This window comes from Saccharopolyspora elongata, from assembly GCF_004348985.1.
Lineage (GTDB): Bacteria > Actinomycetota > Actinomycetes > Mycobacteriales > Pseudonocardiaceae > Saccharopolyspora > Saccharopolyspora elongata.
In genome coordinates this window covers 54,863-112,136 of sequence record NZ_SMKW01000021.1, presented here as the reverse complement: position 1 = coordinate 112,136, position 57,274 = coordinate 54,863, and the positions used below count along the sequence as shown (strand labels likewise).

50 protein-coding genes (2 of these 50 cut by a window edge) are annotated in these 57,274 nt (G+C 71.1%); 28 read left to right on the top strand and 22 right to left on the bottom strand.

Annotation, left to right across the window (positions count from 1 at the left end):
• From E1288_RS46995 to guaA, 5 genes are all read left to right on the top strand, one after another.
• Nucleotides 1–449: the 3' end of a helix-turn-helix transcriptional regulator gene (locus tag E1288_RS46995; RefSeq protein WP_165968159.1), read on the top strand. It extends 499 nt beyond the left edge of the window; the window shows 449 of its 948 coding nt (coding positions 500–948); the start codon falls outside the window, past its left edge; it ends in the stop codon at nt 447–449.
• Nucleotides 450–717: 268 nt separating this feature from the next.
• A complete protein-coding gene (locus tag E1288_RS17775; RefSeq protein ID WP_132486439.1) occupies nt 718–2,418 on the top strand; it encodes a GMC family oxidoreductase N-terminal domain-containing protein in 1,701 nt (566 codons plus the stop codon).
• Nucleotides 2,419–2,586: 168 nt separating this feature from the next.
• Nucleotides 2,587–2,823 (top strand): helix-turn-helix domain-containing protein, encoded by a 237-nt coding sequence (locus E1288_RS17770; protein ID WP_132486437.1) that lies wholly within the window; start codon nt 2,587–2,589, stop codon nt 2,821–2,823.
• Nucleotides 2,824–2,913: 90 nt separating this feature from the next.
• The gene (locus E1288_RS17765; RefSeq protein WP_132486435.1) at nt 2,914–3,384 is read left to right on the top strand and encodes a carboxymuconolactone decarboxylase family protein; all 471 of its coding nucleotides are present in this window, start codon (nt 2,914–2,916) and stop codon (nt 3,382–3,384) included.
• Between the two features lie 150 nt (nt 3,385–3,534).
• The gene (gene guaA / locus E1288_RS17760; RefSeq protein WP_132486433.1) at nt 3,535–5,136 is read left to right on the top strand and encodes a glutamine-hydrolyzing GMP synthase; all 1,602 of its coding nucleotides are present in this window, start codon (nt 3,535–3,537) and stop codon (nt 5,134–5,136) included.
• Nucleotides 5,137–5,235: 99 nt separating this feature from the next.
• Here the strand turns inward: guaA and E1288_RS17755 are convergent, their stop codons facing one another.
• Nucleotides 5,236–6,126, bottom strand: a complete 891-nt coding sequence (locus E1288_RS17755) for a glycoside hydrolase family 16 protein (RefSeq protein ID WP_132486431.1) — start codon at nt 6,124–6,126, stop codon at nt 5,236–5,238.
• Nucleotides 6,127–6,352: 226 nt separating this feature from the next.
• Between E1288_RS17755 and E1288_RS17750 the strand changes: the two genes are divergently transcribed.
• Both E1288_RS17750 and E1288_RS17745 read left to right on the top strand, forming a co-directional pair.
• Nucleotides 6,353–6,715, top strand: a complete 363-nt coding sequence (locus E1288_RS17750; protein WP_132486429.1) for a winged helix-turn-helix transcriptional regulator — start codon at nt 6,353–6,355, stop codon at nt 6,713–6,715.
• Between the two features lie 99 nt (nt 6,716–6,814).
• Nucleotides 6,815–7,588, top strand: coding sequence for an E3 ubiquitin ligase family protein (locus tag E1288_RS17745; RefSeq protein ID WP_132486428.1), 774 nt, complete (start codon nt 6,815–6,817; stop codon nt 7,586–7,588).
• Between the two features lie 170 nt (nt 7,589–7,758).
• Here E1288_RS17745 and E1288_RS17740 read toward each other — a convergent pair whose 3' ends face one another.
• Both E1288_RS17740 and E1288_RS17735 read right to left on the bottom strand, forming a co-directional pair.
• Nucleotides 7,759–7,962 carry a hypothetical protein gene (locus E1288_RS17740; protein WP_132486427.1) on the bottom strand — a complete coding sequence of 68 codons (204 nt, stop codon included), beginning with the start codon at nt 7,960–7,962 and terminating at the stop codon, nt 7,759–7,761.
• On the bottom strand, nt 7,955–9,187 hold the full coding sequence (locus tag E1288_RS17735) for a PspC domain-containing protein (protein ID WP_132486426.1): 1,233 nt from the start codon (nt 9,185–9,187) through the stop codon (nt 7,955–7,957). The genes E1288_RS17740 and E1288_RS17735 overlap by 8 nt, the downstream gene beginning before the upstream one ends.
• A gap of 119 nt (nt 9,188–9,306) precedes the next feature.
• Here E1288_RS17735 and E1288_RS17730 point away from each other — a divergent pair, with 119 nt between their 5' ends.
• Together E1288_RS17730 and E1288_RS17725 are read left to right on the top strand one after the other, a co-directional pair.
• Nucleotides 9,307–10,620, top strand: a complete 1,314-nt coding sequence (locus E1288_RS17730; RefSeq protein WP_132486425.1) for an ATP-binding protein — start codon at nt 9,307–9,309, stop codon at nt 10,618–10,620.
• Between the two features lie 37 nt (nt 10,621–10,657).
• On the top strand, nt 10,658–11,353 hold the full coding sequence (locus E1288_RS17725; protein ID WP_132486424.1) for a response regulator: 696 nt from the start codon (nt 10,658–10,660) through the stop codon (nt 11,351–11,353).
• Here E1288_RS17725 and E1288_RS17720 read toward each other — a convergent pair.
• Nucleotides 11,333–12,361 (bottom strand): Lrp/AsnC family transcriptional regulator, encoded by a 1,029-nt coding sequence (locus tag E1288_RS17720; RefSeq protein ID WP_132486423.1) that lies wholly within the window; start codon nt 12,359–12,361, stop codon nt 11,333–11,335. The genes E1288_RS17725 and E1288_RS17720 overlap by 21 nt on opposite strands.
• A gap of 283 nt (nt 12,362–12,644) precedes the next feature.
• Between E1288_RS17720 and E1288_RS17715 the strand changes: the two genes are divergently transcribed.
• Nucleotides 12,645–14,063, top strand: a complete 1,419-nt coding sequence (locus E1288_RS17715) for an MFS transporter (RefSeq protein WP_165968158.1) — start codon at nt 12,645–12,647, stop codon at nt 14,061–14,063.
• A gap of 43 nt (nt 14,064–14,106) precedes the next feature.
• Here the strand turns inward: E1288_RS17715 and E1288_RS17710 are convergent, their stop codons facing one another.
• Nucleotides 14,107–15,165, bottom strand: coding sequence for a DMT family transporter (locus E1288_RS17710; protein ID WP_132486421.1), 1,059 nt, complete (start codon nt 15,163–15,165; stop codon nt 14,107–14,109).
• A 173-nt stretch (nt 15,166–15,338) separates the two neighbouring features.
• On the opposite strand from E1288_RS17710, the gene E1288_RS17705 reads away from it, so the two are divergent.
• Nucleotides 15,339–16,232 (top strand): LysR family transcriptional regulator, encoded by an 894-nt coding sequence (locus E1288_RS17705; protein WP_132486419.1) that lies wholly within the window; start codon nt 15,339–15,341, stop codon nt 16,230–16,232.
• Nucleotides 16,233–16,273: 41 nt separating this feature from the next.
• Here E1288_RS17705 and E1288_RS17700 read toward each other — a convergent pair whose 3' ends face one another.
• From E1288_RS17700 to E1288_RS17675, 6 genes are all read right to left on the bottom strand, one after another.
• Nucleotides 16,274–17,791 carry a serine/threonine-protein kinase gene (locus E1288_RS17700; protein ID WP_132486417.1) on the bottom strand — a complete coding sequence of 506 codons (1,518 nt, stop codon included), beginning with the start codon at nt 17,789–17,791 and terminating at the stop codon, nt 16,274–16,276.
• 204 nt (nt 17,792–17,995) lie between these two features.
• Nucleotides 17,996–19,405 carry a serine/threonine-protein kinase gene (locus tag E1288_RS17695; RefSeq protein ID WP_132486415.1) on the bottom strand — a complete coding sequence of 470 codons (1,410 nt, stop codon included), beginning with the start codon at nt 19,403–19,405 and terminating at the stop codon, nt 17,996–17,998.
• Nucleotides 19,406–19,872: 467 nt separating this feature from the next.
• Entirely contained in the window at nt 19,873–20,565 is a 693-nt protein-coding gene (locus tag E1288_RS17690) for a hypothetical protein (protein WP_132486413.1), read from the bottom strand.
• A gap of 189 nt (nt 20,566–20,754) precedes the next feature.
• Nucleotides 20,755–21,699 carry a hypothetical protein gene (locus E1288_RS17685; protein WP_132486411.1) on the bottom strand — a complete coding sequence of 315 codons (945 nt, stop codon included), beginning with the start codon at nt 21,697–21,699 and terminating at the stop codon, nt 20,755–20,757.
• Nucleotides 21,700–21,733: 34 nt separating this feature from the next.
• The gene (locus E1288_RS17680) at nt 21,734–22,459 is read right to left on the bottom strand and encodes a PIG-L deacetylase family protein (RefSeq protein WP_132486409.1); all 726 of its coding nucleotides are present in this window, start codon (nt 22,457–22,459) and stop codon (nt 21,734–21,736) included.
• 149 nt (nt 22,460–22,608) lie between these two features.
• On the bottom strand, nt 22,609–22,926 hold the full coding sequence (locus tag E1288_RS17675) for a hypothetical protein (protein WP_132486407.1): 318 nt from the start codon (nt 22,924–22,926) through the stop codon (nt 22,609–22,611).
• 231 nt (nt 22,927–23,157) lie between these two features.
• Here E1288_RS17675 and E1288_RS17670 point away from each other — a divergent pair, with 231 nt between their 5' ends.
• Entirely contained in the window at nt 23,158–23,958 is an 801-nt protein-coding gene (locus tag E1288_RS17670; protein WP_132486405.1) for a 3-hydroxybutyrate dehydrogenase, read from the top strand.
• Between the two features lie 82 nt (nt 23,959–24,040).
• Here E1288_RS17670 and E1288_RS17665 read toward each other — a convergent pair whose 3' ends face one another.
• Together E1288_RS17665 and E1288_RS17660 are read right to left on the bottom strand one after the other, a co-directional pair.
• A complete protein-coding gene (locus E1288_RS17665) occupies nt 24,041–24,346 on the bottom strand; it encodes a chorismate mutase (RefSeq protein ID WP_132486403.1) in 306 nt (101 codons plus the stop codon).
• A 297-nt stretch (nt 24,347–24,643) separates the two neighbouring features.
• On the bottom strand, nt 24,644–25,363 hold the full coding sequence (locus tag E1288_RS17660) for a DedA family protein (protein ID WP_132486401.1): 720 nt from the start codon (nt 25,361–25,363) through the stop codon (nt 24,644–24,646).
• A gap of 267 nt (nt 25,364–25,630) precedes the next feature.
• Between E1288_RS17660 and E1288_RS17650 the strand changes: the two genes are divergently transcribed.
• A complete protein-coding gene (locus E1288_RS17650; RefSeq protein WP_132486397.1) occupies nt 25,631–28,114 on the top strand; it encodes a UvrD-helicase domain-containing protein in 2,484 nt (827 codons plus the stop codon).
• 173 nt (nt 28,115–28,287) lie between these two features.
• Here the strand turns inward: E1288_RS17650 and E1288_RS17645 are convergent, their stop codons facing one another.
• Nucleotides 28,288–29,187 carry a LysR substrate-binding domain-containing protein gene (locus E1288_RS17645; protein ID WP_132486467.1) on the bottom strand — a complete coding sequence of 300 codons (900 nt, stop codon included), beginning with the start codon at nt 29,185–29,187 and terminating at the stop codon, nt 28,288–28,290.
• 185 nt (nt 29,188–29,372) lie between these two features.
• On the opposite strand from E1288_RS17645, the gene E1288_RS17640 reads away from it, so the two are divergent.
• Complete coding sequence (locus E1288_RS17640) at nt 29,373–30,398, top strand: YncE family protein (RefSeq protein ID WP_132486395.1); 1,026 nt, start codon at nt 29,373–29,375, stop codon at nt 30,396–30,398.
• Here the strand turns inward: E1288_RS17640 and E1288_RS17635 are convergent.
• Together E1288_RS17635 and E1288_RS48810 are read right to left on the bottom strand one after the other, a co-directional pair.
• Nucleotides 30,362–30,712, bottom strand: coding sequence for a VOC family protein (locus E1288_RS17635; protein ID WP_132486393.1), 351 nt, complete (start codon nt 30,710–30,712; stop codon nt 30,362–30,364). The two genes, E1288_RS17640 and E1288_RS17635, sit on opposite strands and share 37 nt — an antisense overlap.
• A gap of 243 nt (nt 30,713–30,955) precedes the next feature.
• On the bottom strand, nt 30,956–32,584 hold the full coding sequence (locus E1288_RS48810; protein WP_235883625.1) for a class I SAM-dependent methyltransferase: 1,629 nt from the start codon (nt 32,582–32,584) through the stop codon (nt 30,956–30,958).
• 93 nt (nt 32,585–32,677) lie between these two features.
• Between E1288_RS48810 and E1288_RS17625 the strand changes: the two genes are divergently transcribed.
• Nucleotides 32,678–33,145 (top strand): GbsR/MarR family transcriptional regulator, encoded by a 468-nt coding sequence (locus E1288_RS17625; RefSeq protein WP_165968157.1) that lies wholly within the window; start codon nt 32,678–32,680, stop codon nt 33,143–33,145.
• Between the two features lie 730 nt (nt 33,146–33,875).
• Here the strand turns inward: E1288_RS17625 and E1288_RS17620 are convergent.
• Entirely contained in the window at nt 33,876–34,697 is an 822-nt protein-coding gene (locus tag E1288_RS17620) for a M23 family metallopeptidase (protein WP_397529596.1), read from the bottom strand.
• Between the two features lie 477 nt (nt 34,698–35,174).
• On the opposite strand from E1288_RS17620, the gene E1288_RS17615 reads away from it, so the two are divergent.
• The 10 genes from E1288_RS17615 (at nt 35,175) to E1288_RS17570 (ending at nt 51,013) form a co-directional block, all read left to right on the top strand.
• On the top strand, nt 35,175–36,890 hold the full coding sequence (locus E1288_RS17615) for a hypothetical protein (protein WP_132486390.1): 1,716 nt from the start codon (nt 35,175–35,177) through the stop codon (nt 36,888–36,890).
• 576 nt (nt 36,891–37,466) lie between these two features.
• Complete coding sequence (gene sucC / locus E1288_RS17610) at nt 37,467–38,633, top strand: ADP-forming succinate--CoA ligase subunit beta (protein ID WP_132486388.1); 1,167 nt, start codon at nt 37,467–37,469, stop codon at nt 38,631–38,633.
• Between the two features lie 4 nt (nt 38,634–38,637).
• Nucleotides 38,638–39,522, top strand: a complete 885-nt coding sequence (gene sucD, locus E1288_RS17605) for a succinate--CoA ligase subunit alpha (protein WP_132486386.1) — start codon at nt 38,638–38,640, stop codon at nt 39,520–39,522.
• Between the two features lie 220 nt (nt 39,523–39,742).
• Complete coding sequence (locus E1288_RS17600; protein WP_132486384.1) at nt 39,743–40,624, top strand: DUF5336 domain-containing protein; 882 nt, start codon at nt 39,743–39,745, stop codon at nt 40,622–40,624.
• A 233-nt stretch (nt 40,625–40,857) separates the two neighbouring features.
• Entirely contained in the window at nt 40,858–42,351 is a 1,494-nt protein-coding gene (locus tag E1288_RS17595) for a cell division protein PerM (RefSeq protein ID WP_132486382.1), read from the top strand.
• Nucleotides 42,352–42,541: 190 nt separating this feature from the next.
• Nucleotides 42,542–43,123 (top strand): phosphoribosylglycinamide formyltransferase, encoded by a 582-nt coding sequence (gene purN / locus E1288_RS17590; protein WP_328592464.1) that lies wholly within the window; start codon nt 42,542–42,544, stop codon nt 43,121–43,123.
• Nucleotides 43,120–44,685 carry a bifunctional phosphoribosylaminoimidazolecarboxamide formyltransferase/IMP cyclohydrolase gene (purH, locus tag E1288_RS17585; RefSeq protein WP_132486380.1) on the top strand — a complete coding sequence of 522 codons (1,566 nt, stop codon included), beginning with the start codon at nt 43,120–43,122 and terminating at the stop codon, nt 44,683–44,685. The genes purN and purH overlap by 4 nt, the downstream gene beginning before the upstream one ends.
• A gap of 566 nt (nt 44,686–45,251) precedes the next feature.
• Nucleotides 45,252–45,965 (top strand): hypothetical protein, encoded by a 714-nt coding sequence (locus E1288_RS17580; RefSeq protein ID WP_132486378.1) that lies wholly within the window; start codon nt 45,252–45,254, stop codon nt 45,963–45,965.
• On the top strand, nt 45,962–47,632 hold the full coding sequence (locus tag E1288_RS17575) for a DNA polymerase Y family protein (protein ID WP_132486376.1): 1,671 nt from the start codon (nt 45,962–45,964) through the stop codon (nt 47,630–47,632). Before E1288_RS17580 ends, E1288_RS17575 begins: the two co-directional genes overlap by 4 nt.
• A 75-nt stretch (nt 47,633–47,707) precedes the next feature.
• A complete protein-coding gene (locus E1288_RS17570) occupies nt 47,708–51,013 on the top strand; it encodes an error-prone DNA polymerase (protein WP_132486374.1) in 3,306 nt (1,101 codons plus the stop codon).
• 224 nt (nt 51,014–51,237) lie between these two features.
• On the opposite strand, the gene E1288_RS17565 is transcribed toward E1288_RS17570, so the two are convergent.
• The gene (locus E1288_RS17565; protein ID WP_207954405.1) at nt 51,238–51,501 is read right to left on the bottom strand and encodes a MerR family transcriptional regulator; all 264 of its coding nucleotides are present in this window, start codon (nt 51,499–51,501) and stop codon (nt 51,238–51,240) included.
• 68 nt (nt 51,502–51,569) lie between these two features.
• Here E1288_RS17565 and E1288_RS17560 point away from each other — a divergent pair, with 68 nt between their 5' ends.
• Nucleotides 51,570–51,935, top strand: a complete 366-nt coding sequence (locus tag E1288_RS17560) for an imine reductase family protein (RefSeq protein WP_207954404.1) — start codon at nt 51,570–51,572, stop codon at nt 51,933–51,935.
• 31 nt (nt 51,936–51,966) lie between these two features.
• Here E1288_RS17560 and E1288_RS17555 read toward each other — a convergent pair whose 3' ends face one another.
• Nucleotides 51,967–53,244 carry an ArgE/DapE family deacylase gene (locus E1288_RS17555; RefSeq protein ID WP_235883623.1) on the bottom strand — a complete coding sequence of 426 codons (1,278 nt, stop codon included), beginning with the start codon at nt 53,242–53,244 and terminating at the stop codon, nt 51,967–51,969.
• A gap of 57 nt (nt 53,245–53,301) precedes the next feature.
• Here E1288_RS17555 and E1288_RS17550 point away from each other — a divergent pair, with 57 nt between their 5' ends.
• Nucleotides 53,302–53,763, top strand: a complete 462-nt coding sequence (locus E1288_RS17550) for a universal stress protein (RefSeq protein WP_029536194.1) — start codon at nt 53,302–53,304, stop codon at nt 53,761–53,763.
• A 64-nt stretch (nt 53,764–53,827) separates the two neighbouring features.
• Here E1288_RS17550 and E1288_RS17545 read toward each other — a convergent pair whose 3' ends face one another.
• Complete coding sequence (locus tag E1288_RS17545) at nt 53,828–54,460, bottom strand: class I SAM-dependent methyltransferase (protein WP_207954403.1); 633 nt, start codon at nt 54,458–54,460, stop codon at nt 53,828–53,830.
• Between the two features lie 81 nt (nt 54,461–54,541).
• Nucleotides 54,542–54,892 (bottom strand): VOC family protein, encoded by a 351-nt coding sequence (locus E1288_RS17540; RefSeq protein ID WP_132486370.1) that lies wholly within the window; start codon nt 54,890–54,892, stop codon nt 54,542–54,544.
• A 43-nt stretch (nt 54,893–54,935) separates the two neighbouring features.
• Here E1288_RS17540 and E1288_RS17535 point away from each other — a divergent pair, with 43 nt between their 5' ends.
• On the top strand, nt 54,936–55,526 hold the full coding sequence (locus E1288_RS17535) for a pentapeptide repeat-containing protein (protein ID WP_132486368.1): 591 nt from the start codon (nt 54,936–54,938) through the stop codon (nt 55,524–55,526).
• 244 nt (nt 55,527–55,770) lie between these two features.
• Here E1288_RS17535 and E1288_RS17530 read toward each other — a convergent pair whose 3' ends face one another.
• Nucleotides 55,771–57,274 carry the 3' portion of a TNT domain-containing protein gene (locus tag E1288_RS17530; protein WP_132486366.1) on the bottom strand. Its footprint extends 941 nt past the window's final position, so only the last 1,504 of its 2,445 coding nucleotides appear in the window; its start codon lies beyond the right edge, outside the window; its stop codon occupies nt 55,771–55,773.

Below are 57,274 nucleotides of genomic sequence, written 5' to 3'. Positions count from 1 at the left end.
TCACCGAGCCGCACCGGCTGGTCGGCTGGGGTCGCCGCTGGTACCTCGTGGCGTGGGACGTGGAGCGCGACGACTGGCGGACGTTCCGGGCCGACCGGATCGATCCCAGGACGCCGACCGGGCCGCGCTTCGCCCCGCGCGAGCTGCCAGGCGGCGATGTCGTCGCCTACCTCGGCGAACGGCTGAACGTCGCGCTGTGGCACTTCCAGGCGACGCTGCGGTTCCGGTTGTCCGCGGCCCGCGTCGCGGAGCTGATCACGCCGACCGGCGCGCTGATCGAGCCGGTGGACGACAACGCCTGCGACGTGACCATGGGCGCCGATTCGATGCACCTCCTGGCGGTCTTCGCGGGGCTGATCGAGGCGGACTTCGAGGTCGTCGATCCGCCGGAGCTCCGCGATCGCTTGGCCAGGCTCGGCACCCGGTACCTCCGCGCCGCCGAGCACTGACGGCCGAGTCCGCAGGGGCCCAATTTTGCCTAAAATTGGGGTCCCACACGCCCGGGCGGGATTCCGATTTTGCCTAAAATTGGAGACTTCCGAACCGGGCGAATCGGGCTTCGGGGTATGGGGATGGACGCCCCGGCCGACCCGGTCGCGGCATCTCCGATCCCGCCCGCGGCTCCGCCGGACGGCTGGTCTTTGCTTCGCGAAAAGCGGGTGCAGAACCTGTTCCGCCTCTAGCTACTGGCGAGTAATTACGTCTAGTCTGTCGCGCATGGCTGGACGTGACGAGAGCGAAACCGATTTCGACGTGGTCGTCATCGGTTCCGGGTTCGGCGGCAGCGTGGCCGCGCTGCGCCTGACGGAGAAGGGCTACCGCGTCGCGGTGCTCGAAGCCGGTCGCCGGTTCGCCGACGACGAACTGCCCAAGACGTCCTGGGACCTGCGGAAGTTCCTGTGGGCACCGCAGCTCGGGTGCTACGGCATCCAGCGCATCCACCTGCTGCGCAACGTGCTGATCCTCGCGGGCGCGGGCGTCGGCGGCGGCTCGCTGAACTACGCCAACACGCTCTACCGGCCGCTCGCGCCGTTCTACAACGACCCGCAGTGGGCGCACATCACCGACTGGGAAGCCGAACTCGCCCCGCACTACGACCAGGCCACCCGGATGCTCGGCGTCGTCCAGAACCCGACCGAAACCCCCTCCGACGTGGTGATCAAGCAGGTCGCCGGGGAGATGGGCGTCGGCGACACCTACCACCACACGCCGGTCGGCGTGTACTTCCGCAAGCCCGGGCAGACCGACTCCGACCCGTTCTTCGGCGGCGCCGGGCCCGCGCGCACCGGCTGCACCGAATGCGGCGCCTGCATGACCGGCTGCCGCGTCGGCGCGAAGAACACGCTGGTCAAGAACTACCTTTACCTGGCGGAAGCGGGCGGCGCCAAGGTCTTCCCGCTGACCACCGTGACCCGCCTCGGGCAGGGCGCCGACGGCCGGTGGCGCATCGCGACCGCGCGCACCGGGGCGAAGGTGTCCCGGCGGCCCCGGATCTTCCGCGCCGACCAGGTCGTGGTCGCGGCGGGCACCTGGGGCACCCAGAACCTGCTGCACCGCTGCCGCGAGAACGGCGACCTGCCGCGGCTTTCGACGCGGCTCGGGCGGCTTACCCGGACCAACTCCGAGGCGATCATCGGCGCGCAGATGAAGAAGCGCGACCCCGAGCGCGACTTCTCCACCGGCGTGGCCATCACCTCCTCGTTCCACCCGGACACCGACACGCACATCGAGCCGGTGCGCTACACCAAGGGCGCCAACGCGATGGGGCTGCTGCAGACCCTGGCGACCAAGGGCGGCGAGGGGTCGCGGTGGAAGCAGTGGGCGAAGTACGTGTGGAAGCACCCGAACCTGGCGCTGCGCATGCTGTCGGTCAAGAACTGGAGCGAGCGCACCGTGATCCTGCTGGTCATGCAGAGCCTCGACAACTCGCTGACCACGCGGCTCAAGCGGGTCTTCGGCAAGGAGCTGCTGACCTCGGAGCAGGGCCACGGCGCGCCCAACCCGACCTACATCCCGGCCGGTGAGCAGGCCAACGAGCTCGTCGCCGAGCGCATCGGCGGCGTCGCGGGCGGCACCTGGGGCGAGCTGTTCGACATCCCGCTGACGGCGCACTTCCTCGGCGGCTGCGTGATCGGCGAGGACGCCGAGCACGGCGTGATCGACCCGTACCACCGGGCACACGGCTACCCGACGATGTCCATCGTGGACGGTTCGGCGGTGTCGGCGAACCTGGGCGTGAACCCGTCCCTGACGATCACCGCCCAGGCGGAGCGGGCGTTCTCGATGTGGCCGAACAAGGGCGAGCAGGACGCCCGCCCGGACCAGGGGACCGGCTACCGCCAGGTGGCGCCGGTCGCCCCGAAGTCCCCGGCGGTCCCGGCCACCGCGCCCGCTGCGTTGCGCCTGCCCGTCGTCTGACCGCCGCCGAACCGGCGGCGCAGCGCGAGCACGCAGAGGAGACCGGCCATCGCCAGCCAGCCCGGCCACGCCGTCAGGCCCGCGGTCAGCGGGCTCGGCGGCTGGTCGGCGGAGTCCGATGAATGCCAGGACCGAGCGGGCTTTCGGTTGGATCATGGCGGCGAAGCTATGGCGGCGACGGCGTGCCGCGACAGGCCGTGGGCACCCGGGCTCAAGTTGTTGCTGAGCAGCGTCGGCATCGAGGTGACCGCCGTGGTCGCCGAGGCGGAGCCGTTCCTCGACCTGATCGAGGCGGAGGCGCCGGACGCGGCCGTGGTGGACGTCCGGCTGCCGCCGTCGTTCCGCGACGAAGGCGTGCGGGCGGCCCTGCGGGCGCGCCGGGTGCTCGCCTACCTCGGCGGATGATGAGACGGGCATCACATCCGGACCGGTCACATCGTGCCGGGTCGACTCGTCATAGGTGTGCAGGCACCGAAAACGGCAGAGGAGCCGACCATGGATGCGCGTTTGAACCTCTTCGGAAACCCGGTCGCGGGCAAGTTCCTGAAGCACCTCGTCTTGTCGGAGAAGGCGGTCTCGGGATCGGAGCTGCCCGCCGCGACGCAGGAGCTCGTGAAGATCCGCGCGAGCCAGATCAACGGGTGCGGGTTCTGCACCGACATGCACACCAAGGAGGCGGCCGCCGCCGGCGAATCGTCGCTGCGGCTCAACCTCGTCGCGGCGTGGCGGGAGGCCACGGTCTTCACCGAGGCCGAGCGCGCGGCGCTGGAGCTGGCGGAGCAGGGCACGCGCATCGCGGATGCGGCCGGCGGTGTCACGGACGAGGCCTGGGAGAACGCCGCCAAGCACTACGACGAGGACCAGCTCGCCGCGCTGGCGTCCCTGATCGCGCTCATCAACGCCTTCAACCGGCTGAACGTGATCGTCCGGCAGCCCGCCGGCGACTACCAGCCCGGCCAGTTCTGATCTCCCGGACCGGGGAGCCGGGTCCGGTGCCGTCGAGCACCGGTCCCGGCTCCCCGCCGTCCCGCCGGGCAAGGGCGGGGTCGGTGCCGCTGTGGCCTTGATTACCTGGGACAATGGGCGCCACCGCTCTCGCCAGGAGGTTTCGACGACGTGTCCGGTACCGCAAGCAGCAAGGGCGCCGATCGCCAGGGGCAGGGGCCTGTCCTCGTTGTCGATTACGGCGCCCAGTACGCGCAGCTGATCGCGCGACGGGTGCGGGAGGCGCAGATCTACTCGGAGGTCGTCCCGCACGACACCTCGGTGGAAGACATCGCGCGCCGCGACCCGGCGGCCATCGTGCTCTCCGGCGGCCCTTCCAGCGTCTACGCCGACGGCGCGCCGCAGGTCGACCCGGAGCTGTTCAGCGCGGGCATCCCGGTCTTCGGCATCTGCTACGGCTTCCAGGCGATGACCTCCGCACTCGGCGGCACGGTCGAGCACACCGGCACCCGCGAGTACGGCCGCACCGAGCTGGACATCACTGGTGACGGCGGCACGCTGCACGCGGAGCTGCCCGGCCACCACCCGGTGTGGATGAGCCACGGCGACTCGGTGAGCAAGGCCCCCGAGGGCTTCGCCGTCACCGCCGGCACCAAGGACACCCCGGTGGCCGCCTTCGAGAGCGTCGAGCGCCGGCTGGCCGGCGTGCAGTACCACCCCGAGGTGGTGCACTCGCCGCACGGCCAGGAGGTGCTGCGCCGCTTCCTGCACGAGATCGCCGGGGTCCGCCCGCAGTGGACCACCGCGTCCATCGTGGACGACACGGTGGCCGCGATCCGCGAGCAGATCGGCGACCGGCGGGCGATCTGCGCGCTGTCCGGCGGGGTCGACTCCGCGGTGGCCGCCGCGCTGGTGCACCGCGCCATCGGCGACCAGCTGACCTGCGTCTTCGTCGACCACGGCCTGCTGCGCTCCGGCGAGCGCGCCCAGGTGGAGCGCGACTTCGTCGCGGCGACCGGCGTCCGGCTGGTCACCATCGACGCGGTGGACCGGTTCCTCGGCGCGCTGGCCGGCGTCACCGACCCCGAGGAGAAGCGCAAGATCATCGGCCGCGAGTTCATCCGCGTCTTCGAGCAGGCCGCCCGCGACCTGCAGGCTGAGGCGGGCGCGGCCGGCGAGCAGATCGACTTCCTGGTGCAGGGCACGCTGTACCCGGACGTGGTGGAGTCCGGCGGCGGCACCGGTGCCGCGAACATCAAGAGCCACCACAACGTCGGCGGGCTGCCCGACGACCTGCAGTTCGATCTGGTCGAGCCGCTGCGCGCGCTGTTCAAGGACGAGGTGCGCCGGGTCGGGCTGGAGCTGGGCCTGCCGGAGACGATCGTGCACCGGCAGCCGTTCCCTGGCCCGGGTCTGGGCATCCGGATCATCGGCGAGGTGACCGCGGATCGGCTCGCGACGCTGCGCGCGGCCGACTCGATCGCCCGCGAGGAGCTGACCGCGGCGGGCCTGGACCGCGACATCTGGCAGTGCCCGGTGGTGCTGCTGGCCGACGTCCGGTCGGTCGGCGTCCAGGGCGACGGCCGCACCTACGGCCACCCGGTGGTGCTGCGCCCGGTGTCCAGCGAGGACGCGATGACCGCGGACTGGACCCGGCTGCCCTACGACGTGCTGGAGCGGATCTCCACCCGGATCACCAACGAGGTCGCCGACGTCAACCGGGTGACCCTAGACGTCACCTCCAAGCCGCCGGGCACCATCGAGTGGGAGTGATCCCAGCGGCCTGAAGCGAGAAGGGCGCCCCGACCGGCCGGTCGGGGCGCCCTTCTCGCTTCGCCGGCGTCAGAGCTCACCGCTTCGCGGAATCCCGCGTCACTGCTCGACGCGAACCCAGTCGACCAGGTACCGGACGTTGCCCGCGGCCACCTTGTCCACTGTGGACTGCGGCAGGCCGAAGTACGGTTCCGTGACGCCGTTGACGCCGTTGGGGTACCCGCCGCCGAGGGCGAAGTTCAGGATCAGGAACTGCGGGTCGTCGTACGCCCACGTCCAGCCCTTGGACTGGATCTCCTGCTTGGTGACGCGGTACGTCTCGACGTCGTCCACGAAGAAGGCCAGCCCGTCCGGCGTCCAGTCGACCTTGTAGACGTGCCAGTCGGCCGGGTCCTTGCCCTCGAAGTTCTGGCGCTTCGTGAACGGGGTGTCGCCGTGGTACTCCGGGCCGTGCAGCGCCGAGCTCGTCCACGGCTCGCCGACGTGCTCCATGATGTCGATCTCGCCGCACTCCGGCCACGGCTTGCCGGCGTCGATGTTCGCGCCCAGCGACCACCACGCGGGCCACAGCCCGGACGCGGTGGCGCCCTCGGGGAGCTTGAGCCGCGCGGCGTAGCTGCCGTAGGTGAACTCGACCTTGTCCTGGGTCTTGATCCGGCCGGAGACGAAGTCGTAGGTCTGCCCGTCCGGCGCCTGGTGGCCGGGCTGAAAACGGGGGTGCAGCACCAGCGCACCGTTGCTCGCCCCGGTCGACGGGTCCTGGTCGAGGTAGATGGTCTCCGGCGAGTCGATGTAGGCCTGCTGCTCCTGGTTGACGGTGCCGAAGTTCTCGCCGGTCACCTCGACCGTCCACTTCGAACGGTCCAGCTCCGCGCCGGAGAAGTCGTCGAAGAACACCTCGGCGCGGGGCGCCGCACCGGCTTCGAACAGCGGCGCGGAGGCCAGTAGGGCGAGCGCGGCACCGGCCGCGAGCAGTCGTCTCGGGGCCATGTCGGCTCCTTCCGAGTAGTGGGAGCGCCCCACTCCCGCGCGCCCAGGGTTCGAAAATGGATCGATCGAGTATGCCCACCGGTTCCGCACCCGGTCCCGCTCGTGTCGTGTTTTGGACCCGCGTTCAGATCCGCGCCTGGTCAGGGACCGGCGCTTTTCCGATGCCGCAACCGGTTCCGCGGTCGATAGGATCGACCTGTCTCCGGTCGGTTCACGAGGAGTGCGGATGGCGAAGTCAGCCCGGCGCGGGCCCTACTTCTGCGGCATCGATGCCGCGATGGACGTGGTGTCCGGCAAGTGGAAAGTGCTGATCCTCTGGGAGCTGGAGGCACACGGCACCCGGCGGTTCGCCGAACTGCGCCGCGGCCTGCCGGGCGTGACCGAGAAGATGCTGACGCAGCACCTCAGGGAGATGGAGCAGGACGAGCTCGTGCACCGCGAGGTCTACCGGGAGGTGCCGCCGAAGGTGGAGTACTCCCTGACGGAGCACGGCGAATCCCTCAACCGGGCGCTGACGGACCTCGGCATCTGGGGCAACGAACGCATCCGCCGCATCGGCGCCGAGAAGGTGCACGTCGCCGCGAGCTGAGCCCGGCGGAATCGTGGCGAGCATTGCAGATCTGCCGGAATCGCCGTCCCGCCCGGGCACCCGGAACTAGGGTCGGGCACGCCGAGCAGAGGGGGATCGATGGTCATCGTCGGGATCGTGCTGTTCGTCGCGGCCGGGGTCGGGTTCTACTTCATGCGGCGTGCCCGGGACCAGCTGCACGCGATGATCGGTGCTGAAACCCTGCCGGTCAACGAGCTGGAGGTGCTGCGCCGGGCCTCCGACGAGGTCGGCGCGCGGGGCGGGTTCCGCAAGCAGTGCGAGGTGGTCGGCACGGCCCACCCGCGACCGGAGGGCGTGCTCGTCTCCGAGCTCAGCAAGACGGAATGCGTCTGGTTCCGCTACGTCGTCAAGCGGCGCTACGAGCAGGTGAACTACCGGGACGGCCGCCGCCACGCGGAACGGCGCACCGAGATCGTCGCCCAGCACACGTCCTGGGAGGGCTACGCGCTGCGCGACGACCAGGGCGTGCTGATCGGCGTCGATCCCAACGGCACCAACCCGGACCGGCCGGAGCAGGTCGTCGATCGGTTCGAGCCGTACGACCCGCAGGGCCCGGTGGTGTTCGGCCTCCAGCTGCCGGCCATCTTCGACAGCAGCGGCACGATCGGCTACGAGTACGAGGAGTGGGTGATCCGGCCCGGCCGACGGCTGTACGTCCTCGGCGAGGTGCACGACAAGATCGGTCCGCTCGTGATCGGAAAACCCGAGCGGGACGGCCACTTCATCGTCTCCACCCGCACCGAGCAGGAGGTACGCGACAGCCGCCGGAACCAGCACCGGTGGCTGGCGATCGGAGTCCCGGTGGCCGCCCTGGCGGGAATCGTCCTCGTGGTCCTCGGCATCGTCCTCTGACAGCCCGCTCCCGGCTCCCCGGTGGTCCGCAATTTCAATGGAAATTGCGGACCACCGGCGTGTCACACCCCGACACGCCGACTCCTGTGGACAACTTCCGCAATTTCAATGGAAATCGGACCTTCGATTTCCATTGAAATTGCGGTTCAGAGGACCTCGGGACCGCCGGTTCAGGTGTCTCGGCGGGTTCGGAACGAGGCGATCAGCATGACGATGCCGATCGCGACCGCGGACGCCGCGAGCAGCCACTGCACGTCGCCGCCGAAGCCGAGCAGCAGACCCCCGGCGATGACGATCGCGAGCAGGCCGCCGGCCAGCGTGAACATGTCCGGTCCGCCGCGGTCGGCACGGCGGGTGATCTCTTCGTCAGCCACGGACGACCTCCACGTCTCCAGTGCCCACCACCAGGTCGAGCACGATGTGCCCACCGCCGGGTCCGTTCTCGCCCTGGTCCACGACCGTGCGCTCCGCCGACCGGCCGTCCGTCGAGTCGCCCAGGCATTGCACGCTGCCCAGCTCCGCCGCGCACCGCGCGGTCACGTCCACGTCCGGCGGCAACTGCACGAGGATGTCGCCGAGCCCGACGTTGGCGCCGGTGTGCAGCTCCTGGCCGTCGGCGATCTTCAGGTCCCGCAGGTCCAGCTGGACCGATCCGGCCGATCGCTTGTAGAGCGGCTGGACGTTCTGGATCGCGGTGGGCCGGATCTCGTCGTCGCCCAGTTCGCCGCTGAGATCGCCGAGCGGCAGCGCCGCCAGCAGCATGGCCAGCCCGCCGACCGGGATCGCGGCCCCGATCAGCCCGCGGCCGCCGCGCAGGAACGCGCCGACGACCATGCCCACGCCCAGCACGGCGAGCGCGATGGCCAGCGCGGTGCTCATCGGCGCGCCCAGCGCGGTGGCGAGGGCGGCGGCGAACGCCGCTAGCCCCAGGGTCACGAAGCTGATCCAGCGCCGCGGCGGCTGCTTCTGCTCGGGCTCGTCCGGCTCGCTCGGCTCGGGCAGGTCCCACGCGAACGGCGCGGCGCCGAGCGGATCCCAGGCCGGCGGAGTCTGCCGCGGCGTGTCGTCCGGTGGCGGCGCGGTCGATGTCGTACCGGGGTAGACCCAGGTGTTCGCAGCCACCGGAGCCGCCGGTTGCGGGCCGGTTTCGGACATCGCCCGGGGTGCCGCCGGCGCGGCCCCGCGGTCGCTGTAGTTGTGATGCAGCAGGTAGAGCAGGGCGAGGCCGATCGCCAGGCCGAGGATCGACGGCGTGCTCACCAACCAGAGCACTCCCGGGATCAGCAGGAGCACGATCACCACGGCCAGCGTCGGGGACGTCGGCTCCCGGGTCGGCTCGGTCGAGCCCGGAACGGGATCGCCTTCCTTCGGGAACAGCAGCCATCCCAGCAGGTAGAGGACCAGCCCGGCGCCGCCGTAGAACGTGCCCAGGACGAAGGCGACGCGCACCAGGATCGGGTCGATGCCGTACCGCGCGCCGATCGCGGCGGACACGCCGCCCAGCTTGCCCCCGGTGCGCGGCCGCACCGGGCGGGTCTCCCAGAAGTCCCGCAAGGTGTCCTCGAAACCGGCGATGCCGGACCGCTTCGTACTGGTCATGGCAACAACTATCCGAGTCCGGCGCGGCCGGCGGCATCAGGGTCGCCCCTGAGGTAGCCCGGAAAGTCAGGGACCGTCCCCGATGCCCGCGTGCGCGCGTGCGTGTGACCATCGATGTCGTGAAAGCCCGGTACAAGCGGAAGCGGACCAGTGCGGCGGAAGCGGCGGCTGAACCGCCGACGATCCCGGCGGCACGCCTGACGGCGGAGCACCGGCAGCCCGCACCGTTCGCGCAGCTGCACCGGCGACGCACCGGACGGCTCGTGGCCGGGGTGGCCGGTGGTGTCGCCGAGCACCTGAACCTGCCGGTGCTCTGGGTGCGCGGTGCCTTCGCCGCGCTCGCCGTGTGCGGTGGAGCGGGAATCATCGCTTACGCGATGCTCTGGGTGTTCGTCCCGCAGGGCACCGGCGCGGAGCAGCCGGTCTCGACCAAGGAGCGCCAGCAGGGCTTCGGGATGATCCTGCTCGGCATCGGCGCGATGGTGGCGGTCGGTTCGCTGGTGGCGATGCCGACGTGGGTCGTCGCCCCGCTGCTGGTGGTGCTGATCGGCGCCGCCGTGGTCTGGCGGGAGGCCGACGAGTCGCAGCGCCGCCGGTGGCGACAGGGTGCCCGGTCCGGGATGGTCGGCGGCGGCGGGCGGCCTGCGCTGGTGCGCATCCTCGCCGGGGCGGCGCTGGTCGTCGTGGGCATCGTGGTCTTCCTGGCCGGCACTTCCGATCCATCGGACGTCCGCACCGGGCTGCTCGCGATGGTCGCCACGCTGATCGGCGTCGCGGTGCTGACCGTGCCGTGGTGGCTGCGCCTGGTCCGCGACCTCAACGTCGAGCGGGCGAGCCGGATCCGTTCGCAGGAACGCGCCGAGATAGCCGCGCACCTGCACGATTCCGTGCTGCAGACCCTCGCGCTGATCCAGAAGCAAGCCGAGTCCGAGCGCGAGGTGCGCCGCCTGGCGCGGGGCCAGGAACGCGAGCTGCGGAACTGGCTCTACGGCCCGGACGGCTACGGCTCCGACGGCACGGCGTCGACCGACGACGGGCCCGCCGCGCGGTTCGCCGCCGAGGTGGCCCGGATCTGCGGCGAGGTCGAGGACGTCTTCGCGGTCAAGGTCCAGCAGGTCGTGGTCGGCGACTGCGACCTCGACGAGCGCCTGTCCGCTCAGCTCGCCGCGGCCCGCGAGGCGATCGTGAACGCCGCCAAGCACGCGGGCGTGGGGGAGGTCAGCGTCTACGCGGAGGTGGAGCCCGAGCAGGTGTCGGTGTACGTGCGCGACCGCGGTGCCGGGTTCGACCCGGAGCAGGTGCCTGACGACCGGCACGGCCTCGCCGACTCGATCCACGGCCGCATGCAGCGGCACGGCGGCCGGGTCAAGGTGCGGACCTCGCCCGGCTCGGGCACCGAGGTGCAGATGGAAATGCCCAGGGCAGCGGCGTGAACTCGCGTACGCTGCGGGACGAAACCAGCGATGGAGGATGTTGATCGTGACCGGTGAAGCGACACCCGAGGTCAGCGAATCCCGGCCGGTCCGGGTGTTCCTGGTCGACGACCACGCGTTGTTCCGAGCCGGGGTGCGCGCCGAGCTGGCGGCGGCCGCAGACCAGGTCGAGGTGGTCGGGGAGGCGGGATCGGTCGCCGAGGCGGTCGCCGGGATCGGCCACTACGCGCCCGAGGTGGTGCTGCTCGACGTGCACATGCCCGACGGCGGCGGCGCCGAGGTGCTCCGGCAGGTGCGCAGCAAGAACACCGGCGTGGTGTTCCTGGCGCTGTCCGTGTCGGACGCGGCGGAGGACGTGATAGCGGTGATCCGCGGCGGCGCGCGGGGTTACGTCACCAAGACCATCTCCGGGCGGGAGCTCGCGGACGCGATCGAGCGGGTGCGGGCCGGCGACGCCGTCTTCTCGCCGCGGCTGGCGGGTTTCGTGCTGGACGCGTTCTCGGAGGGCCCGAACTCGGCGCCGGTCGGCGACCCGGAACTGGACCTGCTGACGCCGCGCGAACGCGAGGTGCTGCGGCTGCTGGCGCGCGGCTACGCGTACAAGGAGATCGCCTCCGAGCTGTTCATCTCGGTCAAGACGGTGGAGACGCACGTGTCCAGCGTGCTGCGCAAGACCCAGCTGTCGAACCGCTACGAGCTCTCCCGCTGGGCCTCAGACCGCCGCCTGGTGTGACTCGGTCACGGACCAGGCGCGCATCGGTACGACGCCGGTGGCGCGCCCGGATTCCGCGAGCAATCTGCCCATCCGCTTCGCGGTCCGCAGGTTCACCAGCGTGTCGTGCACGACGAAGCTCGGGAAGTTCCGCGCTACCACCTGCTCGAACTGCTGGATCGCGCTAATCGATGGCAGCCACACCGTGGCGAGGAGGTTGTGCTCGCCGGTGACCGTGGCGCACATCCGGACCGGTGCCAGGCCGGCGAATCCGGCCGCCACGCGATCCACGTTCTCCGCGGCGACGCGGCCGCGCACGGTCACGGTGACGGGCAGGCCGACCAGCGGCGCGGCCACCTCGCCGCGCAGGGAGAGGACGCGGGACCGCAGCATCGCGGTGGTTCGGCGGCGTGCCGTCGCCTGGCTGGTGCCTGCATCGCGGGCCAGTTCCGCGTAGGAGGCGCGGCCGTTCTCCGACAGCAGCCGCGCCAACCTCCGGTCGAGCGCGCTGAACGTGAACGCGGTGCCGGGCTGCTGGCGGTCGAGCCCCGGGTCCAGTGCCGCGTGCGCCGAAGCGCCCAGCGCGTGCAGCCGCCAGTTCGCCCCCTCGCTGTAGAAGCGGGTGACCAGCGCCGTCGTCGTCGCGGTCAGGCCGGGAATCCGCTCGACCCGCCGGAGCAGGTAGTGGTTGAGCGCTTCGAGGTTCTGCGCCGCCACGGTGAGCATCAGGTCCTGCGCCCCGGCGGTGACCTCCACCGAGATGCAGCAGGAGTCGTGGGCCAGCGCCGCCGCGACCTCGTCCTTGGTGCCCGGCAGGCACCGGACGGTCACGAACGCGACGCAGTCGCCGTTGGCGGGCGCGGCGAAGTACGCGGTCGTCCAGGCGTCGCCGCTGCCGGACAGCCGTTCCCAGCGGCGGGCCACGGCATCGGCCGACCGGACGCCCAGCGAAGCGGCCACGGCGGACCACGGGGCCCGGGGCCAGACCTGGAGAGCGTTCACGAGTGCCAGGTCCGACTCGCTGAGCATGACCGATTTCCCCGCCACAGCCGGGAATCATGACGGATTCGCCAACTTTCGACAATGCCTGCGCCGCGTTCGCCGACCATGCCGCAAACCGCATGGAAGGAGTCGCGATGACCACCAGCGCAGATGCCGGGCGGACGCGGCACCGCCGCACCGCACCGCGACCCGGCTCGAAGCCGCCGAGGAGCCGCCGGGTTCCGGGTGGGGAAGTGACGGCGATTTCGCGCGAAATCGCCCACCGGTCCGCGCGCCCGCTGAGCGCCCGCTCCTCCGCCGGGAGGCGCCGGTGACCGCCTCCGCACCGCTGCCCACGGGCACCGAGCTCCTCGCGCGTCTGGACCGGCTCCCGGTCGGCAAGCCGCACCGCCGGCTGATGCTGCAGGGCGGCCTCGGCTACCTCTTCGAGTCCTACGACGCAGTGCTGCTCGGCTACGCCGCCTCGACCGTGGTCGCCCTGTGGAAGGTCGAGTCGGGGCTGGCCGGCTGGCTGCTGGCCTCGGTGTTCATCGGCTACCTGATCGGCGCGCTGGCCGCCGGGCTGCTCGCCGACCGCATCGGCCGCCGCCGGGTGCTGATGTACGCGCTGCTGGTCTACGTCGCGTTCACCCTCGTCGCGGCGACGGCGAGCAGCCCGGGCGAGCTGATCCTGTGGCGGATCCTCAGCGGGATCGGGGTGGGCGCCGAGGCCACCATGATCGTGCCGTACATCTCGGAGTTCCTCCCGGCCCGCAACCGCGGCCGAAACATCGGCAACACGATGGTCTTCCTCGGGTTCGGCTACATCCTGGCCGGGCTCACCGCGGTGACCGTGATCAGCCCGTCGCCGGAGCCGGGTTGGCGCATCGCGTGCGTGATCTGCGTGGCGCCGGTGCTCCTGCTGCTCTGGTGGCGCCGGACGCTGGTGGAGTCGCCGCGCTTCCTGATCAGCCAGGGCCGCATCGCCGAGGCCACCGAGATCGTCGAACGCTTCGAGCGGGAGATCGCCGCCCGGCAGGAACTTCCGCCGGTGCCGGAGGTCGTGGAGCCGGCAGCGAAGCCCGCCCCCTCCAGGCGGAGCGCGATCCGGCAGTTCGCCGCGCTGTGGGCTCCCGGCCTGGCCGGGCGCACCGCCGTGGTGTGCGTTCTGTGGTTCGCCATCCAGGCGACGCACTACGGCTATGGGACCTGGCTGCCGACGCTCCTGGTGCTCAAGGGATTCACGATCTCCAAGAGCTTCGCCTTCGCCCTGGCCAGCGCGGTCGCCCAGGTGCCCGGCTACTACGTGGCCGCCGCCATCAGCGAACGCCTCGACCGCAAGTGGACGATCGTGGTCTTCCTGTGCTGCAGCATCGGCTGCGCGGCCGGGCTCGGCACCGCGACCGACGACGTGGCGATCTTCTGCTTCACCGTCGCCCTGTCGTTCTTCATGAACGGCGTCGCCGGCCCGCTGTACGCCTACACGTCCGAGATCTACCCGACCGCGACCCGTGCGACCGGCATGGGCCTGGCCAGCGCCACCGCCCGGGTCGGGGCCATCATGGCGCCGGTGGCGATCGGATACCTGTACGCGGACATCGGATTCGGCGGTGTTTTCGCGGTGCTGTGCGGGCTCCTGCTGATCGGGGCCCTCGTCCTCGCCGTGGCGGGCCTGCGCACCGCCGGGCGCAGCCTGGAATCGCTGCACGCCCAGCCGGCGTCGCGGGCCCGCGACGACCAACCGGCCTGACCGCCGGGGAGTTCCCGCTCCATCGGGAACTCCCCGGCGCCGGTCACTTCATCGGGTGGTTGCTGGCCAGTTCGGCGTAGAGCTGGGAACCGCGCAGCAGGGCGAGGCGGAACCGCGCCCAGGCGCTCAGCCGCCCGATCGGCGGGAGCTCGTCGGTGCGGGTGGTGGGCTGGGTGCGGAGCTGGTTCGACATCTCGTCCTCCTCGATTTCGGGTGCGGCAACGGGTTTCGGGGTGGTGGAGCGGCGGGTCAGCGCCACGCCGAGCAGCACGATCGCCATGCCCAGCAGGACCCGCAGGCCCAGTTCTTCGCCGAGCAGCAACCAGCCGAGCAGCACGGACACGATCGGCATCAGGTAGGCCACGGTGGACGCCGTGGTCGCGCCCTCCTCGCCGATGATCCGGTAGTTGATCGCGAAGGCGAGGCCGGTGCCGAAGATGCCCAGCACCGCGACCGCGAGCAGCGCGAGGGGATCCCAGCCCACCGGCCGCAGGCCGTCGAGCGGAAGCGCCAGCAGCGCGTAACCGGTGGCGGCGATCATCTGCATGGCCGCCAGGGTCAGCGGCGGCAGGCCGTGGTCCCCGGTCAGGTTCCGTCCGATGTAGACGTAGCCGATCCCGTAGCTGACCGCCGCGCCCAGGCAGGCCAGCACGCCCCAGTCGAGCAGGCTGCCGCCCTGCCACGGCGCGAAGATCAGCAGCACGCCGAAGAATCCCAGCAGCAGACCGCCGAGCCGGGCCGGTGGCATCGCCTCGCGTCCGGCGAACAGCCCGAACAACACTGTCCACAGTGGTGTCGTGGCGTTCAGCACGCCGGTCAGGCCGGAGTCGACGGTCTGCTCGCCGAGGCCGAACAACACCCACGGCAGCGCGCTGCCGAACAGCGCGGCGACGGCGATGTGCCGCCACAGCTTGCGATCGCTGCTCAGCCGCAGGCCGCGCAGCGCGCACAGCGCGACGAGAACCGCCGCGCCCAGCACGATGCGGGTCAGGGCGATCTGGGTCGGGGACAGCGCCCCCAGCGCGAGCTTGATCAGCAGGAAGCTGGAGCCCCACAGCAGCGCAAGCACGCCCAGTCGCACGTAGTTGGTCGGGTTGTTCATGTCTTCTCCGGTCTCGCGGGGCGTGGTCGAAGTGGCAGCCCGCGGAGACGGTAGGTCTCCGAACTTTCGGCGACCGCCGAACCGATCTCCACCTACTACGTTGCGCCCGCCGAGGCGTAAGCACAAGTGAAATAAAATCAATCGACGCTTCAGATCTGCTGTACTGTGGAGGCATGCTGGACGTACGCCGGATGCAGGTGCTGCGAGCCGTGGTCACGAGCGGCTCGGTGAGCGCGGCCGCGGCGAACCTCGGGTACACGCCGTCCGCGATCAGCCAACAGCTGTCCACGCTGGAGAAGGAGGCGGGCACGCCGCTGCTGGAGAAGGTCGGGCGCGGGCTGAAACCGACCCCGGCCGGCACCCTGCTGGCCGAGCGCGCCGGGCGGATCGCCGACCTGCTCAGCAGCACCGAGGCGGAGCTGGCCGACATCCGGGCCGGGCGCACCGGCCTGCTGCGGGTGCGGTTCTTCCACACCGCCAGCGTCGGGCTGATCCCGCCGGCGGTCGCCAAGTTCCGCGCCGAACACCCCGACGTGCAGCTGGACCTGCGGATGCAGGAGGTGGAGCTGGTCGACGACGTCTCCCGCGGCGAGGCCGACCTGGCGATCATCGTGGTGGGCCGCTCCGTGCCCGAGCGGCGCGGGGTGCGGTTCGTGCACCTCGCCGACGACCCGTACCGGGTGGTGCTGCCGAAGTCGCACCCGATGGCCGCCGAGGACTGCATCGACCTGGTCCGGCTGGCCGGCGAATCCTGGGTGAACAGCGCCGTGACCAGTGACGACATCTGTTCGAGGCTGCTCGGGGACGCCTACGACAGCGCCGGTTTCACGCCGAAGGTGGCGCTGGAGACCGACGGCAGCTACTCCGCCCAGGGCTTCGTGGCCGCCGGGCTGGGCGTCGCGCTGGTACCGCGACTCGGGCTCGACATCGTGCACCCCGGCGTGGTGGTGCGGGCGGTGCGGAATCCGGAACCGGCGCGCCGCCTCTACGCGGCGGTCCGCGAAACGGTGGCCGACCTGCCGGCCACCCGCTCACTCCTGGCGACGCTGCACGAGGTCGCCAGCTGACCGGCGCGCCGCCCGGAACTCCCGGGCGGCGCTAGGCCGGGTCAGCTGCGGCGGTCGGTGTTGATCAGCACGTCGCCATCCGGCGTGGCCACCATGCCGAGCGCGTGCGTCTCGGTGATCTTGCTGTTGCCCCTGGTGAACTGCAGCGTGACGATCACGTTGGACCCGGACATCACCGGCTCGCCGATGATCTTCACGTCGTCGATGGACTTCCAGAACCTCTCGTAGCCGTCCTTGCCCTGCGACTGCAGGCTCGGGCCCAGCAGCTCCCACGCCTGATCCAGCTTCTTCGGCACCAGCGAGTAGTAATCGCGCACCACGTCCACGACCTCCTCCTTGGACGGCTGCCCCGCGGAGTTCGACGTCGTCGGGCTGGTCGTGGTCGGCTTCGCGGACGTCGTCCGCGCGGCCGACGTGGTCGGCGTGGTGCTGGTCGGCTGGGTCTGCGGGGCGGACTGCGCCGAGGTGGCCGGGCCGGGCTGCTCCGGCGGAGCCCCGTCGCCGAAGGCGTTCGCGGCGAGCACCCCGACGAGCACCGCGACGATGATCGCCACCACCCACAGCGCCACCTGGCGGTAGTTGCGCCGCGCCGGCTCCGCCGCCTGCACTGCGGCGCCGACGCGCGTGGGCGGGTTGGCGCTCGGCGGCGGACCCATCCGGTTGCCCGCCGGAGGCGTGCGCGGCGCTGCGGCGGTCGGCCGCTGCCAGCCCCCGTTCGGCGAAGCGTTGGGGATCGGCCGCCCGTCGAGCACGGCCTGCAGGAGCTCGCGGGCCTGCGCCATGGTCGGCCGGTCGACCGGGTCCGGGCGCAGCAGCTGCATCAGCGCCGGGGTCATCGGACCGGCCTGCTGCGGCGGCTCGATCTGCCCGCGCGCCACCCGGTGCAGCAGGCTGATCGCGTTCTCGTCCACGCCGAACGGCGGCCCGCCCTCGATCGCCGCGTACAGCGTCGAGCCCAGCGAGAACACGTCGGACGCCGGCGCCGGGTCGCGGCCGAGCGCCACCTCGGGCGCCAGGTAGGCCGGGGTGCCGGCGAGGATGCCGCTCTTGGTGACCGCGACGTCGCCGATGGCGCGCGAGATGCCGAAGTCGGTGATCTTCGCGATGTCGTTGTCGCCGAGCAGGATGTTGCCCGGCTTGAGGTCGCGGTGCACGATGCCGGCCATGTGCGCGGCGGCCAGCGCCCCGGCCACCTGCACGCCGATCCTGGCCACCTGCAGCGGTGGCAGCACGCCCTGTTCGTCGATGACCGACGCGAGGCTTCGCGACGGGAGGTACTCCATGACCAGGACCGGCTGGCCCTCGTCCTCGGCGACGTCGAACACGACGATCGCGTTCTGGTGCTGCAATCGGGCGGCGATGCGGCCTTCGCGCATCGCCCGCTGACGGGCTTCCTCGGTTTCCTCGGGGGTGTAGCCGGCCTGAAGCAGCAGCTGCTTCACCGCGACCGTGCGGTGCAGGCGTTCGTCAACGGCCTGCCACACCACGCCCATGGCGCCGCTGCCGATCTGCTGCTGCAAGCGGTACCGGCCCGCGATCAAACGACCTTCGGCGCTCACCGGTGTCTCCTGGTACTGGCTGAGCCTGCTTGGACAGTACTGACCGGACCCCCGTGGCCAGCTTTCACTCGACGGTGTTCAACGTTACTGGGTGTCTCGTACCCGGCCGCACCCTGGGCACGCCCGCGCCCGGACATGCACGTGGCCGGGGCGCCCACCTCGCGGTGAACACCCCGGCCAGCGCGGGTACGCGACCGGATCTCGTTATTCCTCGGTGCCGCCGGTCGGCTCGGTCGTCGGCTCGTCCTGGGTGTCCGAGGGCGGAGTCGTCGGCTTAGTCGTCGGCTTAGTCGTCGGCTTCGTCGTCGGCTGCTGCGTCTGCGTCGTCGGTTTCGTCGTCGTCGGCGGCGTGTTGGTCTTCGTCGACGGCGAGTTGGTCCGCGTGTTGGTCGGCTCCTGCTCGGAGGTCGTCTCCACCACCGGCGGCGGGAGCGGGTTCATCTCCGAGGTCGTCGGGTTCCCAGTGGTCTCCGGCGGCTTCTGGCTGTTCATCAGCGCCGAGGTCACCAGGACCGCGATCACCGCGACAGCCACCAGCGCGATGCCCGAGATCACCACGGGCCGCTTGCTCTTGCGCGGCTTCTCGTAGATCGCCGCATCGCCGCGGGTGTCGGAACCCATGTACGAGGTGGCGTCCTCGTACGACTGCTCCGAGTAGGGCTCCTCCTCGTAGTACGCGACGGTGGTGCCCTGCGAGCCGACGACGCTGGTCGGGGCCAGCTCGGGCTGGCTGGACTCCGGCGCCAGCGCGGGCGGGATCGGCGCTGCCATGGTCGGGATCGACGTCACCGAGCCGCCGTCGGAGACCGACTGCAGCATGTCCCGGACCTGCGCCATGTCCGGCCGGTCCTCGACGCGGGCGGCCATCATCGCCATCAGCGGCTGTGCCATCGGGCCGGCCTGCCGGGGCGGTTCGATCTTCCCGGCCGCCACCGCGTGCAGCAGCGCGAGGGTGTTCTCGTTGAGCCCGAACGGCGGGTGGCCCTCGATCGCCGCGTACAGCGTGGCGCCGAGCGAGAACACGTCGGACGCGGGCGTCGGCTCCTGGCCCATCGCCACGTCGGGCGAGAGGTAGGCGGGCGTGCCCGCGAGCATCCCGGTCTTGGTGACCTGCACGTCGCCCTGGGCCCGCGAGATGCCGAAGTCGGTGATCTTCACCTGACCGTTGTCGCCGAGCAGGATGTTGCCGGGCTTGATGTCGCGGTGCACGACACCGGCGGCGTGCGCCGCACCCAGTGCCGAAGCGACCTGCGCGCCGATCCGCGCCACCTCGCGCGGCGGGAGCGGCCCGTGATCGGACATCATCCCGGCCAGGCTGACGGAGGGCAGGTACTCCATGACCAGGACCGGCTGACCCTCGTCCTCGGCCACGTCGTAGACCGAGATCGCGTTCGGGTGCTGGAGTCGGGCCGCGATCCGGCCTTCCCGCATTGCCCGCTGCCGCGCTTCCTCGGCCTCACCCGGATCCAATCCGGGCTGCAGCAACAACTGCTTGACCGCGACCGTGCGGTGCAGGCGTTCGTCGACACACTCCCACACCACGCCCATCGCGCCACTGCCGATGCGTCGCTGCACTCGGTAGCGTCCGGCGACCAGGCGACCTTCGTCGCTCACCGACGTCTCCCCGTACTGCTATCGATGCTCAGCAGGCACCGCGAATCCCGGGAAAAATGGTCCCGGGTACGGCCCCACCGAACATCGGCGGATTTGGCGGACCGGCTCCGGCCCTCCGACATGTACACGTTCTCCTCGCGGTTCGGGCTCGTCGAACGTCTCGAACCCAACCGCGATACGGGAGCCTAGCCGACGCCAGGTCGGCGTAGGCCCGAAGTCGAAAGATCCGTGCAACCGGATTCGACGGTACGCCAGCGCTCCCGCGCGGTCGGCCGAACCGGATTCTCCTCACAGTCGTTTCCGCTGGTGATGTCGGTCCTGTGGGGCCGCGGGCGACGCCCCGAGCGAGCGGCACACCGGTTGCGCCGGGCAACGATATCGGTGCGTCCGGTTCATCCCGGTACGGCGGCGGGCGTTTCAGGAGGGCTCGGGTCGTTGCCGCATTGTTGTGCGCGGCCGGTCACGGTTCATCGGGGCGCGATGTGCCGGGCACCGAGCAGTTCGGCCCCGACGATCCGCGGGGAGGCGTCGGATTCGACGGTGAGCAGCTGGCGCAGCACCACCCGGTGACCGTCCGGGTAGCGGGCCTTGATCTCGGCCAGCACCACCCCGGCCGAGTAGGTCCGAACCTGCAGCTGCGTCGATTCGACCGCCTGCCAGGCGCCGACCAGCGCCGCCTGCTGCCCGGCGAGCAGCTCCGGCGCCGCCAGCGAAACGGCCGAGCTCGGGTCGTGGTCCAGGCGGCGGTAGAACTCGTCGACCAGGTTGAGCGCCGATTCGTGGCTGCCGGCCGCGGGGTTCGCGGTGCCCTGCTCCGCGGCTTCAGGCGCATCGTCGGCGCCACCGAAACCGGCCGCCGCGGTGAAACCGCCGTTGGCGTCGAACGGCCAGCCGGCCGCCCGGACCAGATCCGGGCGCAGCGCCAGCACACCGTTGATCGGGGCGGCGGAGGCGACCGGACGCGGCGCGGCGGCGGGCTGCTCGACGAGCCTCGCGCCGATCGCGGCGGCCGCGAGCAGCAGCAGGGTGCCCAGCACGCCGAAGGCGATCCGGCTGCGCAGCGGGGGTGCGTCGGTAGCGGGGTCGGGCGCCTTGAGCAGCTCGTCGGCGATCCGCTCGTGTACCGGTGACAGCGGCTCGCGCTTGATCAACTCGGCCACGGTGACCGCACCCGCACCGCCGCGCCGCCTGCTGGTCGAAGGATGTTGCTGCACTCGCTCGCCCGCCCTCGTGAGTTCGCCGTAGAACTCGTACCGCGTCGACGTCCGGATCGCGAAAGGCTTGCCACCGAGTTCACCGGAAGGGGCGTGCGCGAGGACTCGAACGGAGCAGCGGATCACGAGCAGTGATCAGGCGATCCGCTCGTCGGAGGTGATCAGCGGCTCGTCCTCCATCGTGTACCGCAGCTCCCGCCGCTGCGTCCGCACCGTGCCGTCGGCCATCGTCAGCCGGACGGTGTGCAGCGTGCTGGTCGGGGTCGCGTAGCTCTCGACGACCTCGACCGACTTGGCCCCCGAATACCTCGCGGCGAACGACTCGTAACCCTCGGCGTGCAGCGACCCGGTAGTCAACGCGTACGCACTTCGCAGGTCGCCGCGGCCGATCGCGGCGTAGTACTCGTCGCCGCGCCGCTTCACCGGCCCGGTGTCGGCGAACAGCAGCTTCGGCGGCTCCGACGTCCGCGTCGGGCTGGGCGTCGTCGGGGTGGTGCTGGAGGTCGGCAGGCTGGGAGCGCCCGGGGCGGAGCTGCCGATCGGGTTCGGGTGGAACGGGATGCCCGCCGACGTGCCCATCGGCGGCGATGGCTGCAGGGGCGGCAGCGGCTGCACCGAACCCGTCGCCCGCACTGCCTCCGGCCGGGTCGGGTCGCCCGTCAGGTAGTACGGATCCGTCGGCGGCACCGGCGGGTACTCCCCGCGGGGCATGCTCGGCAGCTCCAAGCCCTCGATGGTCGTCGACCCGTCGGCCAGCAGCGTGGTGGCGAACATCAGCCCGCCCAGCGCGGCGGCCGACGAGGCGATCGCGAACCAGGCCGCCTGCCGCCAGGTCCGCGGCGGGGTGACCGACGCCGGGACCATGCCCAGGTCGAACTTGTGCAGCCCGCCCACCGGCATGGTGTCGACCAGCGGGTCGGTCGTCAGCCGCGCGCCTGGCGCGTGCGCCGACCGGCGCGGGCGGACCGCCGGCGTCCACGGCACCGGGGACCCGGCCCGATGCCGGCCGTGCGCGGGCGGTTCCGGCGTCGGCGGCCAGTCGAGCTGGCCGCTCCAGCCGAGGGTTCTGCCGCTGTGCATCGGAGATCTCGACTTTCTGCGACTCGCGGGGAGTTCACGACGTGTCGACAACGTGGAATGCCTCGGCGAGTCGACCGGTCATGCCGTGCCGCTCGGCCGTTCGTGCCAGGTATCGCCGGATCATGCCCTGGAGGTCGTCGAGGTGTGCGGTCTGCGACCGGTGCGCGGCCAGCGCCGCGAGCTTCGCGTCGAAGTGATCGGTGATGTCGACCGCGTGGTTGATCCGTTCTTCGGGTGACTCCGACATCCACAGCTCGCGCACCGTCCACGGCTCCAGCCCTTCCCGCAGCAGCTCGGGGTGGGCGAAACCGTTGCGTGCGTCCGGGTAGATCGCGGCCAGCGTCGCCTCGCCGACGGCCCGGTGGTCCGGGTGCGACGTCGGGAGGTGCGCCCAGTTGATCTCCGGGGAGTGGCTGATGACCCGGTGCGGGCGGACCTCGCGGATCACCTTGGTGATGTCCCGGCGCAGCTGCAGGTCCGCGACGACCTGCCCGTCCCGGTAGCCGAGGAAGCGCACGTCGGAGACGCCGACGGCGGCCGCGGCGGCCCGCTGCTCGTCCTGCCGGATGCGCGGCATGTCCTCGCGCGGAGTGTCGTCGAAGCCGCCGGCATCACCTGCGGTGCACACGCAGTAGGCGACCTGCACGCCGTCGGCGACCCAGGACGCGACGGTGCCCGCCGACCCGAAGTCGACGTCGTCGGGGTGTGCGGTGACCACCAGGGCGCGGAGTGTCGAGGACGTTTCCGGCGACGTGGTCATGGTCACAGCCTAAGGGGCGGGCACAATGACTCCGGTCCGGGGTCGCTCAATCACGCGAGGTAACCAAAGAGGCCTTTCGGTGCGAATGAGTACACCGAAAGGCCCAATGTTGATCTGGCATATGGCTGCTCAGCGTGCTGAGCGCCCGATCAGAACTGCCCGTTGCGGAACTTGCTCTGCGTCGACTGCAGAGCCTTGAGCGAGGCGACGCCGCCACCGCCGCCGAGGATCATCGCGAAGATGTCCGCCCCGGCCGAGTCGCCGGAGCTGATCAGCAGCGCCAGCAGCGTCACGCCCAGGCCGACACCTGCGATCGGGAACCGCTTCCGGGCGAAGTCCACGGCGGGCTGGCCGCCGGCGCGCTTCTTCGCGGCCGACGTCAGCATCGCGAGGTAGCCCGCGTGCCCGGCGGCGACGAGCACCCCGGCCAGCGTCACGAGAAAGGCCACAAGAGCAAGAACACCCATGACCACAGTCTGCCTTGTTTCCGCCGTGCCCGGTATGGGTGATATCCCGGATATGCCGCGCGCGGGTCGCGGGTGGGCGGAATCCCGGGGGCTCCGGGGTGCCGCCGGAAGATCCGCCGAATGCACTACTGCGAAAAACGCCCGGTCAGCCGCACTGCCGCGGCGGCCGGTGGAAAAGGTTGTGATTTGGCCCTGGATTGAGACCGGACTCACGCCTTAGGTTCTCAGGCTATGAGCGATCGGTTGGCCGGGTCGGTTGGTGCGAGCTCTGCGCGATCCAGCACCAACGGCCTGGATCTGGGGGACAAGCGAGCACTCGTCACGGGTGCGGCGAGCGGGATCGGCGCGGCGGTGGCCCGCCGGCTGGCGGCGGCCGGCGCAGAGGTCATCGCCGTGGACCGGGCGGCCAAGGTCGAGGACATCGCGGCCGAGATCGACGCGGAGGCCAGGATCGTCGACCTGGCCGATCTCGATGCCGCCGCGGCGCTCGGCGACCGGGTGGACATCGTCGTCAACAACGCCGGTTTCCAGCACGTCGCGCCGATCCACCGGTTCCCCGCCGACACCTTCAGCGCGATGCTGCGGGTGATGGTGGAGGCGCCGTTCCGGATCGTGCGCGCCGCGCTGCCGGGCATGTACGACCGCGGCTGGGGGCGGATCGTCAACATCTCGTCCGTGCACGGGCTGCGCGCGTCGCCGTTCAAGAGCGCCTACGTGACCGCGAAGCACGCGATCGAAGGGCTGTCCAAGGCGACCGCGCTGGAGGGGGCCCCGCACGGGGTGACCTCCAACTGCGTCTGCCCGGGCTTCGCGCGGACTCCGCTGGTGGAGCGCCAGATCGCCGACCAGGCGGAACTCCTGCGGGTGCCGGAGGACCAGGTCCTCGAAGACGTGCTGCTGGCCCGCACGCCGATCAAGCGCCTGGTGGAGCCGGCGGAGGTCGCCGAGCTGGCGGTGTGGTTGTGCGGCCCGGGCACCACGTCGATCACCGGGGCGTCGTTCCCGATCGACGGCGGCTGGACCTCGCACTGAGCTCTTCCCGTCGAGCTGGTGGGCGGCCCTGGGCTGCCCACCAGCGCGTTCGCCGTCGGAAACGGGGCTGGGAACGGTCGTGTCAGTGGCCGAGGCGGCCGCGGCCCAGGCGCAGCAGGATCATCGCGAGCTCGCGGCCCTCCGGGCCGAGTTCCCGGTAGCGGGCGAGCACGTCCATCTCGCGGTTGTAGACGATGCGCGGTCCGCCGGCCGCCATGCGGGCCTGGCCGACCTGTTGGGAGACCTCGGCGCGGCGCTTGACCAGGCGCAGGATCTCGGCGTCCAGGTAGTCGATCTCCTCGCGGAAGTTGCTGATGGCCTCCGCGGCGGCCTGCTTGGCCGAGGCGGGCTCGGACTTCGGCTGGTCACCGTCCACAGTGGCGTTCATCGGGCGTTTTCCTCCGGATTCGGCCCCGTCCCCGGCCCCCGGAACGCGCGAACGCCCCGAGTCCGAGGACCCCGGGGCGTCGTAGTGGTTTTTGAGCTCACGCAGCTACGGGCGCCGGAGTCCCGGGCCCGTAGAAAAACTCGTAGGTCTGCGTTCGCACGCGACCAGTCTGCCACAGCCGGTATCGGCCTGGCCATGAGGTGGGCCCATCATCCCAACGGGTGGACCATGGTCGTTATCGATCACCAGTTCGAGTTATTCGGTGGAAATGTGCCGGGAGCCGCGCGGATCTTGGAGTCATGACGACCGAATCCGCTGCAGGCCAGCGTCCCGACCAGCACTCCGGCCGTGACTCCCGGCGGCGTCCGTGCCGGCCCGTTCCGCCGCCCTCCGCGCGGACTGCCGACGCGCGCTGCGGATCACGAAGATGCCCGCCGCAAGGCCACCGGCACAGGTCAGCGCGAGCACTGTCCAGCCGTAGCCGACCGCCCGGGCGGCCTCGCCGAGCGCCACCGCGACCGTGGTCTGCGCCGCCGACCACAGCGCGCCGGCGGCCGCCGAGAGCGCCAGAAAACGGCGGTACGGCAGCCGCAGCGTGCCGACCACCGCCGGGACCACGGCGTGTACCACGGCGACGAATCGCGTCGTGATCAGCGCGCGCCCGCCGGTGTCGTGCACGACCGCCTCGGCGGCCAGCCAGCGGCGCGCCCCGATCTTGCGCCCGACCCACGTGTTGCGGAGCCCGGGGCCGATCAGGCGGCCCAGCCAGTAACCCCCGCTCTGCCCGATGACGTTGCCCAGCACCGCGGCGCCGAACAGCGCCGGCGCCCACCTGGCGCCGAGGACGGCGATGGTGAGCAGCAGCGTCGCCTCGCCGGGGATCAGCAAACCGATGAAGAGGGAGGTTTCCAATGACAGCAGGATCAGCGCCAGCAGCACGCACAGCCACGGGTTCAGCGTCGCGGCCCACGCGATGAACTCCCGGATCGCGGCGTCGATCTGGCTGATCAGCTCCATGGGGCCCGTTCCGTTTCCGTGGCGGTTTCGGCGGTCGGAACTCACCCTCCGGGCCGGCTGCGCGCGGGGGATCGGGGTAAGTCCCGGGGCGGTCCCTGAGTTTCGCGGCCGGGGATTGGGGCGGAGCTGTGCCGGGCACGCCGTCGGTGGGCCGGGCTCCGGGCCTCGGGTGTCGGTGTCCGAACCGTCCGGCGAGCCGGCCCGCGCGTCCGGTTCGGGTACCGGGATTCGGGTTTTGTCCGGGCACGCCGGTAACGTGGAGCAACGATGAGCACCCCACTCGACCTCCAGTGGCAGAGCGATCTTCCGCAGCACGGATCGCCGCAGTCGGACGAATCCGGGCGCGCCTCGCGGTCCGGCCCGGATCCGGACGCGCTGCTCAACGGTCTGAACCCGCAGCAGCGCGACGCGGTGGTGCACACCGGCTCGCCGCTGCTCGTGGTGGCCGGCGCCGGGTCGGGCAAGACGCGGGTGCTGACCAACCGGATCGCCTACCTGCTCGCGGGTGGCGTGCACCCGGGCCAGATCATGGCGATCACCTTCACCAACAAGGCCGCGGCCGAGATGAAGGAACGCGTCGTCGATCTGGTGGGTCGGCGGGCCAACGTGATGTGGGTTTCGACGTTCCACTCCATGTGCGTCCGGGTGCTGCGCCGCGAGGCCAAGAACCTGGGGCTGTCGTCCAACTTCTCGATCTACGACTCGGACGACTCCCGGCGGCTGATCACCATGATCGCGCGGGAGCAGGACCTGGACTCCAAGCGCTACCCGGCGCGCACGCTCGCGGTGCACATCTCGAACCTGAAGAACGAGCTGCTGACCCCGGAGGCCGCCGCCGAGCAGGCGGGCAACGACATGGAGCGCAAGGTCGCCCAGGTCTACGCGGGCTACCAGCGCCGGCTGGTCGAGTCCAACGCGATGGACTTCGACGACCTGATCATGCGCACGGTGGAGCTGCTGCAGGACCACCCGGCGGTCGCGGAGTACTACCGGCGGCGCTTCCGGCACGTGCTGGTCGACGAGTACCAGGACACCAACCACGCGCAGTACGTGCTGGTGCGCGAGCTGGTCGGCACCGGGACGACCGACGGCGGCGTCGAGCCGGCGGAGCTGTGCGTGGTCGGTGACGCCGACCAGTCGATCTACGCCTTCCGGGGCGCGACGATCCGCAACATCGAGGAGTTCGAGCGCGACTACCCGCAGGCCAGGACGATCCTGCTGGAGCAGAACTACCGCTCCACGCAGACGATCCTGTCCGCGGCCAACTCGGTGATCCGGCGCAACCCGAACCGGCGCGACAAGCGGCTGTGGAGCGATGCCGGGGACGGCGAGCGGATCGTCGGCTACGTCGCGGACAACGAGCACGACGAGGGTGCGTTCGTCGCCGGCGAGATCGACCGGCTGGTGGACGAGGGCGACGCGACGTTCAACGACATCGCGGTGTTCTACCGGACGAACAACCAGTCCCGGGTGTTCGAGGAGGTGTTCATCCGGCTGGGCCTGCCGTACCGGGTGGTCGGCGGCGTCCGCTTCTACGAGCGCCGCGAGGTCCGGGACGCGCTGGCCTACCTGCGCGTGCTGGACAACCCGGACGACACGGTCAGCCTGCGCCGCATCCTCAACGTGCCCAAGCGCGGCATCGGCGACCGGGCGGAGGCCGTGGTCGCCGTGCACGCCGAGCAGGAGCGGATCTCGTTCGCCGCCGCGCTGCGCAAAGCGGCGGCCGGGCAGGTTCCGCTGCTCAACACGCGGGCGAGGAACGCCATCGCGGGCTTCGTGGCGCTGCTCGATGAGCTCCAGGCGGTCGCGGCGGAGTCCGATGTCGCCGAGATCCTCGAGAAGGTGCTGGAGAGCACCGGCTACCGCGCCGAACTGGAAGCCAGCGACGATCCGCAGGACGCGACGCGGGTGGAGAACCTGACCGAGCTCGTGACGGTCGCGCGGGAGTTCACCGAGACCCTGGCGGGAGCGCCGGTCGGCGAGGCCGCGGCCGAGGTCGATCCGTCGGCCGAGGCGGTCGTCTCGGAGGCGGTGCCGGCGGCGGAGGACGCCGAGGAGGCGGCGCTGGGGCTGCCCGCGGACGACTCGCTGTCGGCGTTCCTGGAGCGCGTCTCGCTGGTTGCGGACGCGGATTCGCTGCCGGAGTCGGGGGACGGGGTCGTCACCCTGATGACCCTGCACACCGCGAAGGGCCTGGAGTTCCCGGTGGTGTTCTGCACCGGCTGGGAGGACGGCGTGTTCCCGCACTCGCGGGCGCTCGGCGACCCTGCCGAGCTGGCGGAGGAACGGCGGCTGGCGTACGTGGGCATCACCCGTGCCCGGCAGCGGCTGTACCTATCGCGGGCGCTCATGCGCTCGGCGTGGGGGCAGCCGATGACGAACCCGGCGTCCCGGTTCCTCACCGAGATCCCGGACGAGCTGATGCACTGGCGCCGGATCGAACCAGAGCGAGCCGCCCCGCAGGTGCGCAGCACCTGGGGCAGCCGCGGTGGTTTCGACCGCACCGGGTCGGATTCCGCCCAGGCGGGGCTGGCGGAGCGCGGCATGCGCAGCACCGGCATGAAGGGCTGGAAGGACACGGTCGCCATCAAGCTGGCGGCCGGCGATCGGGTCACCCACGACAAGTACGGCCTGGGCACGGTGCTGTCCACCGAGGGCGAGGGACCGCGGGCCACCGCGACGATCGACTTCGGCAGCTCCGGCACGGTTCGCCTGATGCTGATCGGCAGCGTGCCGATCAGCAAGCTCTGACCCGACGAGCGGTTCGGTGTCCTAAATAGACAATGCTTCGGCTGGCGGATCATGCGCGGCCGAGCGGGGTTCGGTCCTGCGGAAGCGGGCACGCCCCTCTCCGCAGTGCGAGGAAGGCTCGCCCTGTTCCTGTGTCTTCGGCGCTTCCTGAGCTGTAGACGCCGGCAGAACGGTCAGGGAATTGCGCCGCCGGCGGAGTCGAGTCCGGCGACGGTGTCCCGGATGCGGGCCCGCAGCCACTGGTGGGCCGCGTCCGCGTCGTTGCGGGGGTGCCACGCCATGCCCACCTCCAGCCCTGGGAGGTCCAGTGGCACCTCGAAGGTGTGCAGACCGAGCCGTCGCGCCGCGGATTCCGTTGTCAGGCAGACGAGATCGGTCTCCCGCGCCAGCAGCAGGGCGGCGGTGTGGCTGGGCAGCACGACCGCGACTCGCCGCTGGATCCCCAGCTTGGCCAATCGCTCGTCCACCGGCCCCCGCGCGTGACCGCGCCGCGAAACGCTGATGTGCTCGGCCGCGCCGAATCGCTGCGGTGTGATCCGGCCGCGAGCCAGCGGATGCTCGGAGCGAACCGCGCCGACCAACCGCAGCGACGTCAACGGCGCCGTGCAGGTCTCGGGATCGAGGTGCTTGAGCACCCCGAGTTCGACATCGATCAGGCCGTCGCGCAGGGCGCGGGTGTCCTCGACGGCTTCGGAAGCGAACCGCAGCGTCACTCCCGGCGCGTCGTTCCCGGCCGCCGCGAGCAGTCCGGGCGTCAGCGCGTCGATCAGGAGATCGCTCGTCTGCAAGGTGAAGGTGCGGGACAGCGAAGCGGGGTCGAACGCCGCGCCGCGGCTGAGCAGCGTGCGCGATTGCTCGATGACGGAATGCACGTCGTCGCGCATCGCTGCGGCGAACGGCGTCATGACCATGCTCTGGCCGGCGCGCACCAGGATCGGATCGTGCAGGATGCGGCGGATCCGGCCGAGCGTCCGGCTCATGGCCGCGGGCGAGGTCTGCAGCTGTTCCGCGGCGCGCGTCACGCTTTGCTCGTGCAGCAGCGCATCCAGTGCCACCAGCAGGTTCAAGTCCATTGTGGACACATGGAACTCCATTATGACGTCGGTCACAGCTGTCGCGAAGGGTGTTGGTCACCAGCAGTATTGCGCGCGGGGCAAGTATTGCGTGCCGGCTTTGCCATCGCGGCAACGGTTTGTCCGGCCCAAGGTGGAGATGATCCCGCACCGGCGGGAACCTTTCGACCTGAGGAGAACCGGCCATGCAGACCGGCGACGTGCTGGCAGTGGTCAGCCAGAGCGGCCCCACCGTGAGCTTCTACGACGCGATCACCCACCAGCCGCTCGAAACCCTCGAACTGCCCTCGGAACCGCACGAACTCTGCTTCGACCCCGAGCACCGGGTCCTGTACTGCACGATCGCCTACCACTCTGGCTACTACGACGAGAACGCCGGCCGGGCCCACGAGGTGGTGGTCATCGACCCCGATGCGCGCGAGATCGTCGAGGTCGTGGACCTCTCACCGGAGCACGGCCCGCACGGCCTGGCGCTGGACGTCGAGAACCGGCGGCTGTACGTCAGCGTCGAGGCCGGGCCCGCCGGGCCGGGCGGCGTGGTCGTGCTCGACACGAAGACCCGCAAGCCGATCGGCCGCATCGACACCGAGGCGCCGGGCCCGCACTGGTTCGTGATCACGCCGGACGGGCGTCGCGGCTACGCAAGCAACAAGGAGGCCCCGTTCGTCTCGGCGGTCGACCTGCAGGCCGGCCGGCTGCTGCGCCAGGTGCCGGTCGCTGGCAGCGAAGGAATCGCCGTCACCCCTGACGGCAAGCACGTGTGCGTGGCCACGCCGAAGGCCGGGGCACCCGACGCCCCGACCGCCATCGAGGTGATCGACACCCAGACCAACGACATCGTCCGGACGATCCGCACCGAGGAGCCCGTGCTCGCGGTCCACATCACCAGCACCGGCACGCTGCTCGTCGGCGGGCTCCGGTTCGACGGCGACCCGGCCCCCATCCGGCAGCAAGCCGGGCGGCTGCTGAGCTACGCGCCGGGCACCTACGAGCCGCTCGGCAGCGTCGAGGTCGGCGGCTTCCCACTCACCATCACGTCCTCGCCCGACGGCACGCGCGCCTACGTGTCCGCAGTCGCGTCCTCGACGGTCTCCGTCGTCGACCTCGAAACCCAGAGCACGCTGGCGACCCTGCCGATCGAACGGCGTGGCGAGCCAGGCGCGCACGGCCTCGCCTACATCCCGGTCGGCCGGGGGTGCTTGGGTTCGTAGAGCCCGATTTCGGCGCCGCTGGGCAGGCGGAGCGCGGTGAGCAGTCCCCAACCTTCGTTGCTGACCGGGCGGGTGATCTCGACGCCGCTCTCCTGCAGCTCGCCGATGGTGACCGCGATGTCGTCGCACATCAGGTAGAGCTCGCAGGTGGGCTCGCCGTGGGTGGGATGGGTGGCGAGTTCTGCGGGCGGCAGCCCGAAGATCAGCCACCCGTCCCCGGCGTCGACGGCGTCGAACCCGAGCACGTCGCGGAGGAACGCCCGGTCCCGTTCGGCGTCCCGGCTGAACAGCAGCAAGTGCGCGCCGTTGATCATCGCAACCACCTCCTGGCGAAACCGTGCCACGGCAGCGGGCGGCCCGCCGCTCCACGCCAAGCCCGGACGGGGCGTGCGCTGCCGTACAGCCGCCGCGAGCTCGTGGATCCTCGTGATCGCCGACGAGCTCGGCGGCGGGAACTCGATGCCACCGGGTTTCCCGGTGAGGGCACCAGGCAACCGACCGGCGCGCGGGGCCGGGGGGAGTTGGCCGTGAGCGCCTCCCGATCGAGTCCGCTTGGGTCAGAACCGGTAGCGGAGCATCCGGCCCATCCGCCGCATCGCGGTGATGCGCCCGGACGCGCGGATGGCGGCGCGTGCCGGGAGCGGGTACCTGTCGAGTTCTGGCGCATCGGTGAACGACCACTCGGTGACGAACCGCAGCCCGGGCACGCTGGATTCCAGCGCGCGCGGCTCGTCGATGCCCCAGTGCAGGCGCGCTCCGGCGTGGACCACCGCGGGGTTGAAGCGGTTGGACACCCGGACCCCCAGGCTGCTGAAGGCGTCGAAGACCAGCTCTCCGCTGGGGAAGAGCCCGATGATGCGGCGCAGCAGCGCCAGACCATCCACTTCGGACAGGTACATCGTGAGCCCTTCGGCGACCACCAGGACCGGCCGGTCGCCGGGGATGCCGTCGAGCAGGCCGGGCGCGGTCACCGACGAGGCGATGGTGTGGTGGTGCGGGCGTTCGGGGAAGAGGCGTCGGCGCAGCTCGATGACGTCGGGCCGGTCGATGTCGTACCACTCGACGCTCTCCGGCGGGTTGATCCGCTCGAAGCGGCTGTCCAGCCCGCAACCCAGGTGCAGGATTGTCATGCCGGGCCGCAGGGCCTCCTCGACCCAGCGATCCAGCGCCTTGGCGCGCATCGCCACGGAACCGGCGTTGTGCGCGCGCAACTTGAATTTGCCGAAGTCGAAATCGATGCGCTGAAAGGCCTCGTCGGCGTGCCGGTCGCCGAGCATCGGGTCCGCCGACCGGTTGTCCAGCGCACGCAGGTAGAGCGTGGCGAGCATCGTCGCCTGTGCGCCGGTCAGCTCGACCTTCTCGCGCTCCTGGTGTTCGAAGCTGTAGTGCAGCAGTCGCATGGCCTTGCGCAGCGCCGGGGTGGTGTTCATGATCTTCGCGATCGCGCGGTCGGTCGCGCGCACCTTCGCCACGGCCGGCAGGTCCATCATCGGCAGTTCCTGCCGCAGCCGGAGGCCGGGCACGCGCAGTTCGAGGGCGTGGGGATCGCCGATGCCCCAGTGGAAGGAGGCGCCCGTTCGCTGCAGGAACCCGGAGAAGCGCGCGGCCGTCACGGTCCACGGCAGCACCGCGTCGAAGATCATCTCGCCGATCTCGAAGCGCTCGACCAGCCGGCGCAGCAGGTCCACGCCGTCCGCCTCGGTCAGGTACATCGTCAGGCCCTCGGCGATGACCAGCGTCGGCCGCCCGGTCGGGATCTCGTCGAGCCAGTCCCGATCGGTCACCGATGCCGCGATGGTGCGGTAGTTCGCCGGGCCCTGCGGGTAGAGGCGGTTCCGCAGCTCGATCACGTCGGGCATGTCGATGTCGTACCAGCGCACGCCGGCGGGCACGGCGAGCCGGAACGCCCGGCTGTCCAGGCCGCACGCCAGGTGCAGCACCACCGCGTCGGGGTGCTCGGCGAGGTAGCGCGCCGCCCAGTCGTCGAGTTGCTTGGCCCGCAGGATCACCGCCATCTGATCTCCCGAGCCCAACAGCCTGCGGAAGTCGAAGTCGATGCGGTCGAGCAGCCGGTCCGCCGTCTCGTCGCCGAGCACCGGGTCGGGCCTGCGGTTGTCCATGGCCCGGGCGTAGAGGGGGCCGAGGAGCGTCTGCTGAGCGCCGGTAAACCGGATCTGTTCGGTCACGTGGCCCAAGCTACACTTGTTTCACAAATTCGTGAAATAAAGAAAACGTATAAAATCTTTCGAGTGATCGACACGGTTGCTGAGGATGAGGACATGGCAGAACGCGCGGGCGACGAGGTGCTGCGGTTCGTCGAGCGGTTCGCCCTGGACCTGACCGGCGCCGGTTTCCCGCGCATGGCGGCGCGGGTGTTCGCGAGCCTGCTGGTCGCCGACGAGGGGCGGCGGACGGCGAGCGAGCTCGCCGAGGTGCTGGACGTGAGCCCGGCGGCGGTGTCCGGCGCGGTCCGCTACCTGGTGCAGGTCAAGCTGGTGGTGCGGGAGCGGGGTCCCGGCGAGCGGCGCGATCATTACCGGGTGCTCGACGACGTCTGGTACGCGAGCATCGTCCAGCGCGACGCGGAACTGCTCGGCTGGGAGCGGACCCTCGCCGAAGGCGTGGCCGCAGTTGGAGAGGAAACGGGGGCCGGGAGGCGCCTGGACGAGACCCGCCGGTTCTTCGAGTTCCTCCGCGCCGAGATCCCTGAGCTTATGCAGAAGTGGCACCGGCAGCGAGAGTCGTGACCCTGCTCGACAGTTAGGTGCGCTCGTGCACTTCGGACTGCGCAACAGGCAGCTGCCCTCGATGATCGGCTCCCAGATCGACCTGATCGCCGAGGGTCGCGGAGATCTGCTCTATCGGAGCACGCAGGGTAGGCCGGGGCGAGGCTGAACGGCTCCTGCTCGATGAAGGCGGCGGCCTCTTCGAGACTTGGGTCCTGTCGGACAGGGCTCGGTGATCCGGTCGATGCGGAAGGCCCTGCCGGTCCTCGCGATCGTTGCCGTGAGCCGGCAGGTGCCAGAGCCGGTGTGGCTCGACCAGGTGCTTGCTCGCGGCGCGGTAGGTGAAGTTCCGGCCGGTGATCGCGTTGGCCGGCGTCAGCGTCGAGCCAAGTGCATTAACCCGCCGCTGCTGCGAAGCAGAACCTGTTGGAGCTGGCCAGCGCCCGATGCCTTGCACGATGTTCCTTGCCGCTAGGCGAAGGCAGGCCACGAACGGCCACGATCTCCTCGTCGTCGAGCAGCAGGAGGGGCATGGCCTTGCCTGCGATCAGGCGGTAGCCGCCTTCCGCGCCGATCGCCGCCTCACCCCGATGGCCGAGCCTCGCAGCCGGTCGATGTCGAGGCGGATGGTGCGCGGGCCGGCCTCCAAGCGCGCGACGAGTTCGCGGGGGCATCGACTTGGGTGTTCAGGCGGCCCACGCAGAAGTGGCGCCGACGGTCGTCGACGCCACTTCCGAACTCGTGCGGATGCCTACGCGGGCGAGATGCCGCGGGCCTGCATCCAGGGCAGCGGGTTGATCTTCTTTCCGCTGGTGTTCCACACCTCGAAGTGCAGGTGCGGACCAGTGGAGAAGCCGCGGTTGCCCATCGTGGCGATCTGGTCGCCGGCCTTCACCTTCGTGCCCTGCTTGGCCGTGATGGTGTTGACGTGGCCGTAGACGGTGATCGTGCCGTCCTCGTGCTGCACCCGCACCCACAGGCCGAAACCGCTGGCCGGGCCCGCCTCGATCACGACGCCGTCGGCGACGGAATAGATCGGGGTGCCCTTGGCGTTGGCGATGTCGATGCCGTAGTGCGTGGTGCCCCAGCGGCCACCGAAACCGGAGGTGAAGCTGCCGTCGGCGGGAAGCACGTACTTCGGGGCCCGCGCCGCCTCCTCGGCGGCGATGCGGGCGGCGTCGCGCTCCTGGGTGATCCGCTCGCTCTTCTTGAGCTGATCCATCTCGGAGCTGACGTCGGTGGTCTGCGCGACCGGGAGCATCGCCGGAGCGGGAGCGCTGCCGCCGACGCCGGTGTAGGACTGGTCGGCCAGCGCGGTGTTGAACGAGGCCGATGCGTCCGACGGGTTGAAGTCGTCGTGGTCCGGGGCGGCGTGCCCTTCACCTGCGGCCATCGACTGCCCGGCGGCCGCGAAGGCGCCGGCTGCGACGGCGGCGACGACCACGCGGCCGCGCCAGACCGATGCGGGTGAGGAGCCCCGGGTCTTCACCGGACTGCTGGAGGGGTCGTCGGGGGACGCCTCCGCACAGCCCGGGGAGTGTTCTTCGCCGCCGGGGGAGCGGTGTCGAGCCAATGCCTGCCCTTCCGTCTCGGGGAGCCGGATCACGTTTCCGGGCGGGGATCCCGGGGCCGGTCGGGGAACCAGCCGAAGGTTGTCCTTCGTGATCAGACCGTGACAACGGACCGGGGGACAGTAACCAAGGTGATCCCCTAGGGGCAAATCCCTGTCCGTGGTGTCCCGGCTACGGAACGTGCCCGGGGGACGCGCGGCGGGCCCGATTGTCGGTGTCGTGTGGATACTGGGTGTGGTCGTCGCGCAGCGGAGCTGCCAGCGGCTTCGTGATCGGCACGGCGTAGATCGATCGGCCCGAACCTGACGTGGACATGTCTCGATCAAGTTGTCTCGCCGTAATGAAATGTGTCACGAGTCACACTTCAAGAGCGGCTTGATGGGCACTCGGCGGTGCTCCGTTCGGTCGGTCCTAGGGGATGTCCCTGAGCGTGCGACCGGTAGGTGCCGCCGCAGTCCGGGGTTGCTAGCGTCTGCGCGGTGACTGCGCGGCCCGACCATCCGTCCGGCGGTTCCTCGGCTCTCGCCGCGAATCCGCAGCCCGATCTCGATCTGCCGATGCGACTGCGGGTCGCGATCGTGGTGGCCGCCGCCGGTGCTCTGTTCGTCGGCCTCGGCCCATTGCTCGGGCTTGTCGAGCCCGGCGCCTCGGCGGCATTCCTGGCATGGCCCCTCTTGCTGGCGCTCTCCCTGCTCGCTCCCGCGCTGGCCTTCGTCTTCGCCAAGCGCGGGCGACTCGGAACGGCGGCGGCCGTGCTCGTCGGCCCGGCGGCGCTCGCGCCCGGCCGCCTGGTGCTGGATCTGCAGTTCGTCGCCGACCCCGGTCTGGCCGCCCGGCCCGAGCTGCTCCGGGTGGAAACCCTCGACGTCCTCGCCCCTTCGGCCGGTGTCTGGTTGCTCCTCGCCGGGCATGTGGCGGCGATCGGCGCCGGTGTTCTCGCAGTTCGGGGCATCGGGCACGGTGATGAGGGCACCGGTTCGCACCGGCAAGGCCTGCTCACGCTCGTGCTGTGCGCCGGCGTGATCGCGGCCGTCGGCGTTCTGATGGCGCCGTTCGCCTCCGAGGACCCGTACCTCTTGCCGCACCCGGCGCTGGACGGGCCGGTGGTGCTGCTGATCGGCGGCATCCTGCTCGCCGTCGCCGCGCCGAGCACCGCCGGATTCCTGGCGGGCTCGACCGACCCGGAGTTCGCCCGCGGCGGGCTGCTCGGGATGGCTGCGGCGCTGGCCTGCGTGGCCGTGCCGCCGCTGGTGTCCGCGGCGGTGCTCGACCAGGTCCAGCTGGCTTGGGGTCCGGTGCTCGTCGTGGTCGCGGTGATCGCATTGGTGGTGCTGGCCGTGCCCGCCGGGCGCGCCGATTCCGGCGAGTCGGCCGACGATCTCCGCCTGCCCGCGCTGACCCGGTTGATCACCGCCTCTTCCGTGCTCGCCCTGGTCGCCGGCGCGCTGGCGCTGCTTGCGGCGGCCGCGCCGCAGGTGGAGATGCCCTTCGGGCTGCGCGACCCGTCCCCATACCCGGCGCGGCTGCTGTGGCCCGCCGGCTTCTTGCTGGTGGCGCTGGGCATCGGACTGCTGCTGCCGCGCCTCGCCGGATGGCTGCGCCCGATGCTGACGGTGGTCTGGGTGGTGATCCCGTTCGCGGCGGCCGGAGTGCTCGACGCGGTGTTCACCGCCGTGCAGGCAGCGGACGCAAGCGCCGGGATCGGAGCCTGGGCGGCCGGAATCGCGGTCCTGTTCGCCGCGTCCGCGGCGATCGTCGCGGCCATCGCCGGTGCGGTCGAGCGCGACGACGTGGATCTGACGGAAATGGCGATGCACCGCATGGTGCTGGTCCCGTCGCTCCTCGCGCTGCTGCTCGGGGCAGGCGCGTTCAGCTTGCCGGTGCTCACGGCCCCGGACTACACGGCGCCCGGTGTGTTCACCGCCTTCGGGACGACGTCCTGGGGCCTGGTGATCGCGCTGGCCGCCGTGGTCGGAGCGGCGGTGCTGGCGCCGATGTGCCGACCGCCTCGCGCTGCGGCGCTGCTCTGCGCGGCGGCGCTCGTCGTGGCGGTCCGGGTGCTCGAGTTCCCGCTGACCGCGGAACGGCTTCCGGAGTCCGAGCCCGGCCTGGGGCTGTGGTTCGGAGCGGCCTGCGTGGTGGTGCTGCTCGGAACGTCGGTCGCGGCCGCCCGTGTGCCCGGCGATCGACAGTAATAAGGAACGGTTCCTGATCTTTCCCGGCGGCCTCCGGGTCGGAGTTCCCGCAGGTGTGGGCCCCGGGAGGTGGTCTCCGGGCGTCGAACGGCGGGAGTGAACGCCCCGTTCGTCCCGGGGACGGCCCACACCGGCAGGGCACGCCGGTGTTGAGTGGATGAGGTGAACGGCCTGTTCGCCTCATCTATCGGCGCCAACAGACCGCTCGCGCCGCGCCAACCAGACCGTGTGCGCCACTGTGCGGAATCCGCACAGTTCGTGTGATCAGGCAAACGCCGAGGCCGCAGAGGTGTGGGTGTTGGGCCGTTCACCGCGGGCGGATCACTCGATCTGCCGCCTTGCCGGCGCGCGCAGCGCGGTCGACAATGCCTGGCACACCGTCACGGTGCGCTGTTCCGTTCGTCACCACGAACGTCGATATCGAGCCTGCGGAGCAGGCCAATCCCCGTGCTGGACGGTTCGACCAGGCCTAATGCCCAACCTCAGGTGAGGCAGTTCACCGGGTGCGCCGCCCCATGCGTCATCGCAGGTCGATATCGTCACCCGAGTCCGACACCGACGTCGCAGGAGAGTCGAGTGGACCTGTACGAGTACCAGGCGAAGGAGATCTTCGCTTCCCATGGAGTGCCGACGCTGCCCGGCTCCGTGGCAACCGACCCGCAAGGGGCCAAGGCAGCCGCCGCAGAACTGGGCGGGCCCGTTGTGATCAAGGCCCAGGTCAAGACCGGGGGCCGCGGCAAGGCCGGCGGCGTGAAGCTGGCCGAGAACCCGGATGAGGCCGAGACCAAGGCCGAGGCGATCCTCGGCTTGGACATCAAGGGCCACATCACCAACAAGGTGCTGGTCACCACCGCCTCCGACATCGCCGACGAGTACTACTTCTCGTTCCTCCTCGACCGCGCCAACCGCAACTTCCTCGCGATGGCCTCCGTCGAGGGCGGCATGGAGATCGAAGAGGTCGCGGTAACCAAGCCCGAGGCGCTGGCCAAGATCGCGATCGACCCGATCGAGGGCGTCGACCAGGACAAGGCGCGGGAGATCGTCACCGCCGCCAAGTTCCCGGCCGAGGTCGCCGATCAGGTCGCCGACGTGATCGTCCAGCTGTGGGAGACCTTCGTCGCCGAAGACGCCACCCTGGTCGAGGTCAACCCGCTGGTCAAGGACCCGCAGGGCAAGATCATCGCGCTGGACGGCAAGGTCACCCTCGACGAGAACGCCGCGTTCCGCCAGGCCAAGCAGGCCGAGTTGGTGGACAAGGACGCGGAGAACCCGCTCGAGGCCAAGGCCAAGGAGAAGGGCCTCAACTACGTCAAGCTGGACGGCGAGGTCGGCATCATCGGTAACGGTGCCGGGCTGGTCATGTCCACCCTCGACGTGGTCGCCTACGCCGGCGAGAAGCACAGCGGCGTGAAGCCGGCGAACTTCCTGGACATCGGCGGCGGCGCCTCCGCCGAGGTCATGGCAGCCGGCCTGGACGTCATCCTCGGCGACCCGGCCGTGAAGTCGGTGTTCGTCAACGTCTTCGGTGGGATCACCGCCTGTGACGCGGTTGCCAACGGGATCGTGCAGGCGCTGCACATCCTGGGCGACGAGGCCACCAAGCCGCTGGTCGTCCGGCTCGACGGGAACAACGTCGAAGAGGGTCGCCGCATCCTGGCCGAGGCCAACCACCCGGCCGTGACGATGGTGGACACCATGGACGGTGCGGCCGACAAGGCCGCCGAGCTGGCTGCGGGGGCATGAGGCCATGGCTATCTTCCTCAACGAGAACAGCAAGGTCATCGTTCAGGGCATCACCGGCTCTGAGGGGACCAAGCACACCGCTCGGATGCTGCGCTCCGGCACCAACATCGTCGGCGGTGTCAACGCCCGCAAGGCCGGGCAGACGGTCGAGATCGAGGGCAAGCAGCTCACGGTCTTCGGCACCGTCAAGGAGGCCATGAAGGAGACCGGCGCCGACGTGTCGGTCGTCTTCGTGCCGCCGAAGTTCGCCAAGGACGCCGTGATCGAGGCCATCGACGCCGAGATCGAGCTGGCCGTGGTCATCACCGAGGGCATCCCGGTGCACGACTCGGCCTACTTCTGGGCGCACGCCAACGCCACGGGCAACAAGACCCGGATCATCGGGCCGAACTGCCCGGGCATCATCTCGCCCGGCAAGTCCAACGCCGGCATCATCCCGGCCGACATCACCGGCCCGGGCAAGATCGGTCTGGTGTCCAAGTCGGGCACGCTGACCTACCAGATGATGTACGAGCTGCGGGACATCGGTTTCTCCAGCGCCGTCGGCATCGGTGGTGACCCGATCATCGGCACCACCCACATCGACGCGCTGCAGGCCTTCGAGGACGACCCGGAGACCGAGGCGATCGTCATGATCGGCGAGATCGGTGGGGACGCCGAGGAGCGGGCGGCCGACTACATCAAGGCCAACATCACCAAGCCGGTGGTGGGCTACGTGGCCGGTTTCACCGCGCCGGAGGGCAAGACCATGGGCCACGCGGGCGCCATCGTCTCCGGTTCGTCCGGCACCGCCGCGGCGAAGAAGGAGGCCCTGGAGGCCGCTGGGGTCAAGGTCGGCAAGACGCCGAGCGAGACCGCCAAGCTGATGCGCGAGATCGTCAAGGGCTGAGCCCGATCTCGACACGTCCTTTTCGGGGCCGGACGCCTTCGGGCGTCCGGCCCCGGTGGCTGTCTGCATGCTTTTGTGCGGGGCCGACGGAATCGCGAGCGCTTCGCCGGGGCCAGCAGGAAGTCCCGGTTCGGCGGTGTTCCGGTACACCGAAGCCGGTTGATTCGATACCGTCAGCAAGCTCCGCCCCCGAGTGTTGAAGCGAGGAGTCCGTCCAGCCATGTCCGCGCCCTTCCCCCAGTCGCCGCCGCCGGCCGCCCCGGGACGCCCCGGCGTTTCGCTCGGTCTCAACGAGATCCTGGCCTTGGTGGCGGCAGGCGCCGGTCTGATCGGCTACCTGATCGGTTTCTTCGACGGCGTCGCCGGCGTGGCGATCGGCAGCCTCGTCGGGTTCTCCCTGATCGTCTCCGCTGCGCTGGCGGGTCTGCGGTTCGTGCCGAAGACGCCGAACGCGCTGTTCGCGGCCGCGCCGCTGTCCGCCTACGCGACCCTCAGCCTGCTCCAGGACTTGGTCGGCGGTGGCTCCGGCGGGATCGTCGTGGTGCTTCTGCTGCTGTCCATCGTCCAGCTGGGTGCCGTGGTCGGCACCCTGCTGATGGAGGGCGGCATCATCAACGCGCCGTCGAAGCCTGCGCAGCCCCCGAAGCCGCCCTTTGGCCAGTCCGCCCCGTTCCAGTCGGGCAAGCCCGGCGGCCCGGCCGGTCCCGGTGGGCCTGGCGGTCCGGGTGGCCCCGGCGGGCCTGGTGGTCCCAGCGGGCCCGGTGGCCCTGGTGGTCCCGGTGCGCCGGCTTGGAACCAGCCAGGCCAGTTCGGTCAGCCGGGTGGCGGCTGGAACCCGGCGGCCGGCCCGCAGTCCCAGCAGCCCGGCAGCTGGGAGCCCGCCTCCGGCGGCTTCCAGTCCCCGAACCAGCCTGGTCAGCCCGGACCGTCGGGGCAGCCGACGCAGTCGAGCCCGTCCGGTCAGCCGAGCCAGCCGCCGCAGTCCGGCCAGTCCGCGCCGACGTCGAACCCGTCCGGCCAGCCGGCGCAGCCGAGCCAGGGTGCCGGTCCGCAGGGCACCCAGCAGATGCCGCACCCCGGCACCAATCCGCCCAGTTTCTGATCAGTTCGATCCGCTCGTCGCGCGGGCGGCCTTGTCATCGGTTCGTGCTGGTGGCGAGGCCGCCCGCGCGGTGTTCGCAGGGGCTACCGCGGAATCGGAAGAGCGGCGCGGAGCTGCGGGGGTGACTTGCCGCCACCGATTTGTCCAATGTGGACGAACTTTGTCGCACGATGGACGGAAGCGACGGCGTGTTGTGGCCCGTTCGGCGTAACTTCAATGCGACATTCAGCTGCGTGTCAGTGCTCGACTCGATCCCCCACGCCATCGCCGACGGTCCCCGCGAACGCCGGCACGGGATCCGCTGGTGGTTGCTCGCCGTGGCCGTCGGCGCCGTCCTGCTCGCCGGTTACCTGGTCGCCGCGGGACTGATAGCGCTGGTGATGGCGACCGCGGGCAGCGCGCAGTTCGATCCGCTCGCGGTCCTGGTGGCGGCTCTGCCCGGGTGGCTCGCGCTGCACCAAACCGCGCTGAAGATCACGGACGCGCCGCTGAGCATCTTGCCGCTGCTGCCCACCGCGCTGGTGATGCTGCTGATCGCCGCCGCATCCGCCTGGGTCGCGCGGCGGTCCCGACTGCGCCGTCCGGATCAAGCGTGGCCGTTGATCACGGCGATGGGGCTGGTGCACGCCTTCGTCGGCGCCGCCATCGCCGTGGTGCTGGACGGTCCGGTGAATGCGGTCCCGGTGGATGCGTTCCTGAGCTGTGGGCTGGTAGCCACGATCGCCTCTGCGGCAGGCGTGGCGAACCGGTGCGGGTTGATCTACCTGGTTTGGGAACGGGTCGAGGCCGAGGTCTGGTCCGGCCTGCGCCTCGGCTTGCTGGCGCTGGCCGCGCTCGTCGCTGCCGGTGGCGTGGTGCTGCTGGCCGGGATCTGCCTGTCGGCTCCGGAGATGGTCGCCGCCCTCGCTCGGCTCGGGAGCACGGCCGGCGACGCGATCGGCGCCACGCTGTCGTCGCTGCTCTACCTCCCGAATGCAGTCGTGGCGGGCTGGTCCTTCGCCGCCGGAACGGGCCTGTCGATCGGTCGGCTCGAGGTTCAGCCACTGCACGTCGCGCCCGGTCCGGTGCCGGACCTGCCGCTGCTCGCCCTCCTGCCGACGCACGATTCGGCGGCCTGGTGGGCGATCGTATTGGGGTTGCCTCTGGTCGTCGGCCTCCTTGTCGGTACCGCCGCGCGCCGGGTGCCCGGGTCCCTGGCGCGCAGGCTGCTCGCGGTCGGTGTGGCGGCAGCGGTCGCGGCGATGGGAACGCTGCTGCTCGCGCACGTTGGCGGGGGCGATCTGGGCAATGGTCCGTTCGGCCAGGTGACGCTGCGGCCGGTCGCACTGGCCGCAGCGACATTGTGCTGGGTCGCCATCCCTGCCGCCGCCGTCACGTGGCTGGCCGGGCCGGACCTCGACGACGAATTGGGCGCGGACCAGGCGGACGCCGCGGACGAGGCGCCCCCGAAGGACGACGCAACCGGCGATCCGTCTGATGCCGCCGCCTCGGACGTCGCCGACGACACCGAAACCGGCGCTGACGAAACCACCGATGTCGACGGCGATCGAGCTGACGCCCCGGCGGACGACAACGCGCCCGACGCGGATGCCCTGGAACTGGACGACCTGGCACCGGAAATTCCGCACGCCCGCGAGGCCGCGGAGTCCGAACCGTCCCGGAGCAAGCCCGCCGAGATCGACCCCACCGAATTCGACGGCGACCTCACCGGGGACGACCGGAGGTGAGGGCTGCGCCACTCGCCCGGCCCCTGGCGACGTCGGCGCCGCAATCAGCGCTTACGCTGCTTCGGGAGATCGTGCCGAGGCATGTCAGGAGCGAACGCTGAATCCGAGTACGCCCGACCAGCCGAGCGCCGCCGAGCACTCGAAGTCAACCCGGTTCGCCACCGCCGGCCCCGCACGGGTCGTCGTGCTGGTGTCCGGATCCGGAACCCTGCTGCAAGCGCTGCTCGACGAGACCAGTTCGCCGGACTTCCCGGTGCAGGTGGTCGCGGTGGGCGCCGATCGCGACGGCATCGAGGGACTGGCCCGCGCCGAGCGCGCCGGGGTGCCGACCTTCGTGCGCCGGGTCAAGGACCACGCCGACCGCGCCGAGTGGGACCGCGCGCTGACCGAGGCCTGCGCCGAGCACGAGCCGGACCTGGTGGTCTCCGCCGGGTTCATGAAGCTCGTCGGCGCCGATTTCCTGGCCCGCTTCGCCGGCCGGTACCTCAACAGCCACCCCGCGCTGCTCCCGTCGTTCCCCGGCATGCACGGGGTGCGGGATGCGCTGGAGTATGGAGTCCGGGTCACCGGCTGCACGCTTTTCGTGGTGGATGCCGGCGTGGACACCGGGCCGATCCTCGCGCAGGAGGCCGTCGAGGTGCGGCCCGACGACGACGAGGCGAGCCTCCACGAGCGGATCAAGGCCGTCGAGCGGCGGCTGCTGGTCGACACCCTGGAACAGCTGGCACTGCACGGCTGGACCGTGCAGGGACGGAAGGTGAGTATCCCGTGACCACGAACTCGCAGGAGCGGCGAGCAGTTCGCCGCGCGCTGATCGGCGTGTCCGACAAGTCGGGCCTGCTGGAGCTGGCCACCGGGCTGCACGCCGCCGGCGTGGAGATCGTGTCCACCGGCGGTACGGCCCGCACGATCGCCGCCGCGGGCGTACCCGTCACCCCGGTCGAGGAGCTCACCGGTTTCCCGGAGGCGCTCGACGGCCGGGTCAAGACCCTGCACCCGCGGGTGCACGCCGGGCTGCTCGCCGACCTGCGCCGCCAGGAGCACGCGGACCAGCTGCGCGACCTGGGCATCGCGCCGTTCGACCTGCTGATCGTGAACCTGTACCCGTTCGTGCAGACGGTGGCCTCGGGCGCCGCGCCGGACGAGGTGATCGAGCAGATCGACATCGGCGGGCCGGCGATGGTGCGGGCGTCCGCCAAGAACCACGCGAACGTCGCCGTCGTGGTCGACCCGAGCCGCTACGAGTGGGTGCTGGAGCAGGTCCGCGGGGGCGGCTTCACGCTGGCCGACCGGGTCGAGCTGGCTGCGGCCGCGTTCCGGCACACCGCGTCGTACGACGTCGCCGTGGCGTCCTGGATGAGCAAGGTGCCGACCGGGGACGACTCGGTGTTCCCCGGCTGGATCGGGGAGACCTGGGAGCGGCGCTCCGCGCTGCGCTACGGCGAGAACCCGCACCAGCCCGCCGCGCTGTACGTCTCCGGCGGCGAAGCGACCGGGCTCGCGGCCGCGGCTCAGCTGCACGGCAAGGAGATGTCGTACAACAACTACGTCGACGCCGACTCGGCCTGGCGCGCTGCGCACGACCACAGCGAGCCGTGCGTGGCGATCATCAAGCACGCCAACCCGTGCGGCATCGCGGTGGCCGACGACATCGCCGCGGCGCACCGCAAGGCGCACGAGTGCGACTCGGTGAGCGCGTACGGCGGCGTCATCGCGACGAACCGCGAGGTGTCGGTGGCGATGGCCGAGCAGGTCGCCGGGATCTTCACCGAGGTGATCGTGGCGCCGGGCTACGCCGACGGCGCCGTGGACGTGCTGAGCAAGAAGAAGAACATCCGGATCCTGACCGCGCAGCCGCCCAAGAGCGGCCGGATCGAGATGCGGGCGATCTCCGGCGGCATGCTGGTGCAGGGCTCCGACGCGATCGACGCCGAGGGCGATGACCCGGCGAACTGGACGCTGGCGGCTGGCTCGCCGGTGGACGCGGCGACCCTGGCGGACCTGAAGTTCGCCTGGCGCGCCTGCCGCGCGGTGAAGTCCAACGCGATCCTGCTGGCCGACGACGGGGCGACCGTCGGTGTCGGCATGGGCCAGGTGAACCGGGTCGACTCGGCGCGCCTCGCGGTGTCGCGGGCGGGCGACCGGGCGAAGGGCTCGGTGGCCGCCTCGGACGCGTTCTTCCCGTTCGCGGACGGCCCGCAGGTGCTGCTGGACGCCGGGGTTCGCGCGATCGTGCAGCCCGGCGGCTCGGTCCGGGACGCGGAGACCATCGCGGCGGCCGAGGCCGCCGGCGTGCCGCTGTACTTCACCGGGACGCGCCACTTCGCGCACTGAACCCGGTGCACTGTGGACGGTGCGGTCGACTTCGGTCGGCCGCACCGTTTTCGTTTCGCCGGTCGCCCTGGCCGGGCGGTGATCGGCGCGCGTTTCGTCCGTGCGCATGGTTGCTTGCCTCCTCGGGCTGCGTGCCGCAGCCGTCGGCGCAAGGCCGGTGGCTACGGGCGGTGTCGTTCGCCGTTCGCGGGCTCGCCGTGGGCTGGCCCGCCTGCTCGGTCGGCCGCCGGAACTGCTCGGACGACGGCTTCCCCGCGAGCTGGAAACGCGGTCATGGGTCAAGTTGTAGCGGACATTTCCGCCAAGATCAGATGATCGAACAAATGTTCACCTGATCCGGTCGAGGCCCTTGACGCGGGTCGCTGTGCAGGGTTTACTTGACTTGTTCGAACTGAGGTTCGAGATAACGGAAGTGGCTGATGTCGGGGTCGGCTACTCCGATGGAACCGGCGCCGTGTTCGGGTGCAGGCGCAGCGCCGGTTCCACCGCTGCCTTCCCCGCAGCGGCTGAATGGGTGCCCGCGCCGGGGTCGGGCATCCATGCGGTCACGATGTGGGGAGGCGGCGATGTCCGCGATGGCGTCCTTGACGGCGCTGAGCGCGTCCACGGCTGACGGGGTGTTCGTGGGTGCGCAGGCCGTCGAGGTCGGCGGCATTCCGGGAGCGGGCCGGGTGCTGCCCACGCGGACGGAGCTCGCCGCCGTGCTGCCATGGCCAGGTTTGCGCCGTGGCAGCACGGTGGCGGTGCACGGATCGGTCTCACTGCTGTTCGCGCTGCTGTCCGAGGCGACGGCGAACGGATCGTGGGCGGCGGTGGTGGGGCTGCCCGGAATCAGCTTGGTGGCGGCGGCCGAAGCCGGCGTGGAGCTCGCCAGGCTCGCGGTGGTGCCGCGGCCGGGCGGAGACCCGGTGGGCGTGATCGCCGCGTTGCTGGACGGGGTCGACCTGGTGGTGGTGGGCGGTACCCGGCAGGTGGCCGACTCGGATGCCCGGCGACTGTCGGCGCGGGCGCGCAACCGCGGCTCGGTGCTGCTGCCGTTCGGCCCGTGGACGGGTGCCGAGGTGCAGCTGCGCTGCGTCGGTGCCGACTGGCGAGGACTTGGACAGGGCCATGGCTACCTGCGGGAACGTGCCGTCACGGTGCGATCGGGAGGGCGCGGAGCGGCATCCAGGCCGCGCTCGTGCCGACTGCTGCTCCCGGCGCGCGACGGGGCGATCGGGGTGCCCGCGGACGAGCCGGGCGAGAGTGCTCGGCCGCAGCTGCGCCCGGTGGCGGGGTGAGCGCGGTGCCGCCTCGTCGACTCGTCATCTGGTGCCCGGACTGGCCGGTGGTCGCCGCCTCTCGTGCGGCCGAGCTCGGCCCGCTGGTGCCCGCCGCGGTGTTCGCGGCGAACCGGGTGGTGGCCTGTTCCGAAACTGCCCGCGGCAGCGGGGTGCGTCGTGGGATGCGCCGCCGCGAAGCGCAGGGCCGGTGCCCGGAACTTGTTGTGTGCGAACACGATCCGGCCCGGGATGCGCGGTTGTTCGAGCCGGTGGTGGCGGCGGTCGAGGAGTTGATGCCGGGCGTGGAGGTCGTGCGTCCGGGTCTGGTGGCGGTCCCGGCGCGGGGGCTGGCCCGGTACTTCGGTTCGGAGGAGGCCGTCGCCGAGCGCGTGCTGGACCAGCTGGACGCGCAGGTCGGCGTCGAGTGCCAGATCGGCATCGCGGACGGGCTGTTCGCGGCGGTCCTGGCGGCCCGGCGCAACGAACTCGTGGCCCCGGGCCGAAGCCGGGAGTTCCTCGCTCCGCTGCAGATCGAGGAGATCGACCAGCTCACCGACAGGCTGTCCGGACAACGCACCGCAGATCAGGCGGAGCTGGTGGATCTGTTGCGGCGACTGGGGGTTCGCACGCTGGGCGAGTTCGCTGCGCTGTCCTCATCGGACGTGTCCACCCGGTTCGGCCAGGCCGCGTTGCTGGTGCACCGCGCGGCCGGCGGCCGGGAAGAGCGGCCGGTCCTGCGGCGCCAGCCGCCGCCGGACCTGGTGGTGTCCGAGGAGCTCGACCCGCCGGTGGAGCGGGTGGACGAGGCCGCATTCGCGGCCAAGGTCCTGGCGGACCAACTGCACGCCAGGCTGGGGGAACTCGGGCTGGCCTGCACCCGGCTGGGTATTTCGGCCCGTACCGAGCACGGCGAGGAGCTGCACCGGGTCTGGCGCTGCGCGGAGCCGTTGACGCCGGCGGCCACTGCGGATCGGGTGCGCTGGCAGCTCGACGGCTGGCTGCACGGTCGCAGCGGTCGGCAGCGCCCGACGGCCGGGGTGAGCGTGCTGAGCCTGCGGCCGGAAGAGGTGGTCGGGGCGGGTGGCCTGCAGCTCGACTTGCTCAACGCCGCGACCGGGGAGGCGGATGCCCGCGCCGGGCGCGCGTTCGCGCGGGTGCAGGGCCTACTCGGGCCGGAGGCGGTCCTGACCGGGGTGCTCGGCGGCGGCCGGGACCTGCGCGATCAGGTGCGGTTCGTGCCGTGGGGCGACGAGTGCCGTCCTGCGCTGCCCGCCGACCGGCCGTGGCCGGGGCGCATCCCGTCGCCGTCGCCCTCGGTGGTGCCGGATTCGCCGTGGCCTGCGGCGGTGTTCGACGACGAGGACCGTCCAGTGGGCGTCACTGGTCGGCATCGGCTCACTGCCGCCCCGTGCCGCGTGGAGGTGTCGGGTGGGCGGTCGCGGGCGGTGTCCGGCTGGGCCGGGCCGTGGCCGGTGGCCGAGCGCTGGTGGGCGGAGCTGCTGGCGGGCGGCGCCGGTCAGACGGCGCCGGCGGCGCAGGTGCCGGCGCGGGATGTGGTGCGGGTCCAGGTCGTGCTCGAACCGGAAGCGGATCCGGCCGGGGACGGCGATGCCGAGGTGGGCGAGGTGGCGCTGCTCTTGGTGCACGAGGAGGGCCGGTGGTGGGTGCAGGGTGCCTATCGATAGCGGCGAACACTCGTTCGAGTGGAGTGCGGCTTATTCGGTAGCAACGGTGAATCGAACAGGAGTTCACTGGATTTCATGAGTTGGTTCAACCCTCCCCAGACCTGGTCGGACCTGGAGAAAGCGCTCTCCGGCCGACTGCCTCAGGCCGACGGGGCCGGCCCGCGCGACGAGCGGCATCCCGGCGACGGGAACGACAGCCCGGCGTGGACCCGGCGGCGCGCCAGGTACGAGGCCGACGCCGTTGCCGCGGTGGCGGCGGTGCCCTACGCGGAGCTGCACGCGCACTCCAACTTCAGCTTCCTCGACGGTGCGAGCCATCCCGAGGAGCTGGCGGCGGAGGCGGCTCGGCTCGGGCTGGAGGCGATCGCGCTGACCGACCACGACGGGCTGTACGGGGTGGTCCGCTTCGCGGAGGCCGCGGCCGAGCACGGGGTGCGCACCGTGTTCGGCGCCGAGCTGAGCCTGGGGCTTTCGGTGCCGCAGAACGGGATTCCCGACCCCGAAGGCGGCCACCTGCTGGTGCTGGCCCGCGATCCGGCCGGCTACGCGAGCTTGTGCAGGGCGATCAGCGAGGCGCACTTGGAGGGCGAGGAGAAGGGCCGTCCGGTGTACGACCTGGAGAAGCTCGCGGGCGCGGCGGCGGGGCACTGGCAGGTGCTCACCGGGTGCCGAAAGGGCGCGGTCCCGGCGGCGCTGGCCGAAAGCGGCCCGGCGGCGGCCGCCGCCGAGCTGGACCGGCTGATCGGGCTGTTCGGGCAGGACCACGTGACGGTGGAGCTGGCCGACCACGGGCTGCCCGCCGACTCGGCGCGAAACGACGCGCTGGCCGGGCTCGCCGATCGAGCCGGAGTGTCCACAGTGGCCTCAACCGGCGCGCACCTCGCCCGGCCGGACCGCGCTCGGTTGGCCGCTGTGGTGGCGGCGATCCGGGCCCGCCGCAGCCTGGACGACATGGATGGCTGGCTGCCCGGCTGGGCGGGCAACTACCTGCGTTCCGGCGCGGAGATGGCCGAGCTGTTCGCCCGCTACCCGGGGGCCGTGCAGCGGGCCGCCGAGCTGGGCCGGGAGTTCGCCTTCGACCTGAAGCTGGTGGCCCCGAAGCTGCCGCCGTTCGACGTGCCGATGGGGCGCACCGAGGCGAGCTGGCTGCGCGAACTCGTCCTCCGGGGCGCGCTCGACCGGTACGGCCTGCCGCAGGACGAACCCTCGGCCTACCAGCAGATCGAGCACGAGCTGGCGCTGATCGAGCAGCTGGAGTTCCCCGGCTACTTCCTGGTGGTGTCCGACATCGTCGAGTTCTGCCGGGAGCAGCGGATCCTGTGTCAGGGGAGGGGGTCGGCGGCGAACTCGGCGGTGTGCTTCGCGCTGCGGATCACCAACGCCGACCCGGTCCGCTACCAGTTGCTCTTCGAGCGCTTCCTGGCCCCGGAGCGGGACGGGCCGCCCGACATCGACCTGGACATCGAGTCGGATCGCCGCGAGGAGGTGATCCAGTACGTCTACCGCAAGTACGGCCGGATGCACGCCGCGCAGGTCGCGAACGTGATCAGCTACCGACCGCGCTCGGCGGTGCGGGACGTCGCGCGGGCCCTCGGCTACTCGCCCGGGCAGCAGGACGCCTGGAGCAAGGAGATCGAGCACTGGGGGCCGCTGCCGGAGGACTCCGAGATTCCGGAGCCCGTGCGGGAGCTGGCCGGTGAGCTGCTGGGCTTCCCCCGGCACCTGGGCATCCACTCCGGCGGGATGGTGATCTGCCACCGGCCGGTCGGCGAGGTCTGCCCGGTGGAGTGGGCGAGGATGCCCGGTCGCACGGTCCTGCAGTGGGACAAGGACGACTGCGCGGAGGTCGGCCTCGTCAAGTTCGACCTGCTGGGGCTCGGCATGCTCTCGGCGCTGCACTACGCGATCGACATGACCCTCGAACACCACGGGGTCGAGGTCGACCTCGGCGAGCTCGACCTGAACGACGACGCGGTGTACGAGATGCTGCGGCGGGCCGACGCGGTCGGGGTGTTCCAGGTGGAGAGCCGCGCGCAGCTGGCCACGTTGCCGAGGCTGAAGCCGCGGGAGTTCTACGACCTCGTGGTGGAGGTGGCGCTGATCCGGCCGGGCCCGATCCAGGGCGGTTCGGTGCACCCGTACATCCGGCGCCGGAACGGCTTGGAGGACTGGGACTTCGAGCACCCGTCGATGGCCGGTGCCTTGAAGAAGACCCTCGGCGTCCCGCTGTTCCAGGAGCAGCTGATGCAGTTGGCGGTCGACGTCGCGGGCTTCTCCGCGGCCGAGGCGGACCAGCTGCGGCGGGCGATGGGGGCCAAGCGTTCCGAGGAGCGGATGGAGCGACTCCGGGGGCGGTTGTTCGAGGGGATGGCGGCCAAGGGCATTTCCGGGGAACTGGCGGAGCGGATCTATCAGCGGATGCTGGCCTTCGCGAACTACGGCTTCCCGGAGAGCCATGCCCTGAGCTTCGCGCTGCTGGTGTTCGCCAGCGCGTGGTTCAAGCACTACTACCCGGCGGTGTTCTGCGCCGCGCTGCTCAAGGCCCAGCCGATGGGCTTCTACTCGCCGCAGTCGCTGGTCGCCGACGCCCGCCGACATGGGGTGCGGGTGCGCGGGCCTGATGTCAACGCGAGTCGCGCCCAGGCCGATTTGGAGCCGGACGCCGACAGCGAGGGCAAGCGAGCGGTACGCCTGGGATTGGCTTCCGTGCGCAAGCTCGGCGAGAGCGCCGCCGAGCGATTAGTCATGGAGCGCGCGGAGAACGGCCGGTACGTCGATATGGCCGATGTGGCGCGCCGAACGCAGCTGACTGCCGCGCAGATGGAGGCGCTGGCGACGGCGGGCGCGTTCGGCTGCTTCGGCCTGTCCCGGCGGGAGGCGTTGTGGAACGCCGCCGCCGCTGCCGATGATCGGCCGGATCGGTTGCCGGGCACCACCGCGTCGGCCGCCGCCCCGGCGCTGCCGGGGATGGACGGCGTGGAGGTGGCCGCCGCGGACGTGTGGGCCACCGGGGTGTCGCCGGACAGTTTCCCGCTGCAGTTCGTCCGAGCCAGATTGGACGAGCTGGGCGCGATCCCGGCGGAGCGACTGTCCGAAGTGGAGCACGGTTCCCGGGTGCTGGTGGGCGGCGCGGTGACCCACCGGCAGCGACCGGCCACGGCGGGCGGCATCACGTTCCTGAACCTGGAGGACGAGACCGGCATGGTCAACGTCATGTGTTCACCGGGTTTGTGGGCGCGTTACCGGAAAGTCGGGCGTACCAGCGCCGCCTTGCTGGTGCGCGGAATCGTCGAACGAGCGGAAGGAGTGATCAATTTGAGAGCTGACCGGCTGCAGAAACTGGAAGTACGCATCCCCTCGACCTCGCGTGACTTCCACTAGCTGCGGCGAGCCTCGCATCTCGCTGGTGACTGCGGCCACCGAACCGGGCGTCGACCATGCCCGACCGGCAGCGGAAGGACACTTCTCCCTCCCAGAGTGTTGTTCCCCCAATCTGACCGGCGGACGCTGGAAACGCCAAGAGCCCGGGCACGACGTGCGTGCCGGCATGCCGTGCCCGGGCCCGTTCGGCACCGCCGATCGCCGCGTCCTGCGGGAAGGAAGCGTCAGGAGAAGTCGATCTTCGCGGCACCGGCCGCGTCGCAGGCATTCAGATCGTCGACGCCCGCCGACACCGTGGCATCGATGATGGTGTCCAGTGCGTCGCGGGCGGCCAGGAGGCTGGCCACCGCTTCGTCGATGCGCTCACGTTCCCGGTTCAGGTCGGGCAGCATGCCGGAACAGGCCGGCGCCAGGGTTTGCCCGTCGTTGACCATGCACGGCAGCAATTCGGCAATGGTCGCGGTGTTGAGGCCCGCGGCGAGCAGCATGCGGATGCCTCGCACCGTGGCGACGTCCCCTTCCGCGTACTCGCGGTATCCGCTCGGCCGTCGCGATCATGGTGTCGCCACAGCTCGTTGGCCACCCCGAATCCGTCTTCCTGTACAGCGGGTCCGAGGAGGTGTTCGGCGAGCATCGGGCGACGTTGGCGAGCATGGGCGCCGCCCGTTTCCTCGGCACCGACCCCAGCCTGGCGGTGCTTTACAACACGGCCCTGCTCGGCATGATGTACGCGACCATGAACGGCTTCCTGCACGCGACCGCCCTGGTCGGTTCGGCGAACGTCTCGGCGGTCGAGGGCGTCCACGCCGATCTGCCGCGACAGATGGCGACGATCGCCGAGCGGGCGATCGCTGAGGGATACGGCGACAAGAACTACCTGGCGGTGTACGAGATCTTCAAGAAGTCGACGCCGGCTTCGTGACCCATCGCGCGCCGAGCGGCGTGGTGGGCGATCAGGCGATGCCGCAGAGGCGGATCGCCAGCAGGGCGTAGGCGCGCGCGGCCCGTTCCAGCTCCGCGATCGCGACGTGCTCGTCGTGCGCGTGTGCGTAGCGGATGTCTCCGGGGCCGTACTGGAGCGTCGGAACTCCGGCGGCCGCGTAAAGCCGCAGGTCCGTTCCGTACGGTGCGCCCACCGCCGTTGGTCGGGGCGTTCCGGCTGCTGCTGCGGCGTCCTGGGTTTCGGCGAGGAGCCGGTGTCCTTCGGGCAGCCGTCCGCTGGCGAACATCCCGCCGGGCCAGCTGACCCGCACCGGGCGTTCCGAGAGCCACGGGTCGGCGGCGCAGGCCTGTGCGATGGCGGCTTCGAACTCGGCCTTGGCGGCGGGGATCGACTCGTCGAGCCGCACGCCGTAGCGGCCTTCGGCGATCGCGAGATCCGGCACCGTGCTGGCCCAGTCGCCGGCCCTCGCCATGCCGATCGACAGCGGGTACGGCACTTCCAGGTGCGCCACCAGCGGGTCGGGGTCGGCGTTGCGGCGGGCCTCCAGTTCGCGCAGCGCCGGGAGCAGGGCGGCGAGCTTGTCCAGCGCGCTCACGCCGCGGTAGCGGGTGGAACCGTGGGTGCTCTGCCCGGCGACTTCGAGCCGGAACGTGAGGGAACCGCCGTTCGCGGCGACGATCGTGCCCGAGCTCGGCTCGGCCAGGACGCACGCGGCCCCGCGATGGCCTCGCTGGAGCGTCGCGAACGCCCCCAGACCGCCGTCCTCCTCGCCGACGACGGTGTGCACGGCCACCGGCCGGGCGAGCTGGATCCCGGCGGCGCGCAGGGCTTGCAGCGCACCGAAGATCGCGGCCAGCCCGCCCTTCATGTCGCAGGTGCCCCGGCCGGCGGCGATGCCGTCCGCGACGCGCAATGCGTACGGGTCGCGGTTCGGCCACCGGTCGAGATCGCCGGGCGGGACGACGTCCGTGTGCCCGCAGAAGATCAGCGCGGGCTCCGGGCCGTCCCCGTGCACGCCGACGCAGCCGTAGGCGACGTCGCGGTCGGCTTCCTGCCCGGGGAAGCCGGGTTCCTCGGCGAGGGCAGGGACGTCGATGCGCCAGTGGTCCACCCGGTGCTCCAGCGAGCCGAGCTTGTCGGCGCACCACTGCTGGGCGTCGTGTTCGCCGCTGGTGCCGCCGACGCTGGGGATCGCGACGAGTTCTCGCAGGTCGTCCAGAATCCCGTTCACGTCCACCGCGTCGAGCACACGACGTTCGAGGTCGGAGGGGGTATGCGCGCCGTTCACGTTTCGAGTGTGTCGTATGCGTCCACCGGCTCGACGCGCGCCCACTACCATCTCCGCGTGGCCGAAGGCGACAAGACCGAGCGGGAATTCGAGATCGGCAAGGACGGACTGGGCGGCATCGTTGTGGGCATGGACGGCAGCCCGGCGAGCTTCCACGCCGCGGCGTGGGCGGCCGGCCTGGCCAGGCGGGAGCGTGCCCGCCTGGTGCTGGTCTACGTCGAGGCGGTGGGCGGCGTCGCCTATTGGTCGCCGATGGGCGTAGCCGTGGCCAGCGAGGCGGCCGAGAGCCTGGTCGAGGAGCTGAAGAAGGAAGTGGTGTCCCACCTGAAGTGGGTGGACATCGATTGGGACTTCGTGCACCACCGCGGCGATCCGGCCGTCGGCCTGGAGCAGGTCGCCGAGCAGTACCGGGCGGATCTGATCGTGGTCGGCCGGTCCCGCCGGCGCGGCGGCCTGCTCGGCACCGTGCCGGCGACGCTGGTGGTCGAAGCGGTCCGGCCGGTCGTCGTCGTGCCTTGAGCTCTCACGAGCCCGGGGTCAGCACGAGGTAGGCGAAGCCGACCAGGCCGCGGTATCCGCGCAGTCACCTGGTGCGGTGCTCGTCGGCCAGAGCGCGGACTTCGTCGTGTCCGGCCGCGGTGGGGTTGTCCAGCAGCCACTTCTCCAAGGCGCCGCACCAGCGGGATTCGAAGCTGTCCCACTCGTCGGTGCCGGCGGTGGCCAGCCGCAGCATGCGGAATCCGCATTCCTCGGTGAGCTCGACCAGTTCGGCGAGCGACAGCTCCACGTCGAGGTCGTTCCGCATCGACGCGGTGTCCCGGAAGGCCTCGCCCAAGAGGAGTCGGCCGCCGCGCGGCAGTCGCGGCCGGATCGCTTCGAGCGCCTGCCGGGTGCCGCCCCATGCGTGGCTGCTGCCGATCGAGATCGCCACGTCCGCGGTTCCGTCCCAGCCGCCGGCGTCGCCTTGCGCCAACCGCACCCGCTCGGCCAGGCCGCGAGCCTCGGCGTTGCGGCGGCCCCGGGGCAGTTCTTCGTCGGTGGTGTCGATGCCGGTCGTGCTCGGCTCCGCTTCGAGCAGTCGCAGCAGCAGCTCCGCCCATCCGCAGCCGAGATCGACGACTTCGACGGAGTCCAGCGGTGCCAGCGCGGCGATGAGTTCTTCGGCGCGGGCGTCCGACATCGGCGCGTCTGAGTCGAGGTCTGCATGTGCGAGCACTATCGGATTCCCGGCGCAGGCTGGCAGAACCCGTGGCAGGGCGCCACGGGCTTTTCGTTCGCGACGATCGGCTATTAATGCTCACCGGTGGGACAGGATGTTGACCACCGTTCCACTGGGGTCGCGGCAGAAGAAGCGGCGGACGCCCCACGGCTCGTCGGTCAGCGGGTGCACGATCTCGTGACCCCGCCGCAGCGCTTCCTCGTGCGCCGCGTCGACGTCGTCGACTTCGACGGAGATGTCGGGGTGCGTCGGCGCCGTGGCGTCTTCGCCCATGATGCTGATCTGGCGCTGCGGATCGTCGGGTGCGCTCACGGTGACGATCCAGCCGAGGTCCATGACGACCTGGAAGCCCAGGACGTCAACGTAGAAGTCCCGGGTGGCCGAGCGGTCGTCGGCGCGGATGTTGGGTACGACTCGGCGCACGCGCATGGTGCCTCCATGAGGGTCGGTGTCACGTGCCACTCTAGGAGTCATGACTAGCTTGGTCGGCGAGGATTTCCAGGACGCGGTGCTGACGGACGAGCAGTGGGAGGGCCGGACCTTCGAGCGCTGCGACTTCACCGACGCCGACCTGACGGGCCTGAGCACTCGCAACTGCGTGTTCTCCGACTGCGTCTTCACCGGCACCGATCTCAACGGTTCCAAGCACGTCGCGACGGCGTTCCGGTCGTGCAAGTTCGAGCGCACCGTGTTCGGAAAGTCCAGCATGGACGGATGCAGCCTGCTCGGTTCGAGCTTCGTGGACTGCCGCCTGCGCGCCTGGACGCTGCGCGAGACGGATCTGACGCTGGTCGGCATGGGCAAGGCGGACCTGCGCGGCTTGGACCTGCGCGGAATCCGGTTCCGGGAAGCCAATCTCGTCGAATGCGATCTGCGCCGCTGCGATCTTCGCGAGGCGGACTTCACCGGCGCGCGCATGCTCGGTGCCAGGCTGGACGATGCCGACGTGCGTGACGCCCGGATCGATGCCGATGCCTTGGTTCAGGCGAAGCTCTGGGGCGCCCGGATCGACACGATGACGGCACTCGCGTTCGCCGCAGCCCACGGCCTCCGCGTCGACTGACCGGCCGTGCAGCGCGCACGGCGCGAAGTTCGCCGGAACTCGTTGACCTGAAAGGGACTTCTGCCTCGTCGTTTGGCAGGTGCTACCCGCCTCGGGTTGTCGAGCAAGGCGCCCTGGGGCGAAAAGACCGCCGTGGCAAGGAGAATTCCTGTTGTGGCCGGGAAGATGTGGGCCCGGAATGAGCGAAGGGCGCCTGTGACCGACGTTGCCGGTCGCAGGCGCCCTTCGCGCTGAGCTGGATCGGTTATTCCATGGGCGGGCGGTCGTTGGCCGGCATCTCGGCCAGGGTGCCGTCCGCGAGCAGGTCGCCGATCGTCGTCGGGAGCACGAATGCCGTGCCACCGCCGGGCTGTTCGAACCACGGCACCGCAGTGCCGCGCAGCGCCTGGATCGGCCGCTGCACCCGGTACGCGAAGTACGAGCGGTTCGACCACTGCGGCGGCAGCGAACGGTGCGTGTACGGCGTGCGGATCGCGTAGGTGACGTTGCCGTTCGGCTCGCCGAACCGGTCCAGTTCGGTGCCCGGCTGCAGCATCACGATCCGGCGGTCCCGGTACAGCGTCAGCGGCGGCTCACCGCTGAGCGGCTGGATCTGCTGACCACCCTGCGGCTGGGCACCAGGCTGACCGCCTTGCGGCTGACCCGGCTGACCGCCCTGCGGCGGACGCGGCGGCCCCTGCCGGGGCGGCCCCGCCATGCCCGGCCCACCGGGGCCAGGACGCCGCTCCGCGCCGCCGACCGGCCCCTGCGCGGGTCCGGCCTGGGGCACTGGCGCTCCGCTTTCCCGGCGCGGCTGGCGCTTCGGCAGCGGCGGCGGTGCGCCCGGGCCGCCGACCGGCGGCTGAACGGGCTGCCCGACCGGCGGCGACGGCGGAGCCGCCGGCGCCGACTGCGGCGGCGCGGGCCGGTCCATGCGCGGTGCGGGCTGGAAGCGGGTGGCCTCTTCGCCCGCCTGCGCGGCGGTGTCCAGCGGCGGTTCTTGCGGTCCGCCCGCCGGGTCCTGGTTCGCGGTGAACAGCGGGTTCGCCCCACCGTGATCCGGTTCCGGCGCCGCCCGCTGCGGCAGGTCGGGCACTTCCGCCGCGGAGCGCTGCGGCAGGTCGGTCACCTCTGCGGAGCGCTGCGGGAGATCAGTGACCTCCGCTGCCGCCCGCTGCGGCAGGTCGGGCACTTCCGGTGCGGGACGCTGCGGCAGATCGGCGGCTTCCGGCGACCGCTGCGGCAAGTCCGGCGTGGCACGCTCCGGCAGATCGGCCGGCGGCACAGCCGCGTCGACCTGCGTCGGCGCGGGCCGGTCCATCAGGAGGCTGCCCAGCAGGTACGCCGCGGCGTGGTCGACGCGGGCGAACCGGACGTCCTCGCCGCCGTCGGAGCCGGCGGTGACGACCCAGTCGGCCCCGTCGTCCAGCAGGCAGCGGGCGTCCGGGCTGTGGCTGCCGATCCGGTAGCCGCGGCCGTCCACCTGGTGGTCGGTGAGCCGGTCGTGCAGCTTGGCCAGCACTTCCTGGGTGTCCGGTGCGTCGGTCTCGTCGAGCACGTGCCGGGATCCGCCCGACGGCTCGGGCTCGGCGAGCGCCTCGTCGGCCTCGTCGTCGAAGTCGGGTTCCGGCTCGTCCGCGGGCTCCGCGTAGTCCTGCGGCTCGCGGTCGAGCTCACCGTCGAGGTCGTCGGCGGGCTGGTCGAGCAGCTCGCTGACGGCCGCGTCGCGGGTGGCCTCGTCGACCTCGGGCACCTGGAACGCACGCCGG

Bases quoted from the DNA above. Each gene is read 5' to 3' on its own strand.
- E1288_RS17775 (WP_132486439.1), top strand. From the start codon at position 718: ATGGCTGGACGTGACGAGAGCGAAACCGATTTCGACGTGGTCGTCATC.
- E1288_RS17770 (WP_132486437.1), top strand. From the start codon at position 2,587: ATGGCGGCGACGGCGTGCCGCGACAGGCCGTGGGCACCCGGGCTCAAG.
- E1288_RS17765 (WP_132486435.1), top strand. From the start codon at position 2,914: ATGGATGCGCGTTTGAACCTCTTCGGAAACCCGGTCGCGGGCAAGTTC.
- E1288_RS17755 (WP_132486431.1), bottom strand. From the start codon at position 6,126: ATGGCCCCGAGACGACTGCTCGCGGCCGGTGCCGCGCTCGCCCTACTG.
- E1288_RS17750 (WP_132486429.1), top strand. From the start codon at position 6,353: ATGGCGAAGTCAGCCCGGCGCGGGCCCTACTTCTGCGGCATCGATGCC.
- E1288_RS17745 (WP_132486428.1), top strand. From the start codon at position 6,815: ATGGTCATCGTCGGGATCGTGCTGTTCGTCGCGGCCGGGGTCGGGTTC.
- E1288_RS17735 (WP_132486426.1), bottom strand. From the start codon at position 9,187: ATGACCAGTACGAAGCGGTCCGGCATCGCCGGTTTCGAGGACACCTTG.
- E1288_RS17725 (WP_132486424.1), top strand. From the start codon at position 10,658: ATGTTGATCGTGACCGGTGAAGCGACACCCGAGGTCAGCGAATCCCGG.
- E1288_RS17720 (WP_132486423.1), bottom strand. From the start codon at position 12,361: ATGCTCAGCGAGTCGGACCTGGCACTCGTGAACGCTCTCCAGGTCTGG.
- E1288_RS17710 (WP_132486421.1), bottom strand. From the start codon at position 15,165: ATGAACAACCCGACCAACTACGTGCGACTGGGCGTGCTTGCGCTGCTG.
- E1288_RS17705 (WP_132486419.1), top strand. From the start codon at position 15,339: ATGCTGGACGTACGCCGGATGCAGGTGCTGCGAGCCGTGGTCACGAGC.
- E1288_RS17685 (WP_132486411.1), bottom strand. From the start codon at position 21,699: ATGCACAGCGGCAGAACCCTCGGCTGGAGCGGCCAGCTCGACTGGCCG.
- E1288_RS17680 (WP_132486409.1), bottom strand. From the start codon at position 22,459: ATGACCACGTCGCCGGAAACGTCCTCGACACTCCGCGCCCTGGTGGTC.
- E1288_RS17675 (WP_132486407.1), bottom strand. From the start codon at position 22,926: ATGGGTGTTCTTGCTCTTGTGGCCTTTCTCGTGACGCTGGCCGGGGTG.
- E1288_RS17670 (WP_132486405.1), top strand. From the start codon at position 23,158: ATGAGCGATCGGTTGGCCGGGTCGGTTGGTGCGAGCTCTGCGCGATCC.
- E1288_RS17665 (WP_132486403.1), bottom strand. From the start codon at position 24,346: ATGAACGCCACTGTGGACGGTGACCAGCCGAAGTCCGAGCCCGCCTCG.
- E1288_RS17660 (WP_132486401.1), bottom strand. From the start codon at position 25,363: ATGGAGCTGATCAGCCAGATCGACGCCGCGATCCGGGAGTTCATCGCG.
- E1288_RS17650 (WP_132486397.1), top strand. From the start codon at position 25,631: ATGAGCACCCCACTCGACCTCCAGTGGCAGAGCGATCTTCCGCAGCAC.
- E1288_RS17645 (WP_132486467.1), bottom strand. From the start codon at position 29,187: ATGGACTTGAACCTGCTGGTGGCACTGGATGCGCTGCTGCACGAGCAA.
- E1288_RS17640 (WP_132486395.1), top strand. From the start codon at position 29,373: ATGCAGACCGGCGACGTGCTGGCAGTGGTCAGCCAGAGCGGCCCCACC.
- E1288_RS17635 (WP_132486393.1), bottom strand. From the start codon at position 30,712: ATGATCAACGGCGCGCACTTGCTGCTGTTCAGCCGGGACGCCGAACGG.
- E1288_RS17625 (WP_165968157.1), top strand. From the start codon at position 32,678: ATGGCAGAACGCGCGGGCGACGAGGTGCTGCGGTTCGTCGAGCGGTTC.
- sucD (WP_132486386.1), top strand. From the start codon at position 38,638: ATGGCTATCTTCCTCAACGAGAACAGCAAGGTCATCGTTCAGGGCATC.
- E1288_RS17600 (WP_132486384.1), top strand. From the start codon at position 39,743: ATGTCCGCGCCCTTCCCCCAGTCGCCGCCGCCGGCCGCCCCGGGACGC.
- E1288_RS17580 (WP_132486378.1), top strand. From the start codon at position 45,252: ATGTCCGCGATGGCGTCCTTGACGGCGCTGAGCGCGTCCACGGCTGAC.
- E1288_RS17570 (WP_132486374.1), top strand. From the start codon at position 47,708: ATGAGTTGGTTCAACCCTCCCCAGACCTGGTCGGACCTGGAGAAAGCG.
- E1288_RS17565 (WP_207954405.1), bottom strand. From the start codon at position 51,501: ATGCTGCTCGCCGCGGGCCTCAACACCGCGACCATTGCCGAATTGCTG.
- E1288_RS17560 (WP_207954404.1), top strand. From the start codon at position 51,570: ATGGTGTCGCCACAGCTCGTTGGCCACCCCGAATCCGTCTTCCTGTAC.
- E1288_RS17540 (WP_132486370.1), bottom strand. From the start codon at position 54,892: ATGCGCGTGCGCCGAGTCGTACCCAACATCCGCGCCGACGACCGCTCG.
- E1288_RS17535 (WP_132486368.1), top strand. From the start codon at position 54,936: ATGACTAGCTTGGTCGGCGAGGATTTCCAGGACGCGGTGCTGACGGAC.